This is a genomic window from Thermovenabulum sp., assembly GCF_049723235.1.
Taxonomy (GTDB): domain Bacteria; phylum Bacillota; class Thermosediminibacteria; order Thermosediminibacterales; family Thermosediminibacteraceae; genus Thermovenabulum.
In genome coordinates, this window is sequence record NZ_JBNARB010000002.1 from 1 (window position 1) to 57671 (window position 57671).

60 protein-coding genes (1 of these 60 running past the window's edge) are annotated in these 57671 nt (G+C 38.6%); 7 read left to right on the top strand and 53 right to left on the bottom strand.

The annotated features are described in order from the left end of the window. Nucleotides 1-113: 113 nt before the first annotated feature. On the bottom strand, nucleotides 114-1481 hold the full coding sequence (locus ACPLOV_RS01120; protein ID WP_424910350.1) for a glycosyltransferase family 2 protein: 1368 nt from the start codon (nucleotides 1479-1481) through the stop codon (nucleotides 114-116). An 87-nt stretch (nucleotides 1482-1568) separates the two neighbouring features. Here ACPLOV_RS01120 and ACPLOV_RS01125 point away from each other — a divergent pair. After that, nucleotides 1569-2712, top strand: a protein-coding gene (locus ACPLOV_RS01125; RefSeq protein WP_424910351.1) for an IS3 family transposase whose coding sequence is annotated in 2 segments (ribosomal slippage) — nucleotides 1569-1847 and nucleotides 1849-2712 — 1143 coding nt in all. Because the reading frame shifts where the segments join, the coding sequence is not laid out codon by codon here. 157 nt (nucleotides 2713-2869) lie between these two features. Here the strand turns inward: ACPLOV_RS01125 and ACPLOV_RS01130 are convergent. The 16 genes from ACPLOV_RS01130 to ACPLOV_RS01205 all read right to left on the bottom strand — a co-directional run bounded on the left by ACPLOV_RS01130 (nucleotide 2870) and on the right by ACPLOV_RS01205 (nucleotide 16043). Next, a complete protein-coding gene (locus ACPLOV_RS01130) occupies nucleotides 2870-4693 on the bottom strand; it encodes a glycosyltransferase (RefSeq protein ID WP_424910352.1) in 1824 nt (607 codons plus the stop codon). A gap of 30 nt (nucleotides 4694-4723) precedes the next feature. After that, nucleotides 4724-5431, bottom strand: a complete 708-nt coding sequence (locus ACPLOV_RS01135; protein WP_424910353.1) for a DapH/DapD/GlmU-related protein — start codon at nucleotides 5429-5431, stop codon at nucleotides 4724-4726. Nucleotides 5432-5435: 4 nt separating this feature from the next. Beyond that, entirely contained in the window at nucleotides 5436-6494 is a 1059-nt protein-coding gene (locus tag ACPLOV_RS01140) for a Gfo/Idh/MocA family protein (RefSeq protein ID WP_424910354.1), read from the bottom strand. Nucleotides 6495-6505: 11 nt separating this feature from the next. Beyond that, nucleotides 6506-7834, bottom strand: a complete 1329-nt coding sequence (locus ACPLOV_RS01145) for a nucleotide sugar dehydrogenase (protein ID WP_424910355.1) — start codon at nucleotides 7832-7834, stop codon at nucleotides 6506-6508. Between the two features lie 4 nt (nucleotides 7835-7838). Beyond that, nucleotides 7839-8954, bottom strand: a complete 1116-nt coding sequence (locus tag ACPLOV_RS01150) for a DegT/DnrJ/EryC1/StrS family aminotransferase (RefSeq protein WP_424910356.1) — start codon at nucleotides 8952-8954, stop codon at nucleotides 7839-7841. 16 nt (nucleotides 8955-8970) lie between these two features. Further along, nucleotides 8971-9201: a carbon storage regulator CsrA gene (gene csrA / locus ACPLOV_RS01155; protein ID WP_424909933.1), complete on the bottom strand. Its 231-nt coding sequence runs from the start codon at nucleotides 9199-9201 to the stop codon at nucleotides 8971-8973. 1 nt (nucleotide 9202) lies between these two features. Then, entirely contained in the window at nucleotides 9203-9649 is a 447-nt protein-coding gene (gene fliW, locus ACPLOV_RS01160; RefSeq protein WP_424910357.1) for a flagellar assembly protein FliW, read from the bottom strand. Between the two features lie 39 nt (nucleotides 9650-9688). After that, a complete protein-coding gene (locus ACPLOV_RS01165; protein WP_424910358.1) occupies nucleotides 9689-10084 on the bottom strand; it encodes a nucleotidyltransferase substrate binding protein in 396 nt (131 codons plus the stop codon). Then, nucleotides 10065-10406 (bottom strand): nucleotidyltransferase domain-containing protein, encoded by a 342-nt coding sequence (locus ACPLOV_RS01170; RefSeq protein ID WP_424910359.1) that lies wholly within the window; start codon nucleotides 10404-10406, stop codon nucleotides 10065-10067. The genes ACPLOV_RS01165 and ACPLOV_RS01170 overlap by 20 nt, the downstream gene beginning before the upstream one ends. A gap of 30 nt (nucleotides 10407-10436) precedes the next feature. Then, complete coding sequence (locus tag ACPLOV_RS01175; protein ID WP_424910360.1) at nucleotides 10437-11015, bottom strand: DUF6470 family protein; 579 nt, start codon at nucleotides 11013-11015, stop codon at nucleotides 10437-10439. Between the two features lie 297 nt (nucleotides 11016-11312). Beyond that, the gene (gene flgL / locus ACPLOV_RS01180) at nucleotides 11313-12512 is read right to left on the bottom strand and encodes a flagellar hook-associated protein FlgL (RefSeq protein WP_424910361.1); all 1200 of its coding nucleotides are present in this window, start codon (nucleotides 12510-12512) and stop codon (nucleotides 11313-11315) included. Between the two features lie 9 nt (nucleotides 12513-12521). Then, complete coding sequence (gene flgK / locus ACPLOV_RS01185) at nucleotides 12522-13931, bottom strand: flagellar hook-associated protein FlgK (RefSeq protein WP_424910362.1); 1410 nt, start codon at nucleotides 13929-13931, stop codon at nucleotides 12522-12524. A 12-nt stretch (nucleotides 13932-13943) separates the two neighbouring features. Further along, nucleotides 13944-14450 carry a flagellar protein FlgN gene (locus ACPLOV_RS01190; RefSeq protein WP_424910363.1) on the bottom strand — a complete coding sequence of 169 codons (507 nt, stop codon included), beginning with the start codon at nucleotides 14448-14450 and terminating at the stop codon, nucleotides 13944-13946. A gap of 22 nt (nucleotides 14451-14472) precedes the next feature. Then, nucleotides 14473-14769 (bottom strand): flagellar biosynthesis anti-sigma factor FlgM, encoded by a 297-nt coding sequence (gene flgM, locus ACPLOV_RS01195; RefSeq protein WP_424910364.1) that lies wholly within the window; start codon nucleotides 14767-14769, stop codon nucleotides 14473-14475. A gap of 133 nt (nucleotides 14770-14902) precedes the next feature. Then, a complete protein-coding gene (locus ACPLOV_RS01200; protein ID WP_424910365.1) occupies nucleotides 14903-15310 on the bottom strand; it encodes a TIGR03826 family flagellar region protein in 408 nt (135 codons plus the stop codon). Nucleotides 15311-15323: 13 nt separating this feature from the next. Continuing rightward, a complete protein-coding gene (locus tag ACPLOV_RS01205) occupies nucleotides 15324-16043 on the bottom strand; it encodes a ComF family protein (protein WP_424910366.1) in 720 nt (239 codons plus the stop codon). Between the two features lie 79 nt (nucleotides 16044-16122). On the opposite strand from ACPLOV_RS01205, the gene ACPLOV_RS01210 reads away from it, so the two are divergent. Next, on the top strand, nucleotides 16123-16368 hold the full coding sequence (locus ACPLOV_RS01210) for a hypothetical protein (RefSeq protein WP_424910367.1): 246 nt from the start codon (nucleotides 16123-16125) through the stop codon (nucleotides 16366-16368). Nucleotides 16369-16381: 13 nt separating this feature from the next. On the opposite strand, the gene hpf is transcribed toward ACPLOV_RS01210, so the two are convergent. The 7 genes from hpf to ACPLOV_RS01245 form a co-directional block, all read right to left on the bottom strand. Then, nucleotides 16382-16939: a ribosome hibernation-promoting factor, HPF/YfiA family gene (gene hpf / locus ACPLOV_RS01215; protein ID WP_424910368.1), complete on the bottom strand. Its 558-nt coding sequence runs from the start codon at nucleotides 16937-16939 to the stop codon at nucleotides 16382-16384. A 92-nt stretch (nucleotides 16940-17031) separates the two neighbouring features. Further along, nucleotides 17032-18687 (bottom strand): nucleoside kinase, encoded by a 1656-nt coding sequence (locus ACPLOV_RS01220; protein ID WP_424910369.1) that lies wholly within the window; start codon nucleotides 18685-18687, stop codon nucleotides 17032-17034. Between the two features lie 88 nt (nucleotides 18688-18775). Then, complete coding sequence (locus ACPLOV_RS01225) at nucleotides 18776-19246, bottom strand: DsrE/DsrF/DrsH-like family protein (protein ID WP_424909701.1); 471 nt, start codon at nucleotides 19244-19246, stop codon at nucleotides 18776-18778. Nucleotides 19247-19255: 9 nt separating this feature from the next. Next, nucleotides 19256-19480 (bottom strand): sulfurtransferase TusA family protein, encoded by a 225-nt coding sequence (locus tag ACPLOV_RS01230; protein ID WP_424909702.1) that lies wholly within the window; start codon nucleotides 19478-19480, stop codon nucleotides 19256-19258. Between the two features lie 21 nt (nucleotides 19481-19501). Then, nucleotides 19502-21160, bottom strand: a complete 1659-nt coding sequence (locus ACPLOV_RS01235) for an FAD-dependent oxidoreductase (protein WP_424909703.1) — start codon at nucleotides 21158-21160, stop codon at nucleotides 19502-19504. Between the two features lie 270 nt (nucleotides 21161-21430). Then, a complete protein-coding gene (locus tag ACPLOV_RS01240; protein ID WP_424910370.1) occupies nucleotides 21431-22303 on the bottom strand; it encodes a TPM domain-containing protein in 873 nt (290 codons plus the stop codon). Between the two features lie 20 nt (nucleotides 22304-22323). Continuing rightward, a complete protein-coding gene (locus ACPLOV_RS01245) occupies nucleotides 22324-22845 on the bottom strand; it encodes a LemA family protein (RefSeq protein WP_424909621.1) in 522 nt (173 codons plus the stop codon). A 342-nt stretch (nucleotides 22846-23187) separates the two neighbouring features. On the opposite strand from ACPLOV_RS01245, the gene ACPLOV_RS01250 reads away from it, so the two are divergent. The 4 genes from ACPLOV_RS01250 to ACPLOV_RS01265 all read left to right on the top strand — a co-directional run bounded on the left by ACPLOV_RS01250 (nucleotide 23188) and on the right by ACPLOV_RS01265 (nucleotide 27316). Further along, nucleotides 23188-24162 (top strand): TAXI family TRAP transporter solute-binding subunit, encoded by a 975-nt coding sequence (locus ACPLOV_RS01250; RefSeq protein ID WP_424909614.1) that lies wholly within the window; start codon nucleotides 23188-23190, stop codon nucleotides 24160-24162. A 57-nt stretch (nucleotides 24163-24219) separates the two neighbouring features. Next, nucleotides 24220-24714 (top strand): DUF1850 domain-containing protein, encoded by a 495-nt coding sequence (locus ACPLOV_RS01255; RefSeq protein ID WP_424910372.1) that lies wholly within the window; start codon nucleotides 24220-24222, stop codon nucleotides 24712-24714. 3 nt (nucleotides 24715-24717) lie between these two features. Further along, the gene (locus ACPLOV_RS01260; RefSeq protein ID WP_424910373.1) at nucleotides 24718-26658 is read left to right on the top strand and encodes a TRAP transporter permease; all 1941 of its coding nucleotides are present in this window, start codon (nucleotides 24718-24720) and stop codon (nucleotides 26656-26658) included. 103 nt (nucleotides 26659-26761) lie between these two features. Beyond that, nucleotides 26762-27316, top strand: coding sequence for a nitroreductase family protein (locus tag ACPLOV_RS01265; RefSeq protein WP_424909617.1), 555 nt, complete (start codon nucleotides 26762-26764; stop codon nucleotides 27314-27316). 40 nt (nucleotides 27317-27356) lie between these two features. Here the strand turns inward: ACPLOV_RS01265 and ACPLOV_RS01270 are convergent, their stop codons facing one another. The 18 genes from ACPLOV_RS01270 to eutM all read right to left on the bottom strand — a co-directional run bounded on the left by ACPLOV_RS01270 (nucleotide 27357) and on the right by eutM (nucleotide 43382). After that, the gene (locus ACPLOV_RS01270) at nucleotides 27357-28223 is read right to left on the bottom strand and encodes a response regulator (RefSeq protein WP_424909618.1); all 867 of its coding nucleotides are present in this window, start codon (nucleotides 28221-28223) and stop codon (nucleotides 27357-27359) included. 16 nt (nucleotides 28224-28239) lie between these two features. Further along, nucleotides 28240-29568 carry an ATP-binding protein gene (locus ACPLOV_RS01275; RefSeq protein WP_424910374.1) on the bottom strand — a complete coding sequence of 443 codons (1329 nt, stop codon included), beginning with the start codon at nucleotides 29566-29568 and terminating at the stop codon, nucleotides 28240-28242. Nucleotides 29569-29680: 112 nt separating this feature from the next. Beyond that, on the bottom strand, nucleotides 29681-30226 hold the full coding sequence (locus ACPLOV_RS01280; RefSeq protein WP_424910375.1) for a BMC domain-containing protein: 546 nt from the start codon (nucleotides 30224-30226) through the stop codon (nucleotides 29681-29683). A 15-nt stretch (nucleotides 30227-30241) separates the two neighbouring features. Next, entirely contained in the window at nucleotides 30242-31567 is a 1326-nt protein-coding gene (locus tag ACPLOV_RS01285) for a 4Fe-4S dicluster domain-containing protein (protein WP_424910376.1), read from the bottom strand. Nucleotides 31568-31587: 20 nt separating this feature from the next. Further along, on the bottom strand, nucleotides 31588-32979 hold the full coding sequence (locus tag ACPLOV_RS01290) for an aldehyde dehydrogenase family protein (RefSeq protein ID WP_424910377.1): 1392 nt from the start codon (nucleotides 32977-32979) through the stop codon (nucleotides 31588-31590). 19 nt (nucleotides 32980-32998) lie between these two features. Then, entirely contained in the window at nucleotides 32999-33988 is a 990-nt protein-coding gene (locus ACPLOV_RS01295; protein WP_424910378.1) for a cob(I)yrinic acid a,c-diamide adenosyltransferase, read from the bottom strand. 16 nt (nucleotides 33989-34004) lie between these two features. Then, nucleotides 34005-34286: a EutN/CcmL family microcompartment protein gene (locus ACPLOV_RS01300; RefSeq protein ID WP_424910379.1), complete on the bottom strand. Its 282-nt coding sequence runs from the start codon at nucleotides 34284-34286 to the stop codon at nucleotides 34005-34007. Between the two features lie 9 nt (nucleotides 34287-34295). Next, entirely contained in the window at nucleotides 34296-35093 is a 798-nt protein-coding gene (locus ACPLOV_RS01305) for a flavoprotein (RefSeq protein ID WP_424910380.1), read from the bottom strand. Nucleotides 35094-35108: 15 nt separating this feature from the next. Beyond that, nucleotides 35109-35924 (bottom strand): ethanolamine utilization protein EutJ, encoded by an 816-nt coding sequence (eutJ, locus tag ACPLOV_RS01310; RefSeq protein ID WP_424910381.1) that lies wholly within the window; start codon nucleotides 35922-35924, stop codon nucleotides 35109-35111. A gap of 37 nt (nucleotides 35925-35961) precedes the next feature. Then, nucleotides 35962-36534 carry a phosphate propanoyltransferase gene (locus ACPLOV_RS01315; RefSeq protein WP_424910503.1) on the bottom strand — a complete coding sequence of 191 codons (573 nt, stop codon included), beginning with the start codon at nucleotides 36532-36534 and terminating at the stop codon, nucleotides 35962-35964. An 84-nt stretch (nucleotides 36535-36618) separates the two neighbouring features. Further along, a complete protein-coding gene (locus tag ACPLOV_RS01320; protein ID WP_424910382.1) occupies nucleotides 36619-37152 on the bottom strand; it encodes a BMC domain-containing protein in 534 nt (177 codons plus the stop codon). A 15-nt stretch (nucleotides 37153-37167) separates the two neighbouring features. Beyond that, nucleotides 37168-37524 (bottom strand): glycerol dehydratase reactivase beta/small subunit family protein, encoded by a 357-nt coding sequence (locus ACPLOV_RS01325; protein ID WP_424910383.1) that lies wholly within the window; start codon nucleotides 37522-37524, stop codon nucleotides 37168-37170. A gap of 1 nt (nucleotide 37525) precedes the next feature. Beyond that, nucleotides 37526-39337, bottom strand: coding sequence for a diol dehydratase reactivase subunit alpha (locus ACPLOV_RS01330; protein ID WP_424910384.1), 1812 nt, complete (start codon nucleotides 39335-39337; stop codon nucleotides 37526-37528). Between the two features lie 39 nt (nucleotides 39338-39376). After that, nucleotides 39377-39901 (bottom strand): diol dehydratase small subunit, encoded by a 525-nt coding sequence (locus ACPLOV_RS01335; RefSeq protein ID WP_424910385.1) that lies wholly within the window; start codon nucleotides 39899-39901, stop codon nucleotides 39377-39379. Beyond that, on the bottom strand, nucleotides 39901-40575 hold the full coding sequence (locus tag ACPLOV_RS01340; protein WP_424910386.1) for a propanediol/glycerol family dehydratase medium subunit: 675 nt from the start codon (nucleotides 40573-40575) through the stop codon (nucleotides 39901-39903). The genes ACPLOV_RS01335 and ACPLOV_RS01340 overlap by 1 nt, the downstream gene beginning before the upstream one ends. 3 nt (nucleotides 40576-40578) lie before the next feature. Beyond that, on the bottom strand, nucleotides 40579-42261 hold the full coding sequence (locus ACPLOV_RS01345; protein ID WP_424910387.1) for a propanediol/glycerol family dehydratase large subunit: 1683 nt from the start codon (nucleotides 42259-42261) through the stop codon (nucleotides 40579-40581). 30 nt (nucleotides 42262-42291) lie between these two features. Continuing rightward, nucleotides 42292-43071, bottom strand: a complete 780-nt coding sequence (gene pduB, locus ACPLOV_RS01350) for a propanediol utilization microcompartment protein PduB (RefSeq protein ID WP_424910388.1) — start codon at nucleotides 43069-43071, stop codon at nucleotides 42292-42294. Nucleotides 43072-43103: 32 nt separating this feature from the next. Then, nucleotides 43104-43382: an ethanolamine utilization microcompartment protein EutM gene (gene eutM, locus ACPLOV_RS01355; protein ID WP_073258493.1), complete on the bottom strand. Its 279-nt coding sequence runs from the start codon at nucleotides 43380-43382 to the stop codon at nucleotides 43104-43106. Between the two features lie 328 nt (nucleotides 43383-43710). Here eutM and ACPLOV_RS01360 point away from each other — a divergent pair, with 328 nt between their 5' ends. Further along, the gene (locus ACPLOV_RS01360) at nucleotides 43711-44817 is read left to right on the top strand and encodes a glycerol dehydrogenase (RefSeq protein ID WP_424910389.1); all 1107 of its coding nucleotides are present in this window, start codon (nucleotides 43711-43713) and stop codon (nucleotides 44815-44817) included. A 32-nt stretch (nucleotides 44818-44849) separates the two neighbouring features. Here ACPLOV_RS01360 and ACPLOV_RS01365 read toward each other — a convergent pair whose 3' ends face one another. The 11 genes from ACPLOV_RS01365 to ACPLOV_RS01415 form a co-directional block, all read right to left on the bottom strand. Next, nucleotides 44850-46436: a response regulator transcription factor gene (locus ACPLOV_RS01365; RefSeq protein ID WP_424910390.1), complete on the bottom strand. Its 1587-nt coding sequence runs from the start codon at nucleotides 46434-46436 to the stop codon at nucleotides 44850-44852. Between the two features lie 7 nt (nucleotides 46437-46443). Further along, nucleotides 46444-47661 (bottom strand): sensor histidine kinase, encoded by a 1218-nt coding sequence (locus tag ACPLOV_RS01370; RefSeq protein WP_424910391.1) that lies wholly within the window; start codon nucleotides 47659-47661, stop codon nucleotides 46444-46446. A 152-nt stretch (nucleotides 47662-47813) separates the two neighbouring features. After that, nucleotides 47814-47978, bottom strand: coding sequence for an LDCC motif putative metal-binding protein (locus ACPLOV_RS01375; protein WP_424910392.1), 165 nt, complete (start codon nucleotides 47976-47978; stop codon nucleotides 47814-47816). Nucleotides 47979-47997: 19 nt separating this feature from the next. Further along, nucleotides 47998-50397, bottom strand: a complete 2400-nt coding sequence (locus ACPLOV_RS01380; protein ID WP_424910393.1) for a heavy metal translocating P-type ATPase — start codon at nucleotides 50395-50397, stop codon at nucleotides 47998-48000. A gap of 271 nt (nucleotides 50398-50668) precedes the next feature. After that, nucleotides 50669-51769 carry a M24 family metallopeptidase gene (locus ACPLOV_RS01385; protein WP_424910394.1) on the bottom strand — a complete coding sequence of 367 codons (1101 nt, stop codon included), beginning with the start codon at nucleotides 51767-51769 and terminating at the stop codon, nucleotides 50669-50671. A 22-nt stretch (nucleotides 51770-51791) separates the two neighbouring features. Continuing rightward, nucleotides 51792-52883, bottom strand: a complete 1092-nt coding sequence (locus ACPLOV_RS01390) for an ABC transporter permease subunit (protein WP_424910395.1) — start codon at nucleotides 52881-52883, stop codon at nucleotides 51792-51794. A 1-nt stretch (nucleotide 52884) separates the two neighbouring features. Further along, nucleotides 52885-53922, bottom strand: coding sequence for an ABC transporter permease subunit (locus ACPLOV_RS01395; protein ID WP_424909778.1), 1038 nt, complete (start codon nucleotides 53920-53922; stop codon nucleotides 52885-52887). Next, on the bottom strand, nucleotides 53919-55529 hold the full coding sequence (locus ACPLOV_RS01400; RefSeq protein WP_424910396.1) for a sugar ABC transporter ATP-binding protein: 1611 nt from the start codon (nucleotides 55527-55529) through the stop codon (nucleotides 53919-53921). Before ACPLOV_RS01400 ends, ACPLOV_RS01395 begins: the two co-directional genes overlap by 4 nt. 94 nt (nucleotides 55530-55623) lie before the next feature. Beyond that, entirely contained in the window at nucleotides 55624-56805 is a 1182-nt protein-coding gene (locus tag ACPLOV_RS01405) for a DUF3798 domain-containing protein (RefSeq protein ID WP_424909780.1), read from the bottom strand. A gap of 203 nt (nucleotides 56806-57008) precedes the next feature. Continuing rightward, nucleotides 57009-57632 (bottom strand): sporulation membrane protein YtaF, encoded by a 624-nt coding sequence (gene ytaF / locus ACPLOV_RS01410; RefSeq protein ID WP_424910397.1) that lies wholly within the window; start codon nucleotides 57630-57632, stop codon nucleotides 57009-57011. Then, nucleotides 57625-57671, bottom strand: the end of a protein-coding gene (locus tag ACPLOV_RS01415) for an ABC transporter ATP-binding protein (protein ID WP_424910398.1). The gene runs 757 nt beyond the window's last position; only the last 47 of its 804 coding nucleotides appear in the window; the start codon falls outside the window, past its right edge — the gene reads right to left on this strand; its stop codon occupies nucleotides 57625-57627. Before ACPLOV_RS01415 ends, ytaF begins: the two co-directional genes overlap by 8 nt.

Below are 57671 nucleotides of genomic sequence, written 5' to 3' on the forward strand. Positions count from 1 at the left end.
CTCAAAATCTATTTTCATCAATGGTTGTGTTTTACTAAACATGGATGGTTAATAAATTATTTATCTTTCAATTTGTTTATTATTACTACTACAGTTTTTCTTAATGAACTGATTTATAATTTCTTCTCAAAAATCGATTTATAATAATGAAAATTATCATAGAAAGTTTTATATAACTTTTCGTTGTAAATCTGCATAGCCCTTCTTAATATTTTATCTTCGAGCTCAGTTATGTCAATTTTACTAAGTATACTCTTCTTCTTACATTTTACAAGCGAATAAGCACATTGAATCGGTATGTCTTTTGCCCTTTGTTCAATTTGTTTTGACATTGAAAAGGGATTACCAGTTTCATAACCTTGGTATGTATAATAAACCGGGATTACTCCTTTATATATTCCGCTAAGGAAAAATTCATCCACGAGAATTGTATCCTCAGCAACTTTCATTTCTTTAACACCAATATCTTCAAACAACACTATCAATTTCGAATAAATGTCTTTAAGATTCTCTTTATCAAGTAATGTATTTATCAGCGATACTTTTCCACTTAATGAAATTAATTCTAATAAAATGTAATCTATTACATTCGGTAGAAATTTATGGTACCATATTTCTCCTGTAAAATTAAGACCTTTTTTTAAAGCACAAGATACAGCAATAAAGTAATTATCTTCAATGTTTGCCTTATGCAAAGCTAATCGTTTTAGTGATTTGTAAAAAATCGAATCATCTATATCATGAAAAAACACATATTCCCCACTGCATAATTTTACACCTTCATACCGTGCTCTAAATGTCCCAACATTGCTTACTAAATTATGTATAACAACCTTATCTCTCAGGTTGTTATATCTTTCAATTTCATGTTTTAATAACTCATTTGAGTCGTCTACAGAACCGTCATTTACAAATATTACTTCAAAACATGGATATTGAATGTTCGATATATTATTTAATACTTGACCTAAATATTCTTTTCCATTATAAAACGGTATTATTATAGAGACGCTCGGAAGTTTTATTTCCTCTATAATAGCTCCATCTTGTTGAAAGCGTATTTTGTTATCATCATTTACACTTTCAAATAACTGTGCATACTTTGGATCTTTTGTCCCTATTGCAATTAACCATGAGCCTACGGGGCTATAACCCCGAAAATATTTCTGCAAATTATGGCCTATCAAGGTAGTTATCCCTTCTGAGTTAATTCTTTTCATGTATCCTGCTTCCGCAACTACGCCGATAACTTCTTCATACAAAGGAATAATCCCCGCCGATCTAAACAGATCTTTAAATGTGAAAAAATCCCTCTCAAATCTGTATTCCCAAGTATTCTTCTCTTGTGAATAATCTTTTGCTATCTTATATATTACTGAACCACTATACGGCACTCCAATAACAATGTACTTGCCTGCTTCAGCCATTTCTTTTAACATTTTAATAATATGAGGATCATCAAAATGTTCAAGAACCCCCACATTAAATACAATATCGTAATCTTTGAAACCTTATAATGGACCCAAGAGTTTGACACAAAATCAAAAAAATTAAGCTATAATGGAACTATGGAAAAAAGAAAAACTTACAAGCCAGAAGAAAAAGCGAATATTGTTCTTCAGTTGCTAAGGGAGGAGAAAACCATTGCCCAGATGGCCTCGGAAACAGGTATACACCCAACGGTTTTATCCCGATGGAAAGCAGAAGCCATCGAAAACCTTCCCAGCCTTTTCACCAGAGGCGCCAGCGAAGTAGAGAAAATGCGCAGACAATATGAAGCCGAAAAGGAGGAACTAACAAAACAGATCGGCCAGTTGACAATTGAAGTCAATTGGTTGAAAAAAAAATCTGCTGAACTCTACGAGCGCCGAAGAAAGACGTGGAATGCTGGACCGGAATGAAAAAGGCATCACCGTCAAAAAACAGGCTGAACTCCTGGAAGTCAACCGCACCAGCGTATATTACCGTCCGGTCCAAAAGCTTGATCCCGATATAGAAATCATGCATATGATTGATGAAATCTACACCAGGTGGCCCCATTATGGATACCGAAGGATAACAAAAGAACTGCAGAACCGAAATATTCCGATAAACCGTAAACGGGTACTGCGTCTTATGCGGCGCATGGGTATATACGGGATAGCGCCTGGGCCGAATTTGAGCAAACAGAACCACCAGCACCACACATATCCTTATCTGCTGCGTGGAGTAAAGCCGGAACGCCCGGATCATATCTGGGGCATTGACATCACCTATATCAGGATGACAGGCGGATTTATGTACCTTGTGGCGATTATCGACTGGTATTCCCGGTACATAGTGAATTGGGAGCTTTCCTCCACGCTGGAAAAAGGGTTTGTGCTCAGGGCACTGCGAAAAGCACTTGCTTCAAGGAAACCGAAAATCATCAACAGCGATCAAGGGGCTCATTTTACCTGTGGAGACTATATTGATCTTTTAAAAGAACACGAAATTCAAATCAGCATGGACGGGAAGGGCCGTGCCACTGATAACGCCATAACGGAACGTTTTTTCCGCAGCCTCAAATGGGAGAAAATATACTATGAAACTTACACTAAACCAAAAGAAGTCTACCGGGCCGTAAGGACATACATCGAAGAATATAACAATACCAGGCCTCATCAGGCTTTAGGTTACGAAACACCTGCCAGTATTTATTACAGGCTGGTTTCATCGGCAGAAGCCATCTAACCACCGCTTAGGTATGATAAACTGGCGGAGGGCGCCAATGTCAAGGTCGGCCTTCAGCCGGCAAAGCGAAACCTTGACATTGATGCGGCCGGAGCCGGTACAATTCAGCATGGGGTGGTTGCTAAAAAATTACAATTACATGGAGGTGCAGCATAGCTTAAAATTTTTGAAAAAGTGTCTTGACAACGGGGTGCACTACACCTTGCTTTTCTAATTCAAATCCACTTCCTAACTTGAAATCACAACCATGTATATTATATCTTTCAGCTATCATTTTAGCTAGCTTAATAGATTCTTCCTCAATATCTATACCTGTCGTTTTTGCTCCCCACAAAGATAATTCTAATGATGTTAATCCTGTACCGATACCAACTTCTAAGATTTTAGCATCTTTTAAATAGAAAAATCTGCTCAATAACTCTGCAAATTCCGAACGAAGAGTAGTTCCAAATGTTTCGTTAGCTATTTTAACAGGATCAGTCTGTAAATAATTTGACCATATCTTTTTCCAACAACTAATATTACCTGAAACTTGGCTGATATTCTCATCATGATGTTTTACATTCCCAAAATCAGTATTATTTTGCGATATTAACATCTTATTCCTACTAAGTGTATTTTTTAATAACCGTTTTATATTCTCTATATGTTTTTTAAAAGAGCAATTATCCGAAACAAATTTTCTATATTCCTCTGAATTATATTCACTCGAAACAATCATGCTGACTGCCTCATCTATCGTATTAAAAATATATTCCTCTGGATAAATCTCCTTTGCTCCATAAAAATTATGAATTACCGGCTTTATTCCCTTTGCCATTGCCTCAGCTATATTGTATCCAAAGCTCTCATGTATACTCGTCGACAACAAATAATTTTTATCTTCCCACCATTCGTCCATATCATCTACCCAACCGTAGAAAATAATATTATTTTCAAGTCCCATCTCTTTTACCATATATTTTAGATAATATTCATATCTTTTATCCTGAAAATCACCAGCCACATGCAATTTATAGCTTGGATCGATTTCCCGCAGTTTACTAATTATCTGTAGCATCATAGCAGGATTTTTCTTATAATTTATATGTGCAACCCAAGCAATATTATAGCCTGGTTTCCTTTCTTTAAACGTAAATTTATTTAAGTCTATCCCATTGTAAACTATTTCTGTTGAAACACTTCCTGCAACATCTGAAAATTCCTTAAAAAATATTTCTCTTATATGTGGAGCAACAAATATCAGTTTGTCCACATTATCCCATTTAATTTTTTTTGGAAGATCACTTAATACTTCATAGCTATGCAACCTTACAATCACTTTTTTCCCTATAATACCCGAATAATTTGTCCCTATTATTGCAACTTCATTTGCCCACTCAAACCAAATTATATCCGCCAAATCTATTGCCTCATATATCTCTTTATCAGTTTTAACCGTAAATTTTCTTACCCAGTAATCATCAGACAAACCTTCAATTATATCGTTTATAAAATTATCAAGGCCTGCAGCACAAATAAAGGCTAATTTTGTTTTTTTAGTTGTGGTTTGGATCTTTTCTTTTAGTAAATAAAATTTATTTTTTAATTCATTTAATAAATTATCGGGAACATTCTTTAGTGCCAATTCCATATGTCTTAAAGCTTTTTCAAAATTACCCTCAAAAACGTATAAATCAGAAAGTATATCATTTATTTCCCACGAAGTTTGGTCTAAATTGAAATATCTCTCGCCAAATTCTTTGACTTTATTCCAATTTTTCATTTGATAATATATTATTGTGAGATTAAAAAGTGCATCTGGATTATTTGGGTATCTTTTTAACATATTATTCAATGTCCCTATAGCTTTATTTTTTTTGTTTAAATTGTAATAAGACAAAGCAAGAGTTAAATAATCATTTTCACTTTGTAGTTCATTATTTGAAAAGTAATTTATTATCTCCTCAAATTTGCCCGAATCAAATAATTCCTGAAGCATAAAATATCTCCCCTTACAAATAAATATTCTTTACTTTTCCCTTGCCGGGTTACCAATCACAACTTTACAAGATTCCACATCTTTCGTTACAACAGCTCCTGCTCCTACAAAGGCATCTTCATTAATAATTTTCCCGGGCAATATTGTGGCGTTCACTCCTATTCTTGCTTTATCCTTTATTACAGGGCCTTTCATTTTTTGGGCTCTATCGGGCTCCCTCCCGGCTGAGTTGTCGTTGGATGTCGCTACGCAGGGGGCTATGAATACTTCATCTCCTATTTGTGATAATGCGGTTATATAGGCATTTGTTTCTATTTTGCATTTTCTTCCTATTTTGGTTTTGTTCTCTACCGCTACCCCCCTACCTATTATGGTCATTTCTCCTATTTCTACGTCTTCCCTTACTGTGGCTAAGTCCGCTATGAGGCAGTTTTGTCCTATTTTACATCCTGCATATATTACTGTGGATGTTCCTATTAGGGTGTTATCTCCTATCTCGCAGGGAGGTATTTCTTTTTTTTCTTTCTGGAATATGCTGTTTTTTGCCCGCATGGGCTGTTTGCCTATTACAGTATTATCATCTATTCTCACGTTTTTACCTATTTTTGTGCCTTTATATATGGTTACGTTATTTCCTATTGTAGTGTTTTCTCCTATTTCTACATCTTCTTCTATTACAGTAAATTTTCCTATTTTTACGTTTTCACCTATTTTTGCTTTTTCTGAAATGAAGTTCATTTTATCACCTTTTCATTTCAATTGTGGAAAATTCTTTAAAAGGAAGTTCTATTTCTTTTTGTTCTTTTGAGGATTTATATATGCCGAGTATGAGTTCTACAGCTTTTTTGGCTTCTTCTGGATTTATCAGGGGTTCCTTGTTTTCATTTATGGATTCTATCAGGTCTTTATACAAAAAGGTGTGGTAGTTTTGAGGTTTTATTGTTTCATCCTTTATTGTTTCTTCCCCTTCTATATGCCATTTTTCTATTTTTTCTAAGGCTTTTCCTCCTATTACTACTGTGCCTTTTTCTGCTATTACTGTGAGCTTTTCTTCTAAGTTTTCTTTGTATACGGATACGGTGGCTTCTATTTGGCCTAAGGTATTGTCTTCAAATTCAATTATAGCCATTGCTGTATCTTCGGCTTCAATAGGTTTTGAGAAGGTATTTATTTTACCAAATATTTTTTTTGGCTTTTTTGCAAGCCAAAGCATTATATCTATTACATGTATTGCCTGGTTCATCAGTGCTCCGCCGTCATATTGCCAGGTGCCCCTCCAGGGTGAGGTTTTGTAGTAATCGTCGTTTCTGTTCCACCTCATTTGGGCGGTTATGTAGTATATTTTGCCGAGCTTGTTTTGTTCCATTATATTTTTTAAGTTTTGTATATGAGGCATAAATCTTAACTGATGGCAAACGGCTGTTTTTACTTGATATTCTTTAGTAAGGTTTATTATTTCATCGCAGTCTTTTATAGACAAGGCTAAGGGTTTTTCCAAGATAAGGTGTTTTCTTTTTTTTATTGCTTTTTTTGCTATTTCGGGCCTTATACCGCTTGAGGTTGCAATTGTTATTATGTCTATTTCTTCATCCTGTAATAGTTCTTCATAGTTTCTGTATGTTTTTATTGATTCATTTTTCTGGGTTTCTTTTTTGTATAGTTCTTGCAATTGGTTTATTTTTTGTCCATCTATGTCACAGAGTGCTTTTAAGGTTATTGTATCATTGTTTTCTATTATAGCTTTTATGTGTTTTTGGGCTATGTTTCCACAGCCTATTATCGCTATGTTATGTTTTTTCATTTTTTTCACCTTTAGAGTTTATATATTTTGGGGTTTTCTTTCCCCTTATATGCGTTTCTTGTATCGAGGATCAGGTTTGAGGATTTAAGAATCAGTTCATAATCAAAGTTTGTGTGGTCTGTGGTTATTATTACTAAGTCTTTTTGTTTTAAGAGTTCTTCGGTTATTTCTACGGATTTGTAGGTTTTTTCTTTATGTTTGAATTCTTTTATGTAAGGATCGCTCACCTCTATATCGGCTTTGTAGTTTTCAAGTTCTTCTATTATTTTTAATACCGGTGTTTCTCTCATGTCGTCTATGTCTTTTTTGTATGTTATCCCAAGGATTAATATTTTTGAGCCCTTTAGGGGTTTCCCAAAAGAATTCAGTATCTCTGCAGCCCTTTCTACGGTGTATTTTGGCATGTATTCGTTTATTTCACCGGCAAGTTCTATGAATCTTGTGTGGTAGTCGTATTCCCTTGCTTTCCAAAGGAGGTAGTAAGGGTCTACGGGTATGCAGTGGCCTCCTATGCCGGGGCCCGGGTAAAATGCCATGAAACCATAGGGTTTTGTTTTTGCGGCTTCTATTACTTCCCATACGTCTATATTCATTTTCCTGCATAATAGGGCCATTTCGTTGGCAAGGGCTATGTTGACGTGCCTGAATACGTTTTCGTATATTTTTTCCATTTCTGCAATTTTTGGGCTTGAGACTTCGAATACTTCACCTTGTAATACGTTCCTGTAAAGTTCTGCCGCTACTTTTGTGCAGGTTTTTGTTACTCCTCCTACTACTTTTGGGGTGTTTTTGGTGTTGTAGATTTTGTTCCCTGGATCTACCCTTTCGGGAGAATAGGCTAAGAAGAAGTCTTGTCCGCATTTTAGCCCTGTATTTTCAAATAAGGGTTTTAAAAGTTCTTCGGTGGTGCCGGGGTATGTGGTGCTTTCTAATACTATGAGCATTCCTTTTTTTAACCTTTTTGCTATTTCTTTTGCGGTGTTTTCTACATAGGAAAGGTCGGGCTGTTTGTATCTATCTATGGGAGTTGGGACACATATGGTTACTACGTCGAGTTCTTTTATAAAGTCGTAATTGTTTGTGGCTTTCAGCAAGCCTTTTTCTACTACGTTCTTTAATTCGTTGTCCAGTATATCTCCTATGTAGTTTATGCCCTGGTTTACCATCTCTACTTTTTTGTCCTGTACGTCAAAGCCGGTTACGTGAAAGCCTGCTTTTGCTTTTTCTACCGCAAGGGGAAGGCCAACGTAACCGAGGCCTATTACTCCTACTTTTGCTTTTTTTTGTTTTATTTTTTCTATTAGTTCTTCTGCAATTTTGTTTTGTATTTTATCCTGCATTTTCCTACACCCTTTCAAAGAAGGTTTTTACAGCTTCCGTTATGTAATATATTTCTTCTTCTTTTAATTCAGGGTATAAGGGTAAGGATAGGGCTTGTCTTGATGCTTTTTCAGCATTTGGCATGTCGCCCTCTTTATACCCTAAGTCTTTGTATGCTTCCTGAAGGTGTAACGGTAAGGGATAATATATACCCGTAGGTATTCCTTTTTGTTCCAAGTAGTTTTTTAGTTCGTCTCTTTTTGGTGTTAGGATTGTGTATAGGTGAAATACGTGTTTTTTATGGTTTTCGTCATATATTTTGGGCAGTGTTATGGGCAAGTTCTTCAGTTTGTCATTGTATAGTTTTGCTTTTTCTATCCTTTTTTGATTCCATTTATCTATGTATTTTAGTTTTACTTTGAGTATTGCTGCCTGTATTTCGTCGAGCCTGCTGTTATATCCTATCCGGCTGTGGTAGTATTTTTTTGTGCTGCCGTGAACTCTAAGTGTCATTATTTTTTCCGCTATTTCATCATTGTTGGTCACTACAAGACCGCCGTCTCCGTATCCCCCAAGGTTTTTTGTCGGGAAAAAGGAAAAACAGCCTATGTCACCTAAGGTGCCTGCTTTTTTGCCTTTGTATTGGGCTCCTATTGCCTGGCAGGCGTCTTCAATTATGTATAGGTTGTATTTTCTTGCTATTTGTATTATTTCATCCATATTACAGGGACAGCCGAAAATATGAACAGGAATTATTGCTTTTGTGTTTTTTGTTATTTTCTTTTTTATTTGTCTTACATCTATGTTAAGGTTATCGTCAAAGGATATGTCGGCAAAAACGGGCTTTGCGCCTACCCTTGATACGGCTTCTGCCGAGGCAAAGAAGGTATAGGGCGTTGTTATTACTTCATCTCCCGGTCCTATCCCTAAAGCATCAAGGGAAAGGACAAGAGCATCGGTTCCGTTTGCTACACCTATTGCATGTTTTACTCCCAGGTATTCGGCAATCTCTTTTTCAAATTCTTTTTCTTTAGGGCCTAATATGTAATTTCCGCTTTCTAAGACTTCCTCTATTTCTTTTTTTATTTCTTTTTTTATTGTTTGATACTGGGCTTTTAAGTCGAGAAAGGATATGTGCATAAACTACAACTCCTTTTCATCTTCTCTTCATTTTCTTTTCAACCTCTTCAAAGGCTTTAAAGGAAAAATCGAAGGCATTTATGTTTTCTCCTTTTATTTCTTCGTAAAGCTCTGCCCTCAAAATTTTTACTCCTTTCGGGGCGTTTATCCCCAGTTTCACCCTGTCCCCGTCGATTTCGACAACGGTTATTTCCACCTCATCGCCTATCAAAAGTTTTTCTCCCTTTTTCCTTGAAAGGACGAGCATTTTAGTTTTCCTTTTCTTTTTCTTTAAATATTGCTATGGGCTGTTTTATTTGATATTCGGGGTTTTCGGCGATGAGCTGGGCACCCAAGCGTTCAAGAGGGTTTAATACTACCGGGGCTTTCAGGTTTACCGTTGTCCTGTTTACATCGGAAGGGACGGTAAGGATGGATAAAACTACCGCATCCTCGATAGAGTTAAGATTCAGGTTTTTCAAATCGCCTTCAGATATTACTGGGTCGTAGTCAGGAAAAAAGTTCACGGGGTCAATTACGGGAAGGGCAAAGCTTTTTTCTTCCACCGACTGAAGCCATTTTATGATATCGCTTCCGGGATGGTCTATGAGGATAAATCTTTTTAAGTTCTCAAATCCAATGATGCCGTTTTTAAAGTTTATTATCTTTTCTTCTTCGATTTCCATTTCACCGAAAAATTTTGTTTCTATCTTCATTTTGCTTTCCTCCGTTTTAGTTTAGGTCTATGTTTTGATTTATTCCCCGATATACCTTTCCGCACAATTTTTTAGCTCTCTCAATAACCCAACGTAAAAAGACTTTATCTTATTGTAAATCGCCTTAGCTTCCTTTTCATCGTAAATATGAGAGGTCTTATTCCTGTCAATCATCATATCTATCCACGCCTCTCCATCGGATACTAATCCTGCTTTGTAACCTTCCTTAATTGCGCTTCTCGGGCTTTTAACTTCAATTCCTTCATATTCAAGAATATCCTTAAGGAGTTTCCATGCAAGTTCAAAGGTAAACTCAAACCTCTGGATAACTCCATCTATAATTATCTCATTCGAAGGTTCAAAATTTATGCCTTCTTCCAGCCTTTGCAAAGCATTTTTAAAGTCATTAAACCTTTCAATTATCCTTTCTCTCATATATTAAAACCCCATCCTTAATTATATTTTCTTTCAAGGAATCCTTTTTTAACTTCTCAAAATGAACTACATCAAAGGAAAGGGCGGTATCCATCTCGTTTATTTCATCTACGAGCAGGTTAAACTCCCTATCCGAAATATTTTCTGAAAAAACGGCTAAATCCACATCCGATGTTTTTTTAAAATCTCCCCTTGCTCGCGAGCCAAAAAGCAATACTTTTTGAACACCGGGATAGTTATTAAATATTTTTGACAATTCCTTTAATATTTTATCATCAATATGAACTTCTCTGCCCTTAATCTTTATATTTTCTGAAGGCATAAAATTTTACCGTCCTTTATAATAAAAATATTATCGTCTAATATCTATATACTGACCTACTTTTACAGGAGTGATCTTTATATAAGGGGGTTTTTCTAAAAAAGGCTTTACCTCGCCGTATTCGTAGGAAACATCCACAGGAAAGGGGGCTACATCCACCTTTACATAGCCTTCCTTTAAATTTGTATCCACCCTGCCTTCGGAAAAGAAAATTTCAGGCGGGGATTTGGGGATTAAATCTACATTGTAGTCCTTTTCGGGGAAGGCGCTTTCTTCCGCCAAGTTCGAAATGGAAATGCCTTTTTCTATCGCCCCGAGTTCGTCACCCTCTCTTACTATTTTTTCCACCGCCTGCCAGGTTAAATCCTGGGCCCCATAAAACCACTGCCTTGAAAGGGTGGGCATGTCGGCGAGGCCTATTTCGGAAAAGGGGGCTTTAAAATCTATTTTTTCAAGTTTCGGGTATTCTATATTTAATTGAAGCTCGGGCTGGCTTTTTTTCAAATCAAAACCGCCGGTGATGTCACCTTTTATATTCATATTACCTTTTTTGTAATTTATCCCGAGCTCACCAAAGGAAAAACGGATATCAAGGGTATAAATTTGCATTCTTTTCACCTTCCAGAAAAACTAGAAAGCAAATAATATTATTGGTAAATAGTGAAAACCTCTCGGCAATAAAAGACATACAAAATATACATATAACATAGATAAGCTAAACATATAAACTTAGGAAAAATAATCGCATCTTAAATATTTAGTATATTAGCAATATGAAGAAGATATTTTTACTAAGAAGTTAAACAATAAAAAACATATGGAATTATCACACAGTCTTTATCATAATTGTGATTTACTAAACTAATGGTAATTATAAAAATCGGCCTAAATTCAGGCCGAAAAAATCTATCTCAAAAAGTCCACAAGGCTTGGCTGGATTACCCTTGCTCCCACGGCTAAGGATGCCCTGTAAACGTTTTCTTCCATTTTTAAGTCCATTATTACCTGTGCAATATCCACATCTTCGGTTTTTGAAAGAAGCGCAGTATAATCTATCCTGTTATTTTCTATCCTCGTTTTTGTAGCTTCTAAGCGGTTTATCTTTGCACCCACCTGGGAGCGGAATTTTAAAAGGGTGTTTATGGAATTATCCAAATCCGAAAGCTTTGATGAAAGGATTTGAGGATTATCATTTTTTAACGCATCCTCTATTTCTTCCACTACCTTAAAAATCTCACCGAATACCTCATCGCCGTAAAGGCTAACGTCCATGGTGTTTAACCTGCCGAGGTTGTACCTCGCAGTATCGTTAGTAAGTTTTACTACGACGGTTCCGTTTCCCAATATGGGGAAATTTTTTAAATCGAGGACAAAATCCTTTGAAGAATCAGGGACGCCGTCTATTCTTTGATCATCCGCATCTACGGTAATACCCGTTTTTTGGGCTACTATGTTATTGTCTTTATCTCTGATAACAATATCTGCCGTTTTTGCAACAGAATCAAAATTGGAAACTTCTAAGCTATATTCTCCCGTAGTTACTCCGCTTCCGATTTTGTTTAAATTAATCGAAGAGGCGTTAAGTTTCGTTCCAGTATCTGATATAATATCCGCTCTTGTAGGTTTAATAAAAGAAGGATTTGCTACAATCTTCCCGTTTACATCATAAGCAAAAGGAGGAGCATCGGTGAAAAATCCTCCGAAAAGGTATCTATTGTTATAAGAGGAGTTGGCCTCCTGAAAAATCTGCTCTTTTAACTGGGTTATTTCGTCTAAAATGGCTTTTCTGTCGCTTTCCGTTAGGGTGTCGTTTGAGCCGTATACCACAAGCTCCCTTATCCTTTGAAGAATTTCGCCTGTGTTTTGAAGTGCCGTTTCGGTGTTTTGAAGCCATGTCACAGCATCGTCCACGTTTTTCGCATACTGGTCTATGGAAAGAAGGGTGTTCCTCAGCCTCATGGCAAAAACAGCAGAAACAGGGTCATCGGATGGAAGCCTGACCCTCTTGCCTGAAGAAAGCTGGTCCTCCTTCTCTCCGAGCCTTTTTAAGTTGTAGGAAAGGTTTCTCATAAAGGCTTCAGTAAGCATTCCCTGTGTTACACGCATTTTTTATCCCTACCTTCCCACAAGCCCCATACGGCTTACTATGGTTTCTATCATCTCATCCATTGCAGTTATCATCCTTGCAGCTGCATTGTAGGCATGCTGGTACATTATCATCTTTGCCATTTCTTCATCTATGGAAACGGAGGAAATCTCCTTTCTCCTCTCATCCAGCTGGCTCACCATATATTCCTGGGCTTGTGCCATCCTTTTTGCCTGCTGGGAATCTATGCCTATCCTTGAAATAAGTGCACTGTAAAAGTCGTCTAAGCTTCCGTTCAGCTCGTTTAAATACTTCTGCCTTAAATCCGCAAGCTTTAAGGCATTGCGGTTGTCCCCGGGAATGCCGGTGGAGGTTTCGGCAGCCGCTATCTTTTTTAAATCTCGGGTAATTTCAGTGTTTACAAATAAAAGGTCTCCCGAATCCTGGGGATTATACTCAAAAAATTCTACACCCGGGTTTCCGTATAAATCATATCCGCTTTTATGTATTTCGTTGAATTTTTCAGCAAATTTTTCGGTAAAGGTTTGTAAATCGTTTAAATATGCCCATACCTTGTTGTCCCTTAATTCGATAAGCCCAACAAGCTCGCCTTTTTTGGAATTTACATCTATATTAAAGCCTACCCATTTGGGTAGTGCTTTTAAATTCGTCTGGTCAAAGCTTATAGTATTGTAATCGGTGCCTTTGACAAGTATTGCCCCACCTACGTTTACCGAAAAGAGCCCGTTTTGGTCTTCGTAGGTTTCTATGTCGACAATTTTTGAAAGCTGGTCCAAAAGAAGATCCCTTTTATCGCGAAGGTCCGCAGCAGTTGTGCCGCTGAGCTCCATATGCCTTATTTCCCCGTTTAAAGAGGCAATCTGCTTTGCAAGGCTGTTTATCTCGTCCACCTTTACCGCTATCCTGAAGTTTACGTCACCTAAAATCTCGTTTAACTGCCTGGAGGTGTGGTTTATGGTGTCCGCGAGGGTTATAGCCCTCTCCTTTACGGTTTCCCTTATCTCGATAGCCTCGGGGTTTTTCGAAAGCTCTTCCAAAGCCTGCCAGAACTTTGTAAGAACAGAAGAAATTCCTATATCCGAAGGTTCGGAAAATACCGCTTCCACCTGTTTTAAGATATCCGTCTGAACGCTCCACTGGCCCAGGGACGAGTTTTCATCCCTGTACTGCCGGTCGGTGAAGCTGTCTCTTATTCTCGTAATATCACCAATAGTTACACCGGTGCCTATCTGCACCGCACCCGCACCGGTAAAAAGCCCTGCAAAAGGTTTTGTATAGGTGGACTCCAAAACCACCCTCTGCCTTGAATACCCTTCGGTGTTGGCATTTGCTACGTTGTGGGCTACGTTTTCCTGAGCCTTCTGGCTTGCAAAAAGGGCCTTTTTAGCTATTTCTATCCCGAAAAATCCGGAGTACATCGGATCCTCTCCTCACAATTTTTTATCAATAATCCTCATGCCTTCCTTTTCCGAAACCTTTCCATCCGCTCCGTATCCCGCTCTAAATTTTCCCGCATCTACGAGAAGTTCGATGGAATTGTTTATAAATTCCAATGCGCTTTTTATTAGCCTTTCGTTTAAACGGTTTTTTTCGTCCAAATTTTGAAGGGTGCTCCTTAATTTGCCGGTTACTTCGTCCATTTCTTTTTTTATTTCTTCCGGAAAAAGGTTGATCATATAGGAAGAATTCACCTTATCCTCATTTAAATTAAAATGAGAAGAAAAGTCTTTTATAAATTCTTGCCTTTCCTCCTCCAATTTTCCGAGTTTCACAATCATTTCCTGTTCTATTGCTGTTATTTCTTCTAAATGCTTTATATCGTTTTTCACCAGAATGTCCGTTTTTTTCTGTGCTATTTCCAAAAGTTCTTCGTAAATGGAAAGCTGCTCTTTTAGATTTTTCAAAAGAACCCCGAAATCCACATCTTTTAACTCCATAAAAAAGCGCCCCCATTTTCTGTTATATTCTTTCATTTAAAAGGTCTTTGATCACCTTCTCGGCAATTTTTTCCGCATTTACCGTGTAGAGCCCTTTTTCTAATTTTTCCTTAATCTCCCTCACCCTGTCTTCCCTCACATCATTTGCTTTTTTGGCTATTTCAAGGGCTTTCAAAAATTCCTTGCCTTCTGAAGAAAGAACAAGTTCATCTTTTTTTAAGTTAACTTCCTTTTTATCCTCGGGCTTTACATTTTCCTTTCTGGAGTAGGTCTCATATATCTTAAAAATTCCCGGAAAACCGCTTTTCTGGATATTCATGCATACCGCTCCTTATATTTTTTCTATTTATTTTATCGAAGAATTCTATAGTCGGGGTGAGGGTTAAAAAAACGCTTCTGGGGGCAAAATTCGCATTTTGGGCTTATTTTCTTTTAATTTCTCCTTATATTTTCTAATTTTCATCCCTTCTGTACCTGGTAATATGTATTTTCCCCTTCATATCACCTTTTTTTTCTAAGGGATTATCTTTGGAAAGTCCAAATCCTTTTTTCATTTCCTCCACACATTTATCGCAGTACCTTCCCGTAAGTATCGGTTCCCCGCACCTTTCACATTTTAAATGTATGTTGATGTTGTTCTTCTTTAATATAAGTCTTCCTTCCTTCAAAAATTCCAGAATTTTTTTTACGGGCACTTCGGTCTTTTCGGATATTTCATCCATCGTGGCTGCCGGAACTTCGTAAAGGTAGTCCCTCACCTTTTTAAAATCCTCTTCTTCTTTTGCAGCACATTCGGGACAAAGATTTCTTGTGGTGTACAAAAAAACCTTCCCGCATACAGGACAATTTCTTAGTTCCAAAATAAAACCCCCTTTACCCTCTCGCTAAGGTTATTACGTATACTTTTTTTGCCCCTCCTGAAAGAAGGGCTTTTGCACACTCATCGGCTGTATTCCCGGTAGTATAGACATCGTCCACCAAAAGTACGTTTTTGCCTCCTACCGGAGAGCCTATCTTAATCTTAAAGGCATCCTTTACATTTTCATCCCTTTTCTCCCTCGGCAGGGCAGTCTGGTGCTCGGTATTTCTTGTTCTTATTAATGCATCCCTTACCTCTTTTTTTGTCCTTTCCCCCAGCTCCTTTGCAAGAAGCAGGGATTGGTTGAATCCCCTTTTTTCTTCCCGCTTTTTATGGAGGGGCACCGGAACGATGACCTCTATATCCTCAAATCCGTATCTTTCATACGCCTCGAACAATTTTTCACCAAAAAAGGTAGAAAGCCTTCTTTCTCCATTGTATTTAAACTCATGAATCAGCCCTTTTAGCACCCCTTCGTATACCCCGTAAGCCCTGGCCTTCTCAAAATAATGTTTTTTCCTTCTGCAATCATAGCAGTATGTGGATAAATCTTTATATAGGGGTTTTCCGCATTTTTCGCAAAAGGGAGGGGATATCATTTCTAACCCTGAAAGGCATTCCCCGCAAACGGGCATGCCGTTTTCGATTTTTTTACCGCAAAAGGTGCAGTTTGTTTTAACAGGGTACAGGGCATTTAAAAATGATTCTGCGATTTTTTTCAGAAAATCTACCATAATATTTTTCCCTCGTATCTTGTTAGCCTTATATTTCATATTTTAATATTATGAAAAAACTTCTTAAAGAGGTATTTTTATGAATAAAGAAAAAGATTTCGAAAAAATGAAAGAGCTTTTTGGCACCGAAATTTTGGGGAAATTAGCCTCCTCGGGTGCTAATAATCCCTGCTTGATAATTCCGATAATTACCTTTTTGATTAGCAAAAAAATACCCTTTACATTAACTTTTACCCCCGAAACTCGAAACAATTTTGGAAAGGTGGTATTAAACATAACCTTAAGCCAGAAGTTTAGCTTTTCTTTCACCTGGACTTTTGATTAAAAACCCCGGAGGATTAATACTCCGGGGCTATCAAACCGTAATCGCCATCTTTTCTTCTGTAAACCACGTTTATTTCTTCCGTTTCGGCATTGTTAAATACGAAAAAGTTGTGTCCTAAAAGGTCCATCTGCAGGATAGCCTCATCAACGCTCATAGGCTTTACCGGAAATCTTTTTATTTTTACCACCTTGAATTTTTCTTCTTCCTCTTTTCCCATATCCCTGTTTATATCCTCAAGGACAGTAGCTTCCCTGGGGATATTTTTCCTTAACGACCTTACCAGCTTTGTCTTGTATTTTTCAATTTGTTTATCCAACTTATCGGCTACAAGGTCAATAGCCGCATACATGTCTTTGTTTTCCTCTTCTCCCCTTAAAAGTAAATCCCCTGTGGAAAGGGTTACCTCCACAATGTGCCTTCCGTTTTCCACATGCATTTTGACCTTAGCCTCTATGCTGTCGTTGTTCAGGTAATTGAAGTGCCGCGAAAGTTTTCCGATCTTTTTTTCCGCATAGTCCCTCAAGGCAGGAGTAACCTCAAAATTACTGACTCCGCTTACGGAAATTCTCATAAACTTCACCCTTTCTGGGAGATTTTGTTGGTTTTTGTAAAATTTTCTGTAATTTCATTATAGCATATACCCTGTTGTTTAAACAAGTTTTTTTATTCGACCAAAAAGCAGCTGTTTCCGATAAACTCCCTGAGTATTGATGTAAGAGGTATATCCTTCTCGTCTTCAATGGGCAAAAAGTAGTCCAGGAGCTTTAAAAGATAAGAGGCGACGATATATTCCGGGTCATCCTTTGTAATCTGCTTTAATAAAGGCTCCGCGTATTTTTTCAAGACCGCCAGCTCGTAAATTAGTGCCGAATTAAACATCACATCGGCTTCCTCCTGGAAGGCAAAAATGTGCCTTTGCGCACCCCTTTGCACCGAAGGCCACATGGAAATGGTCTTTTTGGCATCGGCACCCCGGCACCGGCTGTCTCTGACTATTCGCCTAATTAACCGCGTATCGGTTGTGGAAATTCTGTTGTGGTTATCTATGGAAATTTGCGTCAGGGCGCTCACGTAGATTTTAAATTTGTTTTCCTTGGGTATCAGGGCGGTAAGTTTTTCATTAAGCCCGTGAATACCCTCTATAACTATGGGCTGGTCATTTTCAATTTTAGTAGGTATTGCGGAAAATTCCCGGGTGCCTTTTATAAAATTATACTTTGGAAGGTAAACTTCCTTCCCCTGAATGAGGGCGGCAAGGTGATGGTTAAAAAGTCTAATGTCAATGGCTTCCAATGCTTCAAAATCCGGTTTTCCATCCTCGCCAAGGGGTGTTTTGTCTCTATCCACAAAGTAATTGTCGAGGGAAATGGAAATGGGTTTTAACCCGTTTACCCTGAGCTGAACCATAAGCCTCTGGGCAAAGGTGGTTTTACCCGAAGAGGAAGGCCCCGCTATCAGGATAACCCTGAGCCTTTCCCTGTTTTCGGCGATCATATCGGCTATCTGGGCTATCTTTTTTTCGTGAAGGGCTTCCGCTATTCTTATTATTTCCCCCGCCATGCCCTTTGATATGTAATCGTTTAAAGCTCCCGCATCGGCAATTTCGAGGATATGAGCCCACCTTTCAGCCTCCCTGAAGATTCGCGAAAGTTTTGGCTGTTCCTTGAAGGGTGCCACTTCCACGGGTTTTTCGATAGATGGAAATTGAAGGATAATCCCGGGAAGGTAGAATTTTAGCTTAAACCATTTTAAAAAACCGGTGGAAGGAACCATATAACCGTAGAAAAAGTCCTTAAAACCATCCAATTCATAAAGATGTATGTGGTCTTTTTTCAGGTATTTTAATACCCTTACTTTGTCCTCGCATCCCTGTTTTTTGAAATACAAAAGGGCTTCTTCCATCGGAACGCTAAGTCTTTTAATAGGATGATTTTTCTCTACCATCTCTCTCATTCTTTTTTCGATCATTTCTACTTCGTCCTGTCCGATGGGTGACTTCCAGTAAACTTCGGTGTACAGCGCATCGCCGAGGGAGTGCTCTATATGAACCCTGCAGTCCGGAAGAACATCATGACAGGCTTTTATAAAAAGCAGGGTAAGGCTTCTTACATAAATCTTCATACCCGTATCTTCAGTCATATCAATAAACCTTACTCTTGTATCTTCCTTTACCATGTAGTTTAACTCACAGAGGACATTGCCTACCGAAGCAGCGGTAACGGGATAGGGAAATTTTTCTTTATGTTTTTCGTAAATTTCCAGAAGGGTAATGGGACTTTCGAATTCCAGTTCGCCTATTCTTTCTACGTAAATCTTCACCCTTCATCACCCCTTAAAAATATCTTTTAGTATTTACATTATAACATAAGTTTTTTTAAAAAAGAAAAAAGGGCGACTTTTCGCCCTTTTATATGAAAAGGTTTAGATTTGCTTCATCTGCCTCGGCAAGATATGTGGCAACTCCCGCAAAATCTATGCCGTCTACAAGTTCTTCCTTCCTTATACCCATTACATCCATGGACATGGTACAGGCAATTAACCTTACGCCGAGCGCTTTGGCATTTTCTATAAGTTCCGTTAGAGTATTCACGTTTTTCTTTTTCATGATATATTTCATCATTTTGGCTCCAAGCCCTCCGAAATTCATCTTGGAGAGGCCCAGCCTTTCGGCACCCCGGGGCATCATTTTGCCGAACATATTTTCGAGAAAACCTTTTTTGACTTTTGCTCCCTCCGGTTTTCTCAAAATGTTCAAGCCCCAGAAGGTAAAAAACATCGTCACCTCATCCCCCATGGCAGCAGCTCCATTGGCTATGATAAAGGCTGCCATGGCTTTATCTAAGTCCCCGGAAAAGACTATAATTGTCTTTTTAGCCATAGTTACCTCCTACACCTTTTTTACTTTGGCTACTATTACATCGCCCTTGTCTTCAAGGCTTAAAAGTTCGTTTTTGGTCTTTTTACACCAGGCCTGCACGTCGCTGTAAAATCCCTTATCCGTCGCTTCTACCACTACCACATCCCCGGGTTCTGCGGATTTGATAGCATTGAAAAGCTGTACTATTGGACCCGGGCACTGCAGACATTTTGCATCCACGTGAATTTCTTTCATTTTTGCATCTCCTCCTTAAAATTATTCCAGCTCAAAAGGCCATGCGGTTACTCCGCCGTCCAATATTTTAATATTTTCAAATCCGAGGTGCTTTAACGTCCTGTAGGCAAGGTACGCCCTTAAGCCCACCTTACAAATAAGGATGGTCTCTTTATCCCTGTTGATTTCGCTTGCCCTTTTTTCTAACTCGTTAAGCGGAATATTCTTTGCTCCGGGTATGGCTCCAGTTAAGAATTCCGCTTCAGTTCTAACATCGATGATTTGAAGGTCAGGACTGCCGAGTTTTTCTTTTAGCGCAAGAGGAGAAATTCCTTCCACCCTGCCGGTAAGCTTATTTACTGCTACGTTTGCGGCAACTATGGTAGAAGACAGTGCCATGGAGAAAGGCGGTGCATAAGCGAGATCAATTTTTGCCAGGTCTTCAACGGTACCCTTCAGGGTTATCAATGTGGCAAGGATATCAATGGGTTTATCCACTACGCCTTCTCCTATCACCTGTCCGCCGAGAACCCGGTGGGTTTTCTTATCTACGATGAGTTTTGTCACAATCGTCTTATGCCCGGGGTAATAGTGTGCTCTGTCGTTTGCCGGAACTAGAACGGTGATGTAATCGTAACCGAGAGCCTTCGCATCCCTTTCGGAAAGTCCGGTTCTTGCCGCATTCAGCTCAAAAAGTTTTACAACAGTGGTGCCAAGAACCCCTTTTAACGAATCCTTTTCTCCCTTTGGGAAAAGGTTTAATGCAGCAACCCTGCCCATTTTATTCGAGGTAGAACCCATGGGATACCAGGCGGGTGAATTTGTAATAAGGTTTATATTCTCCGCACAATCGCCTACTGCGAAAATGTCGGGGATATTCGTTTCCATGTGCTCGTTTACTTTTATGGCTCCTTTTACTCCAAGTTCTATGCCGGCTTCTTTTGCAAGCTCTGTATTCGGAAGGACGCCGATGGAAAGAAGCACAAGTTCCGTATCGATTTTCCTCTTATCGGTTACCAATGCGGTAACTTTTCCGTCAGTTCCTTCTATCGCAACCGCTTTTTCTCCGGTGAAGATTGTAATACCCTTTTTCTCAAGGTAGCTCTGGGCAAGAAGGGCAATCTCCCGGTCAAAATTGGGCAATATCTGATCTAAAAGTTCCACAAGGGTTACCTTTACTCCCTGCTGGGTAAGGTTTTCAGCTACTTCAAGGCCTATAAAACCTCCGCCAACCACCGTCGCATTTTTTACCCCGTATTTTTCCACCTGTTCCCTTATTCCTACCGCATCGTCAATGCTCCTTAACTTAAATACATTCTTCAAATCAGCGCCGGGTATTGGAGGAACAATGGGTTTTGCACCAGTAGCAATAACCAGCTTATCGTAGAAAAAGTCCCTGGTTTCTCCGGTGGTAAGATCCTTTACAATCACCCTTTTTTCCGAGGGAATGATCCTTTCCGCTTTATGCTTTAATAAAATTTCTACCTTTCTTTCCTTGAATTTTTCCGGGTTCATTACCGTCAAATGGGATTTTTCCTTTATCACATTGCCGATATAATAGGGCAGTCCGCATCCCGCATAGGAGACATATTCTTCTTCGGTGATAACCTTTACCTCTACATCAGGATATTCCCTCACTGCCTTGGCCGCGGTTTTCGTGCCTGCGGCTACTCCGCCGATGATTAAAATCTTTTTTTTCATAATTTCCCCTCTTTCCTTTAATTTGTGAAAAACTTCTCTTTTTTCGGCAAAATATACTAAGTGAAATTATTATAACAATTATAATAAAATTTGGTATTTTTTTAAATTGAAATTTTTTTCATTTATTCGTTTGATTCTTTTATTATTATATTATGATTTTTGGATATAATAAATGTCGATTATGATACTTTTTAAAAAGAAAACAGGGGAATTTTGGCGTTTTTCCCCATTTTCTTTTAAATATCCTTCTTTTTCTTGTTATTTTGTGTATTACCTGCTGGCGCCACCACCGCCGCCGGAGCCTCCGCCGAAACCTCCAAATCCTTCGCCGGATCCTCCGGAAAATCCTCCGAATCCGCCGAACCCTCCGAAGCCGCCGCCACCGAAAGGTCCGAAGGGACCCCTGATTATTGGACCTCCCCCTCCTCCGAAAGGCGGTCTTCGGAAAAATCTTCTGGGTCTAATGAAGAAAAAGTAGATAATGAGAAATACGATAATTATCTTAAATATTTCGCCTATTCCTATTTCATCCTCTTTTGAACCGTAATCCTGTAATTTTTCAAGCCCTTCTTTATTCAAATCCATATTGTATTCCTTCGCCACTTCGGCAGCCACCGCAAAAAAGGTGTCGTATATACCCTTTGAGTAATTTTTTTCTTCAAAAGCGGGAAGCGCGTAGGTATCCAATATGAAACCCGCTTTTCCGTCATTTATTGCACCCTCAAGGCCATAGCCCACTTCTATCCTTATCCTGCCTTTTTTATTCAAAAGAAGGTTTTCCTTATTTACCAGGATCAAAATACCGTTATTTTTTTCCTTATCCCCTATACCCCAGCTTCTGAAAAGCTCTAAAGAATAATCCTCTATCGTCCATCCGTCAAGGCTTCCTATCGTCACCACTACAATTTGTGCACCTGTCAAATCATCTATTTTCTTTGCTATTTTTCTCATTTCTTCCTCGGAATTTTCATCAATGAGTTCTGCAAAATCAAAAATATATATATTTGAAGCCGGTTTTTGCGGAACCGGTTCTGCTTTTACTAAACTGGATGTATTAAACCCTGTTAATGACAAGAATAGGATAGCTAACAAAACAGTTAGTAAAATGTATTTTCCCCGGTAATTTTCTTTATAAAACAACATTTTTCTATCCCCTTCACCGGTTAAAATTTGACTTTGGGGACTTCTTTTGCGCCTTCTTCAGACTTAAAATATTCCTTCATCTCAAATCCAAAAAGTCTTGCAAATATGTTTGTGGGAAATGTCCTTATTTTTGTATTGTAGATTTGCACCGCATTGTTGTAATCCATGCGGGCAACCGCAATCCTGTTTTCAGTCCCGGCCAGCTCATCAGCAAGCTGCCTGAAGTTGGCATCCGCTTTTAAATTAGGGTAGTTTTCTACTATTGCAAGAAGCCTTGATAAAGCTCCGGAAAGCTCCGCATCCGCCTCAGCTTTTTCTGCCACGCTCCCGGCCCCGATTAGCTTTTCCCTTGCTTTTGTAACCTGCTCAAAAATCTCTTTTTCATGGGAGGCATAACCCTTTACCGTCTCCACCAGGTTAGGTATCAAATCCGCTCTCCTTTGCAGCTGGTTTTCCACCTGGCTCCATTTGGCGTTTATATTTTCTTCACTTTTTACCAGGCTGTTGTAGGTGCCCCATATATTCATAAAAATTAAAACCATTATTATTACCAGAGCCAGAGTGATTTTTGATATTTTTAAAGCCAACTTATTGACCCCCTTCAATTTTTCTTTATTTTTTCTTCTATATTATGATTATACCAGTAAAAAATTAAAAAGAAATAACATATTTTACGCATAATGTGGTTCAAATGGCAAAAGATAATAAAAAGTCAAAGAAAAATTTTTATAAAAAATATACTGTATACATGTCCAGATTTTTTGTGGTGAAAAATTATTTTTTTGTTAATTTCAGTTACATCAATTTTAAAATTGTAAGTAGGCATAAAATTATATCAAATTCTACGAGTTTACAATTTATTAAAAATTCAAGGAGGTTTGGTTATGTTCAAAAAGACGATAGCCCTTATCACCATCGCCCTTTTATTAACGGCTGCAATAGCAGGTTGCGCCGGTAAAAGCGGCGGTCAGCAAGCCGGTGGACAAAAATTCATCACCATCGCTACCGGCGGTACCGCGGGAACTTACTTCCCCCTCGGTGGCGCACTGGCTGACATCTGGAATAAAAATATTAAGGGGGTAAACGCTACTGCTCAGAGCACCGGTGCTTCGGTAGCAAACGTAAACCTCTTAAGGGATGGAAAAGCTGATGTAATCTTCGTGCAAAACGATATAGCCTACTACGCTGCCAACGGTACTGAAATGTTCAAAGACAATAAATACGAAGACATTAAAGGCCTTACAACCCTTTACCCCGAAACCATTCAGATCGTCACCTTAGCCGGTAAAAACATCAAGAGTGTAGCCGACCTGAAGGGCAAAAAAGTAGCGGTAGGCGCAGCAGGAAGCGGTGCTGAAGCCAACGCAAGACAGATTTTAGAAGCTGCAGGAATCACCTACAACGATATTAGCGCACAATATTTAAGCTTTGCCGAAGCCGCTAACAACCTGAAAGATGGTAACATCGATGCAGCATTCTTGACAGCAGGATTCCCGACAGCTGCGGTTCAGGACATAGCGGCATCCAAGAAAATTGAGCTTATTTCCCTTGACGATGCTCTGGTATCCAAGTTAATGGAGAAATACCCCTACTACACAAAGATTGTAATACCCGCTAACACTTACAGCGGTGTAGATCATGATGTGAACACAGTTGCAGTAAAGGCTATGCTTGCTGTAAGCTCCAAGATGGATGAAGAAACAGCTTACAACCTGGTAAAGACCATGTATGCTAACCTGGATAGATTAAAGGCTGCTCACAAAGCCGGCGAGCAGATCAAGCAGGAAACCGGTAAAGAAGGAATGTCAATACCTCTTCATCCCGGTGCTGAAAAATTCTTCAAAGAAATTGGAAAATAATAGTTTAAATATAAAGGAGGGCAAATTGAGCATTGGACTAGGTCCAATGCTCAATTTATGAAAAAAAGGATTGACGTATTTTTCTTTTTTTTGGTGCTGGTCATTGCAGTTTTCTTTTCCTTTTACAGAGTAGAAAAAAAAGTGATTTTAACGGTATACAATGCGGACAACGGCAAAACCATTCAGATTCCTCTGCAAAACAACGAATTTACCCATGTTTTTATTCATTCCATTCAAAAAACCCCGGTGTATGAGGATTTTAAAGTAGAAAATAATAAAAAACTTCATTTAATAAGGACCAGGTATTTTTCTCTGGGAATAGGGCTTCCCTATGCGGAAGAAGGCAAATTTGAAAACAAAAACGGCGAATTTGTAATGGAAATGAATAGATTTTTTGATACTCTTCCTATCCGGGTATCTCCATTGAAGGGCCATGGAATAATTGCCAATGGAATTATGTATAATTTTCTCGACTTTTCAAAACCAAATGATTTAATAGTAATAAGTGCAAAAGAGCGATGGACCATAAAAAATATAAAAGGAGGGAGTTAATAGATGACGGAAAAAATACGCGAAGAAGCCGCTGTAGACAGTCAGGAGATATTGAGAAAATTTGATAAAGAATCCGATTACAGAGTTTTGAAGGGATTTGCTGCAAAAATAGTAAGCGCTATTGCCATCACCTTTTCGCTATTCCAGCTTTACACTGCAATTTTCGGTGTTCTCGACGCAATGATTCAGCGTTCCATTCACGTAGCCTTTGGTTTTTGCTTGATCTTCCTCTTATACCCGGCAAAAAGCGATTGGCCAAGAGACAGAATACATCCCGTAGATTTTATCCTATCCATCCTGGGAGCTGCCGTTCCTTTATACATCACCGTTTTTTACAAGCAGTTAGTATTAAGAGCAGGAACGGTTACAACCGTAGATTATATTGTTGGAGCCATTGGCGTTTTGCTCGTTCTTGAAGCAGCAAGAAGGGTAGTTGGTCTTCCCATAGTTACTATTGCAAGCTTATTTATTATCTACGCATTGATAGGCCCCTACATTCCCGGCCAGCTTGCCCACAGGGGTGCGGATCTTCCAACCCTTGTTCAGCATCTTTTCTATACAACGGAAGGTATTTTCGGCATACCCATAGGCGTTTCATCTACATTTATTTTCCTGTTTATACTTTTCGGTGCGTACCTTGAAAAAACTGGACTCGGACAGCTTTTCATAGACCTGGCCAACGCCATTGCAGGATGGGCTTCCGGAGGACCCGCAAAAGTAGCAGTTTTATCCAGCGGACTTATGGGAACGGTTTCGGGAAGCTCGGTGGCGAACGTAGTAGGTACCGGAAGCTTTACAATTCCAATGATGAAAAGGCTGGGCTATAAGCCGGAGTTTGCAGGCGCAGTAGAGGCAACCGCTTCGACGGGTGGACAGCTCATGCCGCCTATCATGGGTGCGGCAGCCTTTTTAATGGCGGAGTTTACAAAAATCCCCTACTCCAGGATAATAGGAGCCGCTGCCATCCCGGCACTTCTTTACTACTTCGGTGTTTGGACGGGTGTTCATTTGGAGGCAAAACGCCTCGGTCTTCGCGGATTGAGCAAAGAAGAATTACCCAAATTCAAGGAAATAGTATTAGAAAGAGGACACCTCATAATTCCCCTTGTGGCAATCGTTTACCTTCTGGTAACCGGCTTTACGCCCATGAAGGCAGCTTTATACGCCATATTCCTTTCAATTATTTCCGCTATGCTAAGGAAAAATACCAGGATTAGTCTTACCGATATTATTAACGGTTTGGAACAGGGTGCAAGAAGTGCTCTTGGCGTAATTGCCGCAACCGCCTGTGCAGGCATTATCATCGGTGTGGTTACCCTTACGGGATTAGGTCTGAAACTTGGCACATCCCTGGTAGATTTAGCAAACGGCAAATTATTCTTAACTTTGTTCTTTACCATGATAACTTCTTTAATTCTCGGAATGGGAGTACCCACAACCGCAAACTATGTAATAACTTCAACCATTGCAGCTCCTGCACTTTTAATGCTAAATGTTCCGGTACTTGCCGCCCATATGTTTGCTTTCTACTTTGGTATAATCGCTGACGTTACACCACCCGTAGCCCTCGCAGCTTTTGCAGGTGCGGGTATAGCAAAGGCAAATCCCTTAAAAACGGGATTGAATGCTTCAAAGCTTGCTATCGCGGCATTCCTTGTTCCCTACATTTTCGTCTACAATCCCGCACTTTTGTTGATAAACGTTCAACCGTTAGAAATAATCTGGATTATCATTACCTCTATAATAGGAATAGTTGGAGTATCCTCGGCGGTGTCGGGGTATTTAATCACCAATCAGAGCATAGTTGAAAGGCTTATTTTCTTCATCGGCGGTATCCTGCTCGTTACTCCGGGATTAAAAACAGATATAATCGGCGCTGCATTGCTGGTAATCGGATACCTGGTACAAAGAAGTAAACTTTCAAAAACCGCAAAATCTCACTAAGTGAAAAATAGGAGGAACGAAAAATTCCTCCTATTTTTTTACTTATTCGGGCTTTAATTTTTGGGAGAATTTTAATAAAATGTTTTAAGAAGGGAGGATAGCCATGAACGAATTCATAAATTTAATAAAAACTCGAAGAAGTATAAGACGTTTTTTACCCGAGCAGATAAAGGATGAGGAATTACAAACCATTATCGATGCGGCGATACACGCCCCCAGCGGGCATAATGAACAGCCCTGGCATTTTACGGTAATACAAAACAAAGAATTGCTGGATCATTTTAATGCGGTTATAAAAAAGCTGATGTCCGAATCCGGAGTAGATTGGATATCCGCTATAGGGCGAAGTGAAAAAAGCCATATTTTCCACCATGCACCTACGGTAATAATAGTATCCGGCAAAAAAGGCGCTTACTCTGCCTTAGTGGACTGCAGCGCTGCAACTCAAAACATGCTGCTTGCGGCCCACAGCATGGGTATTGGCTCCTGTTGGATAGGACTTGTAAATTTTCTTTTTAAAATAAAAGAGGAGGTGCAAAAACTTTCCATTCCGGAAGGCTACGAACCCTTTTACGCAATTGCCTTAGGATATCCCGATCCGTCCTTTCAGCCCCGCCAAATTGAACGCAAAAAAGACGTGGTAAATTACATTAAATAAAAAATTATTGCCCGGGAAAAGCCGGGCTTTTACTTTATTTTTATTCATTTAATAGCAACATGAAGCCTTCCAAAAATTTTTTAACATTTACCTTTCCTCTCTCCTTAGACCTGCCCTTTAAAAAATCCATTTCCTTTCTTACCTCTTTATAATCAAACAAAATATTTGCATATCTTAAAAGCTGTTCGTTGTCGTAATTTTCCATTCCCTGCATTGCAAGGTTGCTCAGGGCTTTGGAAATAGCCCTCCTCATCCTCATTTCAATTGCCTTTATATCGCTGGATTTTTTGGATCCTGTATTTTCGTAGTAATCGCTCAAAAACTGATATATCTCCTGCATACCCAGATTATTTCGCTTTATATAATCGTAGTTCTCCAGTAAAATTTTAATATCCTCGGCTCCGGTTTCTGCGAGGATGCCGATATCGGCTAAAATGTAATCAATTCTTTTTGTGGTAGGACATTTTTCCTGTTCGATTTTTTTATTATCTACAATTGCCACGGTTTCCTTGATTTTATCAAGGGTATTCTTCATCTTTATCAGTTCTTCCACCTTTGAAATTACCTTTACGGTTTCCATCACGTTTATGGGTTTTTTAATGAAAAATTCTATCCCGCTTTCATAAGCCTTGCCCACCATGCTCTTTGTTTCCACCTGGGAAATCATAATAAAATAGGTATTTAAAGCCCTTTCTTTCGCTTCCTTTACTATTTCCACCCCATCTTTTCCGGGAAGTAAAAGGTCAATTAGTACAATGTCGGGCTTTACGGATAGGATTTTTTTGAAAGCTTCCTCGCCCTCTTCCGCTTCCGCCACAATTTCTCCCAAACGGTAATTCTCCACAATTCCCGATAAGATCCTCCTTATTGCTTTATCGTCGTCCACCACCATTATTCTAAACTCCAAAGGATCCACTCTCCTTTTAAATCCTGGAAAAATACCTTTCATCATAAGGGATTTCTATAAAAAAGGTTGTCCCCTTTTGTCTTGCCGTTTTTACTTCCACCTTGCCTTCCATTTCTTCTACCAAGTTTTTTACATGAGTGAGTCCTAACCCTGTAGAAAGCTCACCGTTTTCCAGCATTTTCGTAGAAAAACCCGGGTCAAAAATAAAAGGCAGGTCCTTTTTGTCTATACCGTATCCGTTATCGCTGACGGTTATAAAAATCTTATTTTTATTTTCATCAAGATTTACGATAACATTTATAATTCCTCTTTCATTATCTACGGCATCCAAAGCATTTGAAATTAAATTTCCTATTATTGATAAAAAAACAAAATAATTTTTTATTATAAAATTTTTATTATACCGCAATTTCAGCTGAACCTTTTTATTGTAAACTTTCATCCACCTTTCGGTATTAATTTTAATCACATCAAAAAGTGAATTTAACGACATTCCGTCTTTTTCTTCGTCGGGGATTATCTGGGAAAACCCCGAGTTTATCCTCAAGTAATCTTTTTTTATTTCATGAATTTCCTTTGCCAGGTTCAACGCCCTCTTTTTAATCCTAAAAATCTCTTCTTTACTTACCTCACCGCCCAGCTTATTGTATATTTCATAGCTTTCCTTCATCGCGTTCTCCAAATCCATGGTGGATTTTTTTAAGAAGATAAGTTCTGCCTTCAATTGGGATAAAAGGTCCAGGAGTTCCGCATACCTTCTCTCGTGTTCCTCTTTTACTGCAATATTTTTATACCTTTCCAGTAACCAGTAAAGGGAAAAAGTAATAATCGCCCTTAAAATACCTACTCCTACTAAAAAGGTGAATATCTCCTGAAAGTATTTTAAGCTGAGCTCCCTTCTTATCATAAGCTCTACAATATTTCCCGCAATATCGGCTAAGCTCATGGCAGCGACGAAGTTGACGGGGAGGGTAAGAAGGTCTTTTATCTTCAATAATTTTAAAAAAACGCCGTAAGCAAAATAAAACATCATCGCCGGGAAATGCAAATGAACGGCTACTTCCATTGGAGAACCTTTTACCAGTATTCCGAGAATTACTCTGAAAATGAAGACAGTTACACCTGCAAAAAAAATAAGCAGCATTTCTTCTATATCTTTAAAATATAAAATTAAAAAGGAAATTCCTACAACGCCTATGGTAAAGCGAAAAGGGGTTCCGAAGGGATAAAAATATACTTCCCCGAGAATGGCGGTAAGCCAGCCGGCAATTAATAACTCCTTTTTATACCGTATTATTGTTTTAATTATCTTTTCTACAAAAAAGCCTTCCTGCGGTTTTGTCAAAGACTGTTCCTCCCGATAACACTTTATATAAAAAATTGTGGATATCCTTATCTATTATACTGCAATTTTTATCTTTAAAAAATATCAAAAAAAATACCGGCAACTTTGCCGGTTAGATGAATGATTTTAATAATTTATGATTTACATTACTTATTACCGCATGGGATACCAGTAGACCTTCCTCTACTTCTTTAATACCACTGGCTACTGCGGATTTTACTGCTCCTATTTCACCTAAGATGATTACAAGGGATTTTCCACCCATCCCCCTTGCAAGCCTTATTTCAGAAACTACTACATTTGCTCCTTTTGCTGCTGCATCCGCTGCTTTAATAGCCGAAGCAACGCTGAAAGTTTCTATAAGTCCTAAGGATTGTTTTTCTAAACTAATTTCAGATGTTCCATATAATGCTGTAAATAACGATTCGTGAGGATTAGGAATCAAAAGTTCATCCACAACTCCATCTTTAAATTCTTCTTTCCCCGCCTGAAGGGCATTTTTTACTGCTCCCACATCACCGGTAATTAATATTACAAATTTGCCCGGGCAAACGCTTGTTGCAGTAATTAACTCTATAGGTGCCGATTTTAGTATTTTATCTGATGCTACAAGGCCTCTCGTAATCTCTCGAAATTCTAAAAGCCCTAAAGCTTTCATATGTAAATTTCCTCCTTATTCGTTTTTAATCGTTATAGCGATTTCGTCAATTTCGGTAACAATGCCATCAATACTTGCATGAATATTTGCTCCATGCTGTCCTTCTTTAACTTCTGCTATGAGTTCATTTTTATTTACTTTATCTCCTACTTTTACTATCGGAACTGCTGGGCTTCCGGCATGTTGTTTTAATAATATTTTTACTTCCCTTGCATTAATTTTCACATCGGTAAAATCCGCATGATGATAATAATCAGATAATCCCAATCGAATAAGCAGTTTTCGAGCTGAAAATTTTCTATTTTCCCTTTCAGGCCTTTCTACTTCAACGGGCTTTTTATTATATCTCACTTTTTTCTCGGAAAGTATCTTTTTAACGTTTGCATTTACACTTCTTGGACTAAGCCCCATTGGACACGTTATTTCACAAAGGCCACATTCCGAACAAAGTAAGGCATTTGTTAATGATTCTACATCCATTAATCCAAAAGAGACAGTACGCATAATTTTATGAGGTTCTAATCTATGGCCTAATAAATATCTGGGACATAAATCGGTACACATCCTGCATTGACAACAAGCGGTTCTTGCTCTTTTGAGCTGTACATCTATTTTAATTCTTCTTGAATTGTAAGGTAGGGTATTAACGGGTACAACCAGAAGGGCTGATGTTGTTTTTGTTACTACATCATCAAGACCTACTTCTTTCCCCATCATCGGGCCGCCGTCTATCAATATAAAATCCTTTGTTATAGGCCCTCCCGATAAATCGAGAAGTTCATTAAACTTCATTCCTATAGGAACTTTCAATACCATAGGGTATTTTACCGCTCCACTTATAGTAACAAATTTTTCGGTTACGGGTACTTCATCATAATAAGCTTTTTTAATATTAAATAGAGTTTCTACGTTGTGAACAACAACTCCCACATCAAGAGGAATTCCAGCCATCGGAATTTTTTTCCCTAAAACTTCGTAAACAATTACATGTTCATCTCCTGCAGGATAAAAATCGCTTAACTCAAAAATTTCCATATCCTCGTAATTTTTGATTTTTTCGGAAAGCGCTTTTTTACAATCTTCATACTTCTTTTTGATGGCTATAATACCTTTTTTTGCTCCGGTAGCCTGCATTGCTAGCTGCAAACCCTTTAATACTTCATCAGCATACGTCATTATTAATGCCTGGTTTGTAAAAAGTAGAGGTTCACACTCGGCAAAATTTGCGATTACCGCATCACATTTACTATTTAATTTAATATGGGCAGGGAAGCCAGCACCCCCCGCCCCTACAACTCCAGAATTTTTTACCTTCTCTATTATTTCATTATTAATACTCATTTGACATCAATCCTTTTTAGTTAAATGATTCTAAAAGCATCTACCAGTACGCATCTTCTCTGTCTTGTAAAGTTTTTCGCAGAGGTAAGTCCTTCACCGGTAGGTCCTGCTATTGTAAAGGTTGTATAACCTTCTCCGCCTGAACCTATCCCGGCATAAGAAGGGGCATTTTTTACAAAAATGGTGGTCTGAATGGCTCTTGCAAAATTCGTCATATTATCTATATTTTTGGAATGCATTATTGCAGTATGCCTGTTTCCTCCCTCTGCTCTAACCGCAAGTTCTATGGCTTCCTCTACATTTGGAACCCTGACAAAAGGCAGTACCGGCATTAACTGTTCATGATGCACAAGGGGATGATCCTGCTCAACGGGCATTACCACAAGCCTTACATCATTTCCTACCTCTATACCTATCTGTTTCAATATATACGATGCATCTTTGCCAATTAAATCTTTATTTACACTAAAATTTTCATCAAAGATTAGACTGGTCATTTTATCTATATCTTTACCCCTTAATATATAAGCCCCTTCCCTTGCTAACCTTTCTAAAAGCCTGTCAGCAATGGATTCTACAGCTATCAATTCTTTTTCAGCAATGCAGGGAAGGTTATTATCAAAACTTGCTCCGCATATAATATCGTGGGCAGCTTTTATGATATCCGCAGTTTCATCAACTACTACGGGTGGATTACCCGCTCCCGCACCTATTACCTTTTTACCTGATTTTAAAGCTTCATAAACAACTGCTTTTCCCCCGGTTACACAAAGAAGGTTAATCTTAGGATGGGACATTAATGCTTTAGCGGTATCAATGGTAGGTTCAACAATTGTTGTTACCAAATTCTTAGGTCCCCCAGCCTTAATTATTGCTTCATTTATAATTTCTACTGCTTTATTTGAACATAATTTAGCAGAAGGATGGGGGTTAAATACCACTGCATTGCCCGCTGCAAGCATACTTATTGAATTATTAATTATTGTAGCTGTTGGATTTGTGACAGGTGTTATTGAACCGATAACTCCTACCGGAGCCATTTCTACAAGAGTCAAACCGTGATCCCCGGTCCAGCAAAAAGGCTTTAAATCTTCTGTCCCAGGAGTCTTTTTTGCTGCTAAAATATTTTTAACAATTTTATCTTCAACGCGACCCCTGCCCGTCTCTTTCACAGCTAATTCTGCTAAATACCTTGCATTGTTCATACTGGCTTCCCTTATTTCCTGAATTATTTCTTCCCTTTTCTCCAGATCCAGCATGGCAAACTTCTTTTGAGCCCTTGATGCTGCCTCTACAGCATTATCCAAATTATTAAATATTCCGTATTCTTCCCTCGTACTTTCCTGACTCCCTATATTTAATTCTTCAATTATTTTTTTGGCAATTGTTGCAACAATTTTTTCATCTATCATTAAAATTACCTCCTTTAGATTAAATTGCTGAAATTCCAGCCTTTGCAACTATCTCATCTTCATTTACAGTTCCCCCGCTTACACCGATTGCGCCAATCACCTTTTCGTATTTTATTACAGGAATACCCCCTCCGAAAGTAATAATTCTTCCATTCCAAGCATTATTTATTCCGAACAATTCCCCTTCCGGCTTTGCAAGTTCCGAAAGCCTGGAGGTTTCCATTTTCAGCATAACAGCTGTAAACGCCTTATTTATAGCAATTTCTATACTTGCAAGCAAAGCTTCATCCATTCTATGAAAGGCAATTAAATTTCCTCCGGAATCTACAACAGCTATGCACATAGGTTTATTTATTTCCCTTGCTTTTTCCTCAGCCTTTTTTAGCATCTTTAAGGCTGCATTTAAGTCTAAACTTAAAGGGAATTCTTTTTGTTCCATAGCATTTAAAACCTCACATGATATTTTCTTTTTAATTTCTTCCAAAGATTTTTTTATTACTTCTTCCTTTTCTTGATAGAGGGAAAGGGTAAATAGAAAATCAGACAATCTGTTCAAATATCTTATTATTTCAGGACGAATATCCTGCTCCTCCGATAGTCTAACTACACACCTCTCCGCCCTTCTTGCAACCGTTCTTGCAATATGCAGAGAAGATGAAGAAGAATAAGGTCCGGGTATTACAAAATCCTTTTTAAACTCAATCTCTTCCATTAATTCATCTATTTTTTCTTCCAGCCATTTTACATCATCGTCGGTTATCCTTTCTTTTAAAATTCCTTCCGGGTTTTTACAGGCAAGTTCCGCACCTAACTTAAACAGTTCCTTTTCTATTTTAAAAAGATACCCTTTGGCTTTTTGAGTATTTACATTGGAACGTGCAAAAGCAATAATCGCTAATACTTCATCAACTGTCCCGTAAGCCTCTACCCTTATATCGTATTTTTTTACCCTTTCTCCTCCAAAGAGGCTTGTTTCCCCTTTGTCTCCTTTTTTCGTATAAATTTTCATGAACTACCCCTCTTTTTCAATATATTTCTATTTCATCTATAATACCTATTACCGCAGCATCAACAGGGGCATTAGCATCATTCATTATTTTTGTAGCCGTACTTCCTGTCACCAAAAGGACCGTTTCCCCTATTCCAGCACCTACGCTGTCTACTGCAACGAGGTATTTTTCTTCTTCGAGCAATTCGCCGTATTCATTCTTCTTATTAATCGGTTTTACTACTAAAAGTTTTGCTCCCGTAAGTCCTTCATTTTTCTTTGTGGCGACTACATTACCTACAACCTTTGCAATTATCACCTTACCACCTCAGCCTCTATAAATTTTTAAAGAATTCTCCCTAATATAATCCGCTGCAAGAGGAGTAATCACTGCATTCTTAGGGATATGGATTTCATCATATTTTCCTTGATATATAGTAAGATCTTCTCTCGTAACGATACTTCTCTCAATATATACCTTTTTTACAGGTTTATCTTCCTTGTATTTGTCTTCCAAAGAGGATATTTCATCATCTTTTTTATTCAAAAAAAGCGTATTTAATATTTTACATTTTAAATCGGAAGCTTCACACAAAATTACTCCATATTTCTCAATCTTTGTTAAAATTTCACTATAAGCATCTCTCAGCCCTTTTCCCATCCAAATAAAACCCATATCCTGCCAGGGTTTTAAACATGGATCTGCGGCATCCTTAGTAGCAAATACAGGAATCCCACACATCAGCGCATCAATAATTATTTGAGTAGTTAAATTGTCTAAGAAAAGATTTGCAACCTTTGACGCAGTATTTCTTGTAAGTACCGCAATAACTACAGCTTTAAATTCCTTTAAAAATTCTTTTATATTAATATCCTCTTCTCCATCAATAATCACTTTTTCCGCTTCCAATTTTTTAGAAATTTCATCGATATCATGTACTTTGGCAGCATTTTCAGTAAACAATAAGGAATAAACGAAGTCCTGTTCTTTTTTAAGTTTAATCAACTGATTTATGGAAACATTCGCATTCACTTTTCCACCTGTTACAACTACCAGGATTTTTGTTTTATAATATTTTTTTAAAACCTCTAAGACGATTTCTTTTATTCTTTCCTCTAAATCCATAAATACCATCCCCCTTTAAGGGCAAGAAAGAGCTATTCCCAAAGGAGTAATGAAAAGCGGGTATTTTGGAACTACAGCTTTAATACCGAGGGTATTTTCTACAATGTCCTTTAATCCGTAAAGAGCACTTGCACCTCCGACGAGATAAATCGTATCCACATTGAAACCTTTTATATGTCTTTTTATAATTTCCGTTACCTTTTCCATTGTTGGTTTCAAAATGGGAAAAAGCTTTTTTTGATTTTTCTCATCCAATTTCATGGTTTCCGCGTCATCAAAAGAAATATTGAAGTGTCCCGATAGCACCAGGGTAAAATGAGTTCCTCCGGTGGGCTCATCCGCTGTATAAATTACCTTCCCATCCTGTAACACCGATATACCGGTAGTTCCTCCACCGATATCAACAACAGCACCCTCTGAAACTCCAAGAACCCTTGCTGCAGCAGTGGGTTCATCTACAATGTTTAATACTTCTAAGCCAGCCGATTCAACTACATACATTGTCGCTTTTGAATCAGCTATGCCGGTCCCAGGTGGTACAGCACATGCCCCCTTCAAAAGTTCTGTCTGTAATTCTCCATTCAATTCCTCAATCATCTTAGCCACAATATTTCTTGCCCCGATAAAGTCGACTACAAGCCCATCCTTAACTACTTGAGCTCTTTGCATTTTTCCTGCTACGGGCTCTCCTTTATCATCGATTACTGCAACGACTATATTTGCAGTACCTAAATCTACACCTACTCTGTAATTCCCAGCTTTTTTTAAAGGCTGCGAGTTTACACAGGAGGCGAACATCTCACATAATTTTTCACCGTATAGACTATTCATAAAATTCTCCTTCCGTTTTCAAAGAAAGAATTGAAACTCACTCGATAATAATAAAACCTTTACTTCCGCTTTTTACACCTGAAGCATTAGCCTCATCCGTATCGATATGCATTTCTAAAACAAAATTAGGAGAAACCCTAGCAAGAACTTTATCAAATATTACCCTTCTCTCCCCTTCTACTAAAACCTTTAAAAAGCTTTTATCCTTAATTCCGTTTTTCTCTGCAAACCACGTTGGAATATGTATGTGACGCATTGCTGCAATTACACCACTTTCTATTCTTATACCACCCATCGGCCCTACTATAATACATCCAGAAGTTCCTTCATGATTTCCCGAATCTCTTACCAAAGGTTCTATTCCCAGGGTAAAACCATCGGTTTTGGAAATTTCTACCTGAGTCTTTTTTCTTACAGGACCTAAAATTCTCACATTTTGTAAAATTCCTTTAGGCCCCACTATCATTACCGTTTCCTTTGCTGCAAATTCCCCGGGTTGCATCAATTCTCTTAATGGAGTTAATTTATAACCCTTACCAAACAACTTTTCAACATGTTCCGAAGATAAATGAACATGCCTTGCAGAGACATTAATTACAACTTCTTCCATCTTTTTTGACTTAAAATCTATTTCAGATTTTACTTTTTCTACTATTTTTTGAACAATTGCATCAAAGTCATATTCTTTAAACAATTATTTCACCTCTTCATTAAAATCAGTTTTTACATTCTCCTCTCTTTCTCTGTAATGTATGCACAAACTCCGCGGCTCGCCTTTTTTTCTCGGGCATTCAGGATCTTTGCACAAGTTACATGTAGGTTCTCTATTTTCAATGTTTGAAATTTCTTCATTCTCATCAGCATTTTTTACTATTTGAATATCAGTTTTTTCATTTTCTTTAATGCCTTCTTTTTTCTCATCCTTCTTATTTATTTTTTCCTTTTTTTCACTTTCTTCAAAGTAATCTTCTACCTGATTATCTGGCCTTGGTATTACGTGAACTGCGTAAACCTTACCTACTCTTTCAGCCGCAGCCTTACCCGCTTCTACCGCAGCTTTTACGGCCCCTACATCGCCTGTAAATTTTACCGTAGTTAGACCTCCACCTCTTGCAAGTTCATATCCTATTAATTTTACATTTGCAGCCTTTACGCCGGCATCTGCAGCTTCAATTGCAGCTACCAAACCTACCGTTTCAATTAAACCTAAAGCTTTCTTTTCCTGCACAATCTCCCTCCTTTTTTAAAATTTTAGCGGCATATTTTTAACAAGCCTCGCTGCATTTGCTCCTAATAATCTATATTCATCAATAGTGCCCAAGTTGGGATAAATTTTCATGATGGGTCTGCTATAAGGCATTTTGGCATGTTGAAGTACGCAAATCCCATCTTTCCCTATGAATATTCCAATATTAACCCTCGAATCTCTTGCAGCATTCACTGCCATGTATTCCGGTTCTTCACCGAATTTTAAATCGATTTCAAAGGGTACACCTTCTTCTTCCAATCCTTCACATATTCTTTTTAAAAAAGGTTTTACCGAATCCTTATCTTCACAATAAATTTTCACCGCAGGCTTTATTTCTTCAAAAACCCTCATTTTAATTATCCCACCCCGAAAGCACTAACCCCGTTGCTACGGCATTTCTTGGCCCTTCTGTTCCCCTGATATTTCCTCTTCCCGCAACAATTCCGAAATTTGCCAATGTATCCGAAATCATCTCTGGGATTTCAAAATCCAAAGCTGAACCCCCTACCATTATTACAAAATCAATTAATCTTATATTACCTGAAGGTGCTACCTTAGAAAGAGCTCTAATAGCATTTGTAACGAATACTTTTTTCTTTGCATTACGCCTTACTTCCCTTATTTTTTCCATATGTAATTCTGCTGGTAGAGGAATTAAATCTCCCTCTTTCAATAAACATACTCTTGCAAAGGTTTGGGGGTCCAGGGGTTTATCAAAAAACCTGACCGTCCCATCTTCAAGCCTTATGGAAAACAGGCTTTCTACTTTTGCAACGGGGTAGCGTTTTATATCTTCAACCATTTGTTTATCGGAAATACCTAATTCTGCAGCAATTAACATGTTTACCATTTCTCCGGCTCCCGCAAGGTGAACGCTTTTCACTTCTCTTTTTTTGTTCATTAATGCAGCATCGGTAGAACCTCCGCCTAAATCGAGTATTGCAACGGGAACATCGGTGCCCGGTGTTGTTAAAGCTCCTAAAATTGCCATATTAGCCTCTACACCTGCTATTTCAACAGGAATATTTAACTCTTTTTCTACTTTTTCAGCTACTTTTTCCATTGGCAGTTTTGAGCTCTTTACCATTGCTGCTATAGCTACTGCATCTTCCGAAAAAAACTCATTTGCAATACCTCCGGTTACTTTTTGATGTACAAGGGTATCAACTGCTAAAATATCTTGAATTTTTATTTCCTTTTGATTTTGAAAGGTTACATCAGCCATAATTTCCTTTACCCTTGAAATCAAGCCACCAACATTTGTAGAAGGAGCTCCTTCAGCATCAACTAAGGGCCAAATCTGTTCTACCGCCTGCATTACCTTTTCGGCGCCTTCTTCCAAATCCACAAATACAGTAGAATTCGGCCCTTTCAATTTTAAGCTTCCTGCAGGTATTTTTCTTTCCTGCACATCTCCCTGCGGAGTTTTTATTACAACAGCTGAACGGTTTCCTATTAGCGCTCTTGCAATGGGTACCACATTTTTTGTCTCTTCAGGGTTTAAATTAAAAACAGATGCTATTCCGTAAGGATTTGAAAGAGTTTTAATACTAAATCCCTGTTCCGCCACTTCTACACATGCCTGCATGTTTAACGGCACCTTTTCAATAAGGGCAACTTCATCCACAATAGGAATTTTTTTTATTAACCTGTTTGAAATTAACACTCCGTCATCTTTTTGAACTATAGCTCCTTGAACATCAATACCCTTTCCCAATGCCTGATTTATTATTCTTGCTGCATCCTCGTAATCCACATTCTTCGGCACTACAGCTATTACCTTTTCACCGGGTTTTTGCAAAGATAATTCGAATATGGGGGTAGTCTTACCTACCCCCAATCCTACTCCACCCGGTGTCGATGGATTGTGACCGATCATTGTAGATTCGGTAATAATCGTTTCCGTTATCGCTTCCATTGCTACATCAGCAATTACAGGTGTAGCTTCATTTAACCTTAAAAGCTTTACGTCCTTCATATCTATCCTGGCTTTTTTTACAGCATTTTCTAAAGCAAATCTTATACCCACTACGTTGTCCGGCGTTCCCTTTATACCTGTAGTTTTTGAAATACCGCTTGCTAAAAACACTGGCTTGTTGTTAATGATCTTTGCAAGAGCAACTTCAGTGGTATTATTTCCAATATCGACACCTGCAATAATCATTTTTATGCCCCCAAAAATTTATTTCGTATAATTATTTCTTTACTCCATTCCCTTTAATCTCTTTCTTCTTTCGTATACATCTGCGGCTTCTCTTACAAAAGCAGCGCAAATCGGTGCATCAAATTTTTTTTCTAACTCTTCTGCTATAGCTAATAATTCTTCTTTTGTGGATCTATAAGGTCTTAAGGCATTGTATATTTCCAATATCCTTTCATCGGGCACCCTGGTAAGCTCTGCAGCCCTCCTCAAATTGTTTGCAAATTGTTTTCTTCCTACTTTCTCCGCAATTTCTGCCTGCATTAAAAGAGTTTCAGGAGAAATCCTTAAATCGTCTGCTTTAACATTTCCTTTAAGCACTTCTTCAAGGGTTATATTAGTAAAACTTTTCCCCGTAGCTGACTTCAAAAGTTCGGGATGTTTCTGGGATAAGGGGTAATCTTTGTTAGGTTCTAAACCAAATCTTTCTCCGCACTTTTTCGGTTCTGTTTTAACCTCTTCTTTTTTTCCTCCCAATTCTTTTAAAACCTGTCTTACTATTTCTTCAAGGGATTTTTCATCTATCATCAATTTACGCCTCCTTTGCCGAAGGATACCTTGAGCTCGATGGGTTTTGAACCTGGTTTTACAAACTGGGTCTCGAAGTTATGCATTACAGCAGCTTTTGCCTGAAATTTTGGCCTTGCCATCTGGTCGTTCATAACAGGTACAGGCGTAGGGGATTCACCTTTAGCGTAAAGTGCCGCATTTTTCCCTATAGCCCTATAGGTATCGAGGGTTAAAACAGGACATTGAGGAAAAAGTTCAAGATTATTTAAGGGCTGCAGATCTTTATGATGTATTACCGTTGTTCCTCTTGATTGAATTCCGATACCCACTCCTGAACCTGAAAGCTTTGCTGCGGTATGGGCGATGAAAGCTACATCAGCAGTATGTTTTACTCTAATTATTCTTGCTCTCAACCCTTCTTCAGCAATACCTGCCATAATTTCCCGTAATATATCCGAAAGTGGTATACCTACGATATTCTCGTGAAATTTGACTCCAAAGGCGGGCGAAATTCCTATTACAACTTCATCTTCTTTGGCTCCCTTTTGTGCAGGACCAACTTCTTCCAAAATAAGTTCTCTACCTTCTGGTTTGAAAGAAACCGTTTTTTCTGTCAAATCTGTTTTTTCAGTTGATAACCTTTTTAATACCTCTTTTACTACTTCTTCAACAAGAACTTCGGTATTAATCATTACTTACGCCCTCCCTTCCTTTTTGTCGAAATCTTCGGGCTTTAATGCTTGAGGAATATTTTTGATTTCATTCCATCTATCTGCAGATAGCCTGTAACCGGTTCCCGGGCCTTTATAATCATTAGGATTATTTACCGCTGAGTCGATATTAAAATTCCTGTCAAGGACTGCGGAAGTATGTAGATAGTCTCCGGCAATTCTTTGCTTTAACATGTTGAGTATATTTTCTGCGACATCTTTAAATCCGCTTTCAACAAGGGCTTTTACAATATCAAGCCCCGTAACACCTCTATTCATTAGCTCGGTAGCTGCTTTAATATCTTCGTTTACATCCCTCAAAGGCATATCCTTTGAACCGTGAGCATAGGTTGCAGCTTCAACCTCTTCATCGGTAATAGGTGGAAGCCCAAGCTTTTTAAATACTGCCTGTAAAGCTCTGGCAGCTTTATTTCTTACAGCAATTACCTCTTCCTCCGTTACGGGTTTTAATCCTCCATCTACCATCAAATCCCTTTGAAGTGCAAGATAATCATCTACATCTTCAATGTCAAAATTTGAACCGGCGAACATATTGTCGTAGTTTGGAACAGCACTGTAACCGGAGAAAATAAGGTCGGTACCGGGCAGCATCAAAAGCAGGGTCCTCGCAGTGCGTCTTATATCAGAATGAGAAAAAGTCTGGTCACTACCCGATGCAACTTCGAGGTCGAGCATAGTAGTAATTAAGTTTTCTGCTGCCACAATTCTTATACCCGAAGGAACAGCTCCAGGAACTCCTATACAGCTAATGGAACCGTTCTGTAACCCTTGTACACCCGCTCCTCGTGTTATCATGATACACCTTGCTTCAAGGTAAAGCATGGACTTGCCTTCAGCATAGCCCATCTGAACTTCAGAGCCCGTGCCCGACGTAAATCTCATCTTTAAACCGCGAGAGGCATATGCCGAAGCAAGAAACGCTTTTGACCAGGGTGTATCGTCTCCATCCACAAAAACCTGTTCCGTGCCGTATACTGAAATGGTTTCAGCATAGGATGTAAATCCCCTCATACCGATAGTCAGCTCAAAGGCTTCTTCGAGAGCACACTGAGTTAAAACTCCTCCTCTACCTGTTTGAGAACCAATAAGCAAAGCTAAAGCATTGAAGGGAGCATATCTTGTAATACCTACTGTGGTTTCTTCTTCATCAAAACCTCTTAAAGCGCCTTCTGCTGCATCTGCTGCTATTAGCACGGGGTTATCCCTTAAATTCGTTACATGACACTGATTGCCTGGTCTTTTCCTTGCACGCATTTTCTGAATTGCCATCATAATTTCAACAACATTTAATTGTTTGACAACATCAACAATTTTTGCGGGTGTAAGCCCGCTTGCTATTTTTATTACCTCTTCTCTCGGAACATTTACATCGACTAACATTTTTGCTATATCCAAGCTGTCCATTTTCATCGCTTTTTCTGCCATTTCGATATCTATAGCGTAATCGGCAATGAACTGCTCGATCATATCAAAGTCTTCTCTTTTTTTGCCATCCATTTCAACGATCTTTCCGTTTTCTATTTTTATACTGGGCTTTGGATCGTTGGGGCTATCCACCGCTATTAATCCTACTTCCGGCCATTCAGCTACAAATCCATCTTTATTGACGGGCCTTTCGGCCAACACTTGAAAGCGTTTGGACTTCAAGCTAAAGCCCTCCTTCCCTTTCCAATAAAATTAAATGTACGGTACTCCCAATGATTTTGGTTCTTCTCCTAAGGTAGCAAGTAATTTTTTACCCACTTCCCTTGCCGCAATCAACGCCTGTCTTACAGCACCGGAATCCCCGGAAATAAACAGAATGGCTTCATTTGAAAAGCTCGTTCCCTTTGCGGGACTTGCATAACCTACCACATCTACTTCCGCTGCTTTGACTGCCGTATCGCAGCAGACAACCCCTATGGCTGCAGGAGCACCGACGATTAAACCAAATGCTTTTCCTAAGGGAGCGCCAAAAGCTTTTTCTATAGCATAACTTGCCCTTGCGGTATATTGAAATTCAAGATGACCCGCATCATTAGCATAAACATCCCCGAAGGTTCTCGGAAGTTCCTTTAAAGCCACTTCAATTGCTCTTCTTGCGTCTGAAACTTCCTCTGCCCCGAATATAATTAAACAACCGTGACCTGCCCCACCTTTGGTATCTCTTGCAAGTTCCACTGAAATAATCTCGGTATTTGTGGCCTTTACCGCTTCGTCAGCTGCCATTATTTGAGGTCCTGCTCCGGTTCTACCGCCTAAAATCCCAATCGAACGGAATCTTTTGTCAAGACCCATTTTTTCTTGAAGTTCGGAATCGATATTTGCTATTACTAGCCCTATGGTATCGCCAATGGAAGTTCCTACAAATTCCGTAATGCCGGGATTTGTTAATGCCGGTCCAGCAGTTTTTTTCTCTTCTTTACCTACTTTATCAAGTACCTCCTGCACCACTTTCTTAATCATCAATTCATCCACCTTATTTCACCTCCTGAAAAATTTTCATTAATTTATTCAGCTTTTGGAAGAATTTTCTCAACATCGCTGTGAGGACGCGGAATGACATGGACAGACACTACTTCCCCTACTTTTCTTGCCGCTGCAGCACCGGCATCGGTAGCAGCTTTTGTAGCACCTACATCACCGCGAACCATTACCGTAACAAGTCCTGACCCTATCTTTTCATAACCGATAAGCTTTACGTTTGCAGCCTTTACCATAGCATCCGCTGCTTCGATAGCTGGAATTAAACCTTTTGTTTCCACCATACCCAATGCTTCACCGTTCATCTAAAAAGCACCTCCAAAAATTTTTTTACTTTTTACTTGATTTTTCAACAAATAAACAATATGTCCTCTATATATAATTGACTTAAAACACTGGACTTTTTTTAAAAATAAAAAAATCGTGTGGTAATTTCACGATGTTTATCAGGATTTTTTTTACTTGTTAATAAGATTATTTTGACTATTTTTTTAAAACTAATAAAAAACATTATTCTTTTAAAGAAAATTTTTTTATTTATGCAATAAAATGTCATTTTTTTATAGAGGAATTTTAACTAATATATGAAAATTATATTTATAACAAAAAAAACAATTACATGGAGGGATAATTGTGAGTTTAAAAATCCTTATTTCACCATCAAGATATGTTCAGGGTCCCGGAGCATTAAATTTTATAGGTGAACAAATCAAGCACTTAGGGAAAAAAGCTTTCGTAATCGGTGGAAAAACAGCAATTTCTCAGACAGAAGAAACAATCAAGAAAAGCTTATCTGAACAAAATATTGAATCTAAATTTGAACTTTTCAGAGGTGAATGCTGCGATAGTGAAATAAACAGACTAAAAGAAATTGCCTCCAATGAAAAATGCGATGTAGTCATTTCAGTTGGGGGTGGCAAAGTAATAGATACTGGTAAAGCACTTTCGGCTTTATTAAAGCTCCCTATAGTAATAGCTCCTACAATTGCAGCCACCGATGCGCCCTGTAGCGCTCTATCAGTTATTTATACTGAAGACGGTGTATTTGATAGATATTTTATACTTCCTAAAAATCCTGACCTTGTAATTTTAGACACCAGCATTATTGCTAAAGCCCCAGCAAGATTCCTGGTATCAGGTATGGGTGATGCCCTTGCAACCTGGTTTGAAGCCAATTCCTGCTATCAGTCGGCTTCCAAAAATATTCCTGGAGGTTATTCCACCGTTACAGCATTAAAATTAGCAAGACTTTGCTATGAACTATTATTGGAATACGGAGAACAGGCAAAAATGGCCGTTGAAAAAGGTGTAGTCACTCCTGCTGTAGAAAAAATAATAGAAGCCAATACATTATTGAGCGGAATAGGATTTGAAAGTTCAGGACTTGCAGCTGCTCATTCTGTTCATGATGGATTTACAATTCTGGAAGAAACTCATAAAATGTATCATGGTGAAAAGGTAGCATTTGGCACTCTTGTCCATTTAGTTTTAGAAGACCATCCCTGGGCAGAAATAAAAGAGGTTTTGGATTTCTGCGTTAAAGTAGGTCTACCAATCACATTAAAACAAATAGGTATAAATAATCCAGACCCTGAAAAAATAATGCAGGTAGCCAAAAAAACCTGCGAACCCGGTATGATGATACATAATATGCCTTTCCCAGTAACCCCTGAAATGGTATATAATGCAATATATGCAGCCGATGCAATTGGGCAAAAGTATCTTAATAAAGAAATATAATTATAATAGCCCGGTACACAGCTACCGGGCTATTAATTTTCTAAAATTCCTAAGTTTTTCCTGTAATCAGATGGGGTAATGCCTATTACTTTTTTAAATACCTTACTAAAATAATTTGGATCCTGATATCCTACTTTTTTTGCTACATCCGCCACTGATAAGGATGGATTTGAAAGATATTTTCTTGCTGATTCAATACGAACTCTCGTTATATATTCTGCATATGTACATCCTACCTCTTTTTTAAATAATCGGCTAAAGTATTCGGTGTTTACGTAAATCATTTTTGTTATTTCTTTTAATTTTAAGTCTTTATCATAATTCTCATTAATATACTTTACTACTCGGTCTACTATATTTATACTCTGATTATTTTTTTCACTTATAGAAAAAATGTCAATTAAAAAATTCTTGCCGCAAGAAGTTAAAGCTGAAACGGATTGTGCTTTTGACAGTTTCTTTAGATAACTAAAATATAGATGAGAGTTTTTTTCATCGATTAACCCCTTTTTTCGAACAGTTCTCCAAATCAATAGCATTATTTCCGCAAGTCTTGCCTGGCAGTAAAATAAGGATCCCTTGCTATGTTTTATTAAATCTCCCATAAATTCATTAAAAATTTTCAGAGCCTGCGAAAGATTTGCTAAATGGACACATTCCAGCAATTCATCTTCTTTTTTAAATTCAATATCCTCATTAATAGATGATAGTTCTTGTATCTCTTGCGGGCTTACAACTTTTCCGCCGAAGAAAAATCTTCCCAGCTGTGCGTTAACTTTCGCCTCCTGAAAAATCTTTCTATTTATATATCCTTCATTATTTTCTAAAATGCTAATTGTCACAAGTATTTCCATTTTTTGTTCAATATTATTCTGTATTAAGAATGCTATGTAATTAGGATCAATATTTTTGTTATTCATACCAACAATTATTGATTCTCCTAAATTCAATAGAAAAATATCTTCTTTGTCTTTCAAAATATCTTCTACAGTTTTCAAAACCTCATATCTTTCATATTCTGCCATTGATTGCGATTCATCTATTTCCGGTTCTATAATTAATATGGAATTGGGTAACGAATTAATATTTAGCATTTGAGCCTGCATTTTTAATACATTAATTTCCTCTTCAGAATTTACCTCTCCCATAATTAGAGCAGCTAAAATGCCTGCTTTTATCATTTTCTCAGCTTTTTTTATTGCTATTTTAAGTTCTTCTTCCCTTTGTATCTTTTCTTTTTCTTTTTCAAAAATTGAAAATAATTTTTTAAGAACTGCGACAAATTCTTCCGGTCTAATTGGTTTTAATAAATAATCCACACTCCCCAATTTCAGTGCTTCCTTTACAAAGTCAAGTTCATCATATGCAGTAATTATAATTATTTTAACATTATTAAGAATATTTTTTATTTCTTCAGAAGCTCTTAATCCATCCTTACCAGGCATCTTAATATCCATTAGTATAACATCTGGCTTGAGATTTTCAGCTTTCTCTAAAGCTTCAATGCCATTTTTTGCTTCTCCTACAACTTTAAAGGGTAATCCGGATCTTTCAATTATTAATGATAGCACTTCCCTTTCCAGAGGTTCATCATCACAAATTAAAACTTTATATTCCATAAAAAATTCACCTTTCTAAACATTTAGGTATTCTAACTGTAACTTTCGTTCCTAATCCAAGTTTACTTTCAATATTCAAACCATAAGCAGGACCAAAATACCTTTTTATTCTCAAATCCACATTATGAATACCGAGCCCTGTTGTATGCCCGTTTATAGCATCATTAGAGCTTTTTAGTATTTTTATCATTTTCTCCTCAATTCCCACTCCATCATCAGTTATTTCAATAATAATATCCGTATTTTTTTCGTAAACTAAAACATTTACAGATCCTGCTTCCTTTTTCTTTTCTAATCCATGAACAATAGCATTTTCTATTAACGGCTGCAAACTCATAACGGGGATTAAATACTTCTCTAATTCATCCGGCATTTGTATTGTAGCTTTGATATGATCTCTATACCTAATTTGTTGAATATATAAGTAATACTTAATACATGAAATCTCTTCTTTTAAGGTCACAAGCTGATCTAAATTTCTTAATGAGTAATGTAATAAATTTGCTAATGAATAAATGATCTCCGCAGTCTTATTGGCATTCTCAAGATAAGCAAGCCTTGCAGCTGTATTTAAAGTATTAAATAAAAAATGAGGATTTACCTGGGATTGTAATGCCTTTAATTCCAGTGACTTAATTGCATTCTCATATTCCGAACGCCTTCTGGTCTCTTCTAAAAGTCTTTCCTGGTAAAGTCTATTAATACCAAGCTCGATAATATAATTAGAGATAATATGTAACATTTCCCCAGCTGTATAAATATAATTTTCCGGCACTATTTCAATATCAAGGAAACTTTTTAAATATAAATCGGGGTCCAAACCAAATTCTAAAGCCCTTTTTCTGGCTCTAATTATTTTTTCTTCATCAGGTGGTTTCAGAAATACCTGCCCGCATAAAATATATCCAAGGCATTGGCCTTCTACCACCAATGGGGCCGCTAAATCCACGAGTTCACAATGGCAAACCGAAGTAGCAGGGCCACCTTTTTGCAAAGACAATCTGCCGAGCTTTGCATCCGATATATAACAATATTTTCTTCCTTTTTCCGTACTTCTAACCAGATTACAGTGATTCGTAAATTTACTCGGCGCAGTAATATTTACTCCATCTTTATCCGCAATAATCGCGGCAAGACCAGTAGCTTCCGAAAATTTTTTTAATATCTCTTCCAGCTTGTCCTTATCGATGACATCCTTTAATTTATATTTGGGCAAACCCGTCACCTCTTTAAATATATAATCAAACCAATTTTCTTAAATATTTTTATAATTTATAGCCTTTAATTCTACAAAAATCCCCGACATTCCTTCTAAATATATAAAAATAAAGGCCATCCCGCAATAATAAATTGCTAAGGATGGCGCAAAATCCTAATTTACCTGTGTTCATTTTTTTTCGCATTCACTGTATCACTATAATTATTTTTTATTTGATTTTCCTTCGGACGGTGCAACTCGCAGCAATCCATTTTTTTACCCGCGAATTCTTTTTCATTTGCTTTTGCCAAATTATCTAAAAACCTTTTAAACCATCCGGCCATAAAAGCCCTCCTTAAAATTTTAAGGCTTAAATTTTCTAAGCCTCAAGGCATTGGTTACAACGGAAACCGAACTGAAGGCCATTGCTCCCCCGGCTATCGCAGGGCTTAAATATCCCAGAGCGGCAAAGGGAATGCCGAGGGTATTATAGATAAATGCCCAGAAGAGGTTTTGTTTGATATTTCGCATGGTAGCACGGCTTAGCTTTATAGCCGTAACAATCCCTTTAAGGTCACCGCTCATAAGCGTTATATCCGCCGCCTCGATAGCCACGTCGGTACCGGTACCTATGGCTATTCCGACATCAGCCGCTGCCAGCGCCGGTGCATCGTTTATGCCGTCTCCAACCATTGCAGTAATTTTGCCCTGTTTCTTCAGCTTTTCCACTTCTTCGGCCTTATGCTCTGGAAGCACTTCTGCCATGACTTTATCTATTCCCACCTGTCGGGCTATAGCCCTGGCAGTGCGCTCGTTATCACCGGTTATCATCCATACTTCGATGCCCATTTTTTTCAACTCATCAATAACTTCTTTAGAATTTTCTTTTACCGTATCAGCTACTGCCAGAATACCTTCAACTATATCATCTACTGCCATTATCATTACCGTCTTACCCTCATTTTCAAGTTTTTCCATCAGCTCTTTAACACCTTCAAAAGAAATGCTTTTTGCCGTCATGAGCCTTCTGTTGCCAAGATAAACTTCTTTTCCTCTTATTTTTACATAAATTCCATGCCCCGGTATTGCCTCAAAATCTTCAGGATCGGAAAGTTCCATCCCTTTTTCCCTTGCCTTGGTTACTATCGCCTCGCCCAGCGGATGCTCGGAATTTTTCTCCGCTATCGCCGCAAATTTAAGAATTTCATCTTCCTTTAAATTTCCTACCGAAATTACATCCGTCACTTCAGGTTTTCCCTTGGTAATTGTGCCGGTCTTATCGAGAATCAATGCTTTTATCCTGTGGGCTCTTTCAAGATGTTCCCCGCCTTTAATAAGCACTCCGTATTCGGCACCTTTCCCGGTACCTACCATCACTGAGGTAGGAGTAGCAAGTCCAAGGGCACAGGGGCAAGCTATTACAAGAACCGATACCGCATTTATAAGGCCTGCGGTAAAATTATGGAAAACAAAATTCCAAACTGCAAAAGTCACTAAAGCAATAAATATTACCGCGGGAACAAAAACTCCTGCAATGCTATCCGCTAATTTTTGAATGGGCGCTTTTGAACCCTGGGCTTCCTCCACCAGTTTTACTATTTGTGAAAGCACGGTATCCTTGCCAACCTTGGTGGCTTTAAACTTGAAAGTGCCCATTTTGTTTATAGTAGCTCCTATTACTTGATCCCCCGCTTTTTTCTCTACGGGAATGCTTTCGCCGGTAATCATTGATTCGTCAACAGCAGAATAACCCTCTATAATAACACCATCCACCGGTATTTTTTCTCCTGGCCTTACTACAATTACATCGCCTACTTCCACCTGTTCCACTGGTATTTCTATTTCTTGATTATTTTTAATTACCTTGGCGGTTTTAGGCTGTAAACCCATCAATTTTCTTATCGCTTCCGAGGTCTTGCCTTTAGCTACTGCTTCCAAATATTTTCCCAGGGTAATTAGAGTAATAATAACGGCAGAGGCTTCAAAGTAAAGGTGGTTATGAATCTTTTCCATGGGAAGGACAAAAATGTTGTATAAGCTATAAAAATATGCGGCACTGGTACCCATTGCTATTAAAACATCCATATTTGCCGATCCGTTTTTTAGTGTATGGAAGGCTCCCCGGTAATATCTGTAGCCTATAATAAATTGCACGGGAGTAGCAAGTAATACTTGAAACCAGGGATTGTCAAGAATTCCTCCATGCCAGCCCATTACCCTGAATACCATGGAAAGTAGCAGTGGAGCGGTAAGTATGGAAGAAGTTATAACCAGTTTTCCTAAGGTGCTTATTTCCCTTTCTCTTTCCTGTCTTTCCCTGTCCTTATCTTTTTCTCTCTTTTCATAAGCATCATAGCCCAGGTCCCTGACAGTATTTATCAGGTTTTTTATTTCGGTAGCACCATCTAAGTACTCTACGACAGCGGTTTCTGCAGCAAAATTCACGGAAGCTTTAACTACTCCGGGAGCTTTTGCCAGAGCTTTTTCAATGCGCGCAGCACAGGAGGCGCAGTTCATATTTTTAAGGCCTAATTCAACCTTTGTGGATAAAACATCATAACCAAGATCCCTTATTTTCTGGATAAAATCTGCTATCGAAACCTCCCGGGGGTTATAAGTTATGCTTGCTTTTTCTGCTGCAAAGTTAATACTTGCTTCTTTCACCCCCGACATCTTTGAGAGGGCTTTTTCTATCCGTGCTGCACATGAGGCACAGGTCATCCCTTTTATTCTGATATTAATTTTTCTTTCTGCAACTTCCATATAGTCCCCTCCCGATTCATAGAGATATACCCTACCGGGGTATCATGTACTCATTATATTATTTTACCAAAAAAATGTCAACAATTAATGTCATATTTTGTTTTTTTCAGGATTTCCATTGGTGTTTCGGTTAAATTATTTCTTTTAGTGGCTCCATTTATTGAAATTCACAAATTCCTCACAAATACCCCCGTAAAAATTAAAGGGTTGACTTTTCAGTCAACCCTTAATTAATTATCTTAACTATTTTATTTTCATTTATTACTTTAATTTATCTTATTACAATCATATCCTTGGTGGCTTTATTCAACACCTCGCACCCGTTTTCGGTAACAACCACTATATCCTCCACCCTCATCCCGAACTTTCCTGGTATATATATTCCCGGCTCCACGCTAAAAGCCATTCCGCTTTTTAAAACAGTTTTATTTCCTTCCATAATGTAGGGAGCTTCGTGAACACCAAATCCTATTCCGTGTCCGACCCTGTTAAAGAAAAATTCCCCGTATCCTGCTTCTTTTATGACATTTCGTGCGGCCCGGTCCACCTCTTCGGCGGTAACTCCTTCCCTTACCGCTACTTCCCCTTTTATGTTTGCTTTCAGGACAATATCATATATTTTTCTTTGTTCTTCTGTAGGTTCTCCCACAAAATATGTCCTTGATATATCAGAACAAAATCCTCCTACCCGGCATCCAAAGTCCAAAATTATTACATCTTTTTCCTGAATCGTCCGGGAGTATTCATTATAGTGTGGCTTTGAACTGTTTGGCCCGGAGGCCACAATTGTTTCAAAAGCAAGTTCTTCTCCTCCAAATTCCAGAAGCATTTTTTCTACAATTTCTTTAATATCCTTTTCCGTCATCCCGGGTTTAATATATCCTGCAATTTTTTCTGCAACTTCATCGGCGACTGCCGCAGCTTTCTTTAATTTTTCTATTTCATCCCTGGTTTTTATTATTCTTAATTCTTCCATTAAGCGGGTGGCATTCAAAAAAGTTACATTTAAAACCCCGCTAATATCAATAATGTCTACCGCCCTTATCCCTCCGTTTACCCCAATCCTGAAATTATTTAATCCAAATTGTTCCTTTGCCTTTTCGATAGCCTTTAAAAAACCTTCGGAGTCTCCCCAGGAAATTACCGGGACATCTTCTCCAAGGGCTTCTTTCGATTCCTCTACACAAAGCTCCGGTGAAATGTAAAGGTAAAGGCCATTTTTTAGAAGGAATAATGCCTTAAACCTCTCGTCGCTTAAAGGGTTAAGTCCTGTCAGGTATTCCAGATCCGGTGAAGGGCCTATACAAAGGGCATCCAACCCTTCTTCTTTTATCATTTTAATAGCTTTTTTTATTTTTCCCTTTAAAATCAATTTTTTTCTCTCCTCTCACTTCTCACTCGGCGGTCTCCATTTCTTCATCAGCTTTAAAATGCTTTTGCATAGCATGGAGCACCAGCGATACAGCTATAACCCCGTAGGCCACGAAGGACCGGAAAAATTCTCCTATCTGAGGGTCTCCGAATAGATTCTTTCCGGCGTTAGGCGATACTATGAACAGGGTATGGAAAAGGATGGTCCCCAAAATGGCATTGCCGATAGTAGCTCTTGTAACCGTAGCGCCCCCTACGAGTATTGCCGCAACGGCAAACATTCCTACCTGTTCGTGGCTGCTGTAGGTTTGCAGGGTACCGATGTTCTGTAAAAATATTATCTGGCCCCAGGCGGCAAGAAGTGTAGAAATGGTAATGGCAATAAGCCTCGTCCTGTCCACATCTATTCCCGCAACTTCCGCCACGTGCATGTCCTGCCCCAAAGCCCGGAAATCCTGTCCCAGCTTGGTTTTCAAAATAAAACGGGTAAAAAGGCATAGCAATCCTATTAGGATAAAGGAAGCAAGGGGTAAATTTACACCCATAATTTTAACTTTCAAAAGGTCATCTAAAGCGTATTGGATTATTTTTAAGTCAATGGCGTTTTTAAGCCCCACTCCTCCGGGAAGTATGATTTCAGGATTTTTAATGGGTATAATCGTACCGACAAAGAGAAGAAAAACGAGCTGGTAAAGCCCCATAGCAAAAAAACCCAGAATAAGGCTTGTTATCATTTCCTTGCCTTTGGTTTTGTTTAATATCTTCCCCGTGCCGTAGCCAAATAAAAGGGCAAAGGGTATTGAAATAAGAGCTGCAAGGAAAAGCCCCGCAATCCCCTTAACATTCAAAACCTTTATCGCAATCAGTCCGATTTGCCCCGCCATAGCACCCACCACAAGGGCGAAATTAAGTCCCATACCCGCTACTACAGGAATAATTAATGAGAGCACCAAAAAAAGGTTTCTGTCCAAACGGTTCACTATTTCATTTAAGATATAGTTAATACTTAACTTTGATGCTATTACTCCTCCGATACAGATTATTAAAAACAAGAAAGGAACCGAATTATTCTTTATAAACCTCAAAATCTTGCTTGAAAAATGGTTTTTATTCATTTCAATCGTTCCCTCCTACCTTTGTCAATGCGTATAATATTACTCCGTTACTTACTATTATCCTTACTACTTCCGATAAATTACCTTCCGGCATCATTTTGTTTATAACGGGAAGGGCAATTGTCAACAATGCCTGAAAAAGGATAACCCCGGAAATTACGTTGGAAATACTGGCTTTTCTTGCGGTAGCACCTCCGATCAGTATTGCAGATATTGCCGCAAAAGGCATCATTAAAGGACCCGTGTATAACTGAAAAAACCCGTAGCTTTGAGCATATACCAGGATACCTATGCCGCCGAGGACCATGGAAAGTATCGTACCAATAGTTCTCTGCCTGTCCACATCTATTCCCGAAGCTTTTGCGAAAATAGGATTGCTCCCGGCAGCCATCATGGCGATACCGGTCCTGGATTTTAAAAACAGCCACATCAAAAAACAGCATAATGCGAAAAATAATAGGGTTCCCAGCGGAAGGTCAAGGCCGGGAATTTTTATCAGCCGGTCCAGTACTTTGTCGTATTTCCCCGCAAGGGTAATGGTGGTCCTCAAACCTTTTCCTCCTATTGCCCATACCATTTCGGGATTTTTGAAAGGTAGTAAAAGCCAGGCTATACACATAACCGAAACTACTGAAAATCCCATATAAGTCCCTACGGTCATTTCATCGCCCTTTACCCGGTTTAATAGCATTGCATATAAATATCCGGCTATCACAGATAACGGTATGGAAAGCAGCACAGCAGTCAGAAATCCCTTTAGACCTATTATATTCATTTCAATGGTAATACAGCCCGCTAAGATTCCGCAAACTATACCTATGGAAAGGGCAAAGTTCAGACCGGTACCAGAAACTATGCTGGGCACCATTGCCAGTACCAGAACGCTGTTCATTCCTATTCTCACCAGGGAATCCCTCAGTAACCCGTAAATATTTTGCTTTTGAATAATCGCTATTACCAATAATACCAGCAGAAGAATTGAAATGAACACCTTTGGATAACCGTATCTATCAATGAGTTTTTTCCACAAACCCTTCATCTCGTTGCCTCCTTTGAATGGGAACTGTATTCTCCTGCCATCATTAAACCAAAATCCGTATCCGAATCATAAGGACTTAAAATACCCTCAATTTTCCCCTCATAGACAATGGCTATGCGGTCGCAAATAGAGCGAAGCTCCCCCAACTCGCTGGAGGTCATTATAATTGTCATTCCTTTTTCTTCATTTAATTTAACCAAAAGATCCAGCACAAGCTTTTTGGCTCCTACATCTATTCCTCTCGTGGGTTCCGAGACAAATAATATATCCGGTTCTAAGGCCAAAGCTTTTGCAATACATACCTTCTGTTGGTTTCCGCCGCTCAGCCTCCGGGTAATCTGATCCGGCCCGGTACATCTGATATCCAGTTCCTTTATATACATTAATGCGTTTTCTCTCACACTTTTTTCATCCAAAAGCTTTGTCCCGAAAAAGTTCTTTAAGAATTTGCCTTTTACCTGCATTGCCCCAATGGCAATATTTAATTCTATTGACTCATCCAGCATTAACCCCACGCCTCTTCTATCTTCAGAAACAAAGGCAAGACCGTTTTCCATAGCTTTTCTTGGGTTGTTCAGCTCTATTTTCTTTCCGTTTTTATATACCTCACCTTTTGCCCGGTAAAGTCCCATTATACCGTTGGCTATGCCGATTTTCCCCTGTCCGGCCAGGCCTCCAATCCCCAGAATTTCACCTTTTTTTACATCCAGATTAACTCCCCTTACAACCTCTCCCGGCATATCCACATAAAGATTTCTTATGGAAAGTATTACCCCCTGCTCGGTTTCTTTGGATTTTTTCTTTTCGACCCTTTCCACTTTCCTGCCTACCATAAGCTGGGCTATTTTCTCGACGGTAGCTTCATCTTTATTCATTTCACCGACCTTTTCTCCATCCCTTAAAACCGTTATCCTTTCTGCTACTGCCATTACTTCATTGAGTCTGTGAGTGATAAAAAGTATTCCTATGCCCTTTGAAGAAATTATTCTCATAGCCTGCAGGAGCTTTTCAGCTTCACTTTCGGTCAATACCGCAGTAGGTTCATCGAAAATCAAAAGTTTAACATTTCTCTTATCTATCTCCCTTGCGATTTCTACAAACTGCATATAACCCACAGGAAGCCCGGCTATTGGCAGCCATTCATCCACAGTCATCCCGAGTTCCGAAAGGGCTTTTTTAGAATCCCTTCTCATTGCTTCCACATCCAGGGTTTTCAATCTTGGTCCGAAGATTTTGCTCACCGCATTGTCCTTTAATATTTCCCTGTTGAGTTTTATATTTTCCGTAATGGTAAAACCGGGAAGAAGCATAAATTCCTGGTGTACCATTCCTATGCCCAGTTCCATGGCATCCCTTGGAGACCTAATCTTTACCGGGTTACCGTTAAAAATTATTTCCCCGTTAAATCCTCCGGTATTAAAAATCACAGGCATCCCGAAAATTATGTTCATCAGGGTAGATTTTCCGGCTCCATTTTCTCCTACCAGGGCATGGATTTCCCCGGGCTTTACCGAGAGGCTAACACCCTTTAAAACCCTGTTCCCGAAATATTCTTTTTCTATATTCTTAAGTTCAATTACATATTGTGTTCCGTTATTTTCTACCATAATTCCTTCACCTCTTTAAACTAAAAAAATAAAAAAAAGTATTATTAAAAGATTGCCGCCTTTTGGCGGCAATCTTTATAAAATTCTCTATATATTAGAAAGTTATATAATCGCTCAAAATCATGTAGAAGTTTTCATGCTTAATTTCTTTACCATCAGCACCTTTTTCTACGTAATTTCCTATGTCAATCTTCGCACCTTTTGATACCTCTTCAAAGCATTTCTTTAAAGCTTCAGGATCATTCTTGTCCTTTAATTTTCCTTCCGCATAGAGTTTTGCATATTCTACCGCGGCCGCTGCCATTAACATACCTGCGGGTATCGGCCACGTGGAGAACCTTCCGGTTCCACCTTTTTCAGCAATTTTTGCTTTGATCTGCTGAATCACGTAATCCACATCACCGGCTTTGTCGGGCGGAATATTAATTCCAAGAGCTGTGGGATAGCCGTGGAAGGGGCTCGGGCAGCACTGCTGGACCACCATAGCTCCCTGCTCTAAAGCAGTCTTAATCAAGGGTTCCTGCATACCGCAGTTGGTGCTGAAGAAAACGGTATCCTTACCGTATTCCTTCACTTTTCTCGGAATATCTTCAATTATAAACTGCTGAGCTCCGGGCAGTCCGGCATCGCCGGTGGGATCGGGAGCAGTAGCATCTACGAATTTAATACCGGCCTTCGCACATTCTTCCTTCAATATGTCTCTCCTTCTGGCAAGGAGCGGATAGGACATATGTCTGGGGAAGGAATAATGTACAAATACCTTTGCTCCAAATTTCTTTGCCTGTTCTACCATTTTGTAACCCATGGCAAGTTCATCCGCCTGAATTACTACATCAGCTTTCGTGCCGATTATATCCTGTTCGGCAGGGGTAATAGCTATTAACAGTACATCCGGCCTTTGCTGCTTAATTTTTTCGAAAGCTGCTGCAGCACCGGGCACCGCTTGATTCATAATAAGTGCTTTAACATTGGGATCGGAAACCAGAGCCACTGCGTTGGCTATTAAAGTTTCCTGTTCTTTCATGAAGTTGTCGGGCATGGTCTGGGTAACGATAATGTCAGGGTATTTCTTCTGAGCCTGTTCGGCTGATCTGAATTCCTCTTCGTTCTGGGATACGGTGTTGGTGTACATGGCTATTTTATAAGATGGTTTTTGTTGTTGCTGCTGCTGTTGATTATTGGTATTTGACGAACTTTGATTTCCCGTACTGCCGCAGGCCACCAGGCCAAGACAGGTGACCGCAATCAATAAAAGGGCAATTATCTTTCTAAACACCGGTGAATTCCTCCTTTGATTAAAAAATATTGTTTAAATTTTGAATTAAAATTTTTCCCCCCTTCACCTCCCGGGATTTTCCAATAATGTGATAAAAATTTGATGAAATTGTGATGATAAAATTATATTCTACAAAAATAAAAAATTTCCTTTTTTTTAATGACATTTTATAAATATTGTATTTTCTGTATATCTTAATTAATTTAATTTATTAATTTAAGAAAACCGAGTATCACAAATATTATCGCCGGGAAAATGTAATTTTCTTTATCTTCATACCTTCTGTAAAATCTGTTTCCGATCAAATATCCTCCTCTTAGAAATAAAAATTCTACCCCGGTTATCAAAAGGCTCGTTCTTAGAATTGAAAAACCCGATGTAGCCGCACCAACTCCTGCAGCCGCTGCATCTAAAGCCAGTGCAATACCCAGAAAAATCGATTCTTTTATATCAATCTCTCCGGATACATTTAAATCGGCGGATTCGGGCTCCTTTAATATTTTTATTACTAAACCGAGAGGTTTTATGCTAAGGGTCGCTATGGTATCTCCCGAATATTTTTTTAAAGTTGCCTTAAAAAAGTAGGTACAGGCGATGGCAAAAAAAATAAAGCTGCCCAGATACTCTATAAATTTTTCGGGTAAAAGGAAACAAAGCCCCTTTCCCAAAAGCATTGATATAAAAAATACGTTACCTGAAAAAAGGGCAATCACTGCCTGAGAAAAAACCGGGATTTTGATATTTCTTATACCGTAAATAATCCCAAAACTCAAACTGTCCATGCTTACCGCTATTGCAAGCAATACAACCATTGCAAGATTAAACATTTCTTTTCACTCCTCTTGTTTCTTCCGCCTTTCTTACCT

Bases quoted from the DNA above. Each gene is read 5' to 3' on its own strand.
- ACPLOV_RS01130 (WP_424910352.1), bottom strand. From the start codon at position 4,693: ATGCTTCAGGAATTATTTGATTCGGGCAAATTTGAGGAGATAATAAAT.
- ACPLOV_RS01135 (WP_424910353.1), bottom strand. From the start codon at position 5,431: ATGAACTTCATTTCAGAAAAAGCAAAAATAGGTGAAAACGTAAAAATA.
- ACPLOV_RS01140 (WP_424910354.1), bottom strand. From the start codon at position 6,494: ATGAAAAAACATAACATAGCGATAATAGGCTGTGGAAACATAGCCCAA.
- ACPLOV_RS01145 (WP_424910355.1), bottom strand. From the start codon at position 7,834: ATGCAGGATAAAATACAAAACAAAATTGCAGAAGAACTAATAGAAAAA.
- ACPLOV_RS01150 (WP_424910356.1), bottom strand. From the start codon at position 8,954: ATGCACATATCCTTTCTCGACTTAAAAGCCCAGTATCAAACAATAAAA.
- csrA (WP_424909933.1), bottom strand. From the start codon at position 9,201: ATGCTCGTCCTTTCAAGGAAAAAGGGAGAAAAACTTTTGATAGGCGAT.
- fliW (WP_424910357.1), bottom strand. From the start codon at position 9,649: ATGAAGATAGAAACAAAATTTTTCGGTGAAATGGAAATCGAAGAAGAA.
- ACPLOV_RS01165 (WP_424910358.1), bottom strand. From the start codon at position 10,084: ATGAGAGAAAGGATAATTGAAAGGTTTAATGACTTTAAAAATGCTTTG.
- ACPLOV_RS01170 (WP_424910359.1), bottom strand. From the start codon at position 10,406: ATGCCTTCAGAAAATATAAAGATTAAGGGCAGAGAAGTTCATATTGAT.
- ACPLOV_RS01175 (WP_424910360.1), bottom strand. From the start codon at position 11,015: ATGCAAATTTATACCCTTGATATCCGTTTTTCCTTTGGTGAGCTCGGG.
- flgL (WP_424910361.1), bottom strand. From the start codon at position 12,512: ATGCGTGTAACACAGGGAATGCTTACTGAAGCCTTTATGAGAAACCTT.
- flgK (WP_424910362.1), bottom strand. From the start codon at position 13,931: ATGTACTCCGGATTTTTCGGGATAGAAATAGCTAAAAAGGCCCTTTTT.
- ACPLOV_RS01190 (WP_424910363.1), bottom strand. From the start codon at position 14,450: ATGGAGTTAAAAGATGTGGATTTCGGGGTTCTTTTGAAAAATCTAAAA.
- flgM (WP_424910364.1), bottom strand. From the start codon at position 14,769: ATGAATATCCAGAAAAGCGGTTTTCCGGGAATTTTTAAGATATATGAG.
- ACPLOV_RS01205 (WP_424910366.1), bottom strand. From the start codon at position 16,043: ATGGTAGATTTTCTGAAAAAAATCGCAGAATCATTTTTAAATGCCCTG.
- ACPLOV_RS01210 (WP_424910367.1), top strand. From the start codon at position 16,123: ATGAATAAAGAAAAAGATTTCGAAAAAATGAAAGAGCTTTTTGGCACC.
- hpf (WP_424910368.1), bottom strand. From the start codon at position 16,939: ATGAGAATTTCCGTAAGCGGAGTCAGTAATTTTGAGGTTACTCCTGCC.
- ACPLOV_RS01225 (WP_424909701.1), bottom strand. From the start codon at position 19,246: ATGGCTAAAAAGACAATTATAGTCTTTTCCGGGGACTTAGATAAAGCC.
- ACPLOV_RS01230 (WP_424909702.1), bottom strand. From the start codon at position 19,480: ATGAAAGAAATTCACGTGGATGCAAAATGTCTGCAGTGCCCGGGTCCA.
- ACPLOV_RS01235 (WP_424909703.1), bottom strand. From the start codon at position 21,160: ATGAAAAAAAAGATTTTAATCATCGGCGGAGTAGCCGCAGGCACGAAA.
- ACPLOV_RS01240 (WP_424910370.1), bottom strand. From the start codon at position 22,303: ATGTTGTTTTATAAAGAAAATTACCGGGGAAAATACATTTTACTAACT.
- ACPLOV_RS01245 (WP_424909621.1), bottom strand. From the start codon at position 22,845: ATGGTTTTAATTTTTATGAATATATGGGGCACCTACAACAGCCTGGTA.
- ACPLOV_RS01250 (WP_424909614.1), top strand. From the start codon at position 23,188: ATGTTCAAAAAGACGATAGCCCTTATCACCATCGCCCTTTTATTAACG.
- ACPLOV_RS01255 (WP_424910372.1), top strand. From the start codon at position 24,220: ATGAAAAAAAGGATTGACGTATTTTTCTTTTTTTTGGTGCTGGTCATT.
- ACPLOV_RS01260 (WP_424910373.1), top strand. From the start codon at position 24,718: ATGACGGAAAAAATACGCGAAGAAGCCGCTGTAGACAGTCAGGAGATA.
- ACPLOV_RS01265 (WP_424909617.1), top strand. From the start codon at position 26,762: ATGAACGAATTCATAAATTTAATAAAAACTCGAAGAAGTATAAGACGT.
- ACPLOV_RS01280 (WP_424910375.1), bottom strand. From the start codon at position 30,226: ATGAAAGCTTTAGGGCTTTTAGAATTTCGAGAGATTACGAGAGGCCTT.
- ACPLOV_RS01285 (WP_424910376.1), bottom strand. From the start codon at position 31,567: ATGAGTATTAATAATGAAATAATAGAGAAGGTAAAAAATTCTGGAGTT.
- ACPLOV_RS01290 (WP_424910377.1), bottom strand. From the start codon at position 32,979: ATGATAGATGAAAAAATTGTTGCAACAATTGCCAAAAAAATAATTGAA.
- ACPLOV_RS01295 (WP_424910378.1), bottom strand. From the start codon at position 33,988: ATGAAAATTTATACGAAAAAAGGAGACAAAGGGGAAACAAGCCTCTTT.
- ACPLOV_RS01305 (WP_424910380.1), bottom strand. From the start codon at position 35,093: ATGGATTTAGAGGAAAGAATAAAAGAAATCGTCTTAGAGGTTTTAAAA.
- eutJ (WP_424910381.1), bottom strand. From the start codon at position 35,924: ATGAATAGTCTATACGGTGAAAAATTATGTGAGATGTTCGCCTCCTGT.
- ACPLOV_RS01315 (WP_424910503.1), bottom strand. From the start codon at position 36,534: ATGGAAGAAGTTGTAATTAATGTCTCTGCAAGGCATGTTCATTTATCT.
- ACPLOV_RS01325 (WP_424910383.1), bottom strand. From the start codon at position 37,524: ATGAGGGTTTTTGAAGAAATAAAGCCTGCGGTGAAAATTTATTGTGAA.
- ACPLOV_RS01330 (WP_424910384.1), bottom strand. From the start codon at position 39,337: ATGATTATTGCAGGTGTCGATATTGGAAATAATACCACTGAAGTTGCT.
- ACPLOV_RS01335 (WP_424910385.1), bottom strand. From the start codon at position 39,901: ATGATAGATGAAAAATCCCTTGAAGAAATAGTAAGACAGGTTTTAAAA.
- ACPLOV_RS01340 (WP_424910386.1), bottom strand. From the start codon at position 40,575: ATGATTAATACCGAAGTTCTTGTTGAAGAAGTAGTAAAAGAGGTATTA.
- eutM (WP_073258493.1), bottom strand. From the start codon at position 43,382: ATGAACGGTGAAGCATTGGGTATGGTGGAAACAAAAGGTTTAATTCCA.
- ACPLOV_RS01365 (WP_424910390.1), bottom strand. From the start codon at position 46,436: ATGGAATATAAAGTTTTAATTTGTGATGATGAACCTCTGGAAAGGGAA.
- ACPLOV_RS01375 (WP_424910392.1), bottom strand. From the start codon at position 47,978: ATGGCCGGATGGTTTAAAAGGTTTTTAGATAATTTGGCAAAAGCAAAT.
- ACPLOV_RS01380 (WP_424910393.1), bottom strand. From the start codon at position 50,397: ATGGAAGTTGCAGAAAGAAAAATTAATATCAGAATAAAAGGGATGACC.
- ACPLOV_RS01390 (WP_424910395.1), bottom strand. From the start codon at position 52,883: ATGAATAAAAACCATTTTTCAAGCAAGATTTTGAGGTTTATAAAGAAT.
- ACPLOV_RS01395 (WP_424909778.1), bottom strand. From the start codon at position 53,922: ATGAAGGGTTTGTGGAAAAAACTCATTGATAGATACGGTTATCCAAAG.
- ACPLOV_RS01400 (WP_424910396.1), bottom strand. From the start codon at position 55,529: ATGGTAGAAAATAACGGAACACAATATGTAATTGAACTTAAGAATATA.
- ytaF (WP_424910397.1), bottom strand. From the start codon at position 57,632: ATGTTTAATCTTGCAATGGTTGTATTGCTTGCAATAGCGGTAAGCATG.